Source organism: Candidatus Rickettsiella isopodorum, assembly GCF_001881495.1.
GTDB classification, from domain to species: Bacteria; Pseudomonadota; Gammaproteobacteria; order Diplorickettsiales; family Diplorickettsiaceae; genus Aquirickettsiella; species Aquirickettsiella isopodorum.
This window is the reverse complement of record NZ_LUKY01000028.1, coordinates 1-51,171: the sequence shown is the minus strand read 5'-3', so window position 1 is coordinate 51,171 and position 51,171 is coordinate 1. Positions and strand designations below refer to the sequence as shown.

The following is a 51,171-nucleotide window of genomic DNA, read 5'->3' as shown; positions in this document are numbered from 1 at the left end:
GCACCCTTAAGCCAAAAACTCAAGAGCTCGCGAATTCTACCTCATACATCTTTTCTGTCAAGCGGAATGTTAATTAAAAAAATAATCCGGCCAGGTGTTGTCCTTTTCAATTTTTACTTAGTTTATCTTACATAGACAATTACAATCTATTAAATCCAGCATTTCATTCATTTTTAATAGCAATCGAGTCGTTCATTAATTACCAATTAATCGATGTTATAATTAGTGATTACTATTAAGAACTAATGTTTTTTTAACTATTTGTACAATTTACATTAAGAGAACTTTATGGGACCTATTATACTGGATCTAACAGGTTTAGAGCTCACTTCTGAAGAGCGTGAAATAATAAAGCATCCTCAAGTGGGTGGAATTATTTTCTTTCAACGTAACTTTGAATCAATTTCTCAACTGCAGCACTTAATTTCGCAAATTCATTTACACAGTAAACAACGACTTTTATTAACGGTTGATCAAGAAGGGGGAAGAGTTCAACGTTTTCAAGAAGAATTTACGCGACTGCCCGCTTTAGGATTAATTGGCGCTCGTTACGACCAAAAACCTGAGGAAGCTATTCAGCTCGCAGAAACCCATGCCTGGTTATTAGCCAGTGAATTACTGGCAGTAGGTATTGATCTTAGTTTTGCACCCGTTTTAGATTTAAATAATAATTTAAATCAAGTCATAGGTTTACGTGCATTACATAGTGATCCTACTATTGTGACTAAATTAGGGCGTGCCGTCATCACAGGGATGCATCGTGCGGGCATGTGTTCTGTAGGCAAACACTTTCCTGGACATGGTTCTGTCAGTGCGGATACTCACACGCACTTCACCGTAGATGATAGAGACTATCAAACTATTGAAGCACAGGACTTAATTCCTTTTGCTCAATTAAGTCCCTATCTAGATGGCATAATGGCTTCACATATCGTCTACAATCAGGTTGATCCGTTACCCTGTGGTTTTTCTCCCTATTGGTTGCAATCTATTTTGCGTAAACAATTAAATTTTACGGGTGCAATCTTTACGGATGATTTATCAATGAAAGCAGTACAACATATGGGAACTATCTCAGAACGTATACGACTGGCTTTACAAGCCGGATGCGATGCATTATTAGTTTGTAATTGCCGAAAAGATGCTATTTTAGCTTTGGAAAATTTAGCGCACTCTCCTGAACTCATTAAACTTTATAATTCCCAGCACTTGCAAAAATTATTTCCTCGTCGCACACTAACCCTCCCTGCTCTACAGCAAACTGACGCCTGGCGTAGTGCGGTTAACCTATTAAAACCTCTATTCGAACATTAGGATGCATTCATGTTAATTCCAAGTCATATACAAGAAGTCGAAAGAAAAGCGACTCGTCTTTTTACTAAAGAAGAAATCGAAAAAGGTTTAGATAACATGGCTAAGGCCATTAGCGATAAATTAAGTGAAAGCAATCCCGTCGTCTTATGTGTTATGATTGGAGGTCTTATTCCAGCAGGAAACTTACTTCCACGCCTAGATTTTCCATTAGAACTCGACTATGTTCATGCTACACGCTATTCACAGGAAACCGTTGGGCAAGCTGAAATACTCTGGATAGCTAAACCGCGTGTATCTCTCAAAGGTCGTAATATATTGATTATTGAAGATATTCTAGATGGTGGCTTGACATTAGCTGCCATCGTTGATTATTGTCATGAACAGGGGGCACAGACAGTATATACTGCCGTCTTACTCGATAAACAAAAAGCGGACCGTTTACCGGGAGGAACAACCTCGGCAGATTTTACCGCTATTACTATGGATCATGGTTTTGTTTTTGGGTATGGAATGGACTATAACGGTTACTTACGGAATGCTCCTGGTATTTACGTTGTCGCCCCTGAGCATGAATAATATACGCTTCGCACTTGAATTTTTGACTACGTTGCCGATCAATTCGCAATCTTGTATATTATATACACTCCGGTTGCTTCACTATGCGGTCCCGTCCCAAAAAACTCATTTGCATGAGTATAATTTGTCAACCATTTTTTTGAGGTCAAATAGGTTACTACCATGAATAACTCATCCACTATTACTCTTAACGATGCTTCCTTTGAAAAAGAAGTATTACAAGTTGATTCCCAACCTGTACTCGTTGATTTTTGGGCAGAATGGTGTGGCCCCTGCAAAATGATTACCCCTATTTTAGAGGAGCTTGCCCAAAAGTATCATGGAAAAATAAAAATTGGGAAATTAAATGTTGACGAGAACCCTAATACCCCGGCAAAATATGGTGTGCGTGGTATTCCTACATTAATCCTCTTTAAAGATGGAAAAGCGCTAGAAACTAAAGTCGGCGCCTTATCGAAATCACAGTTAGAAGCATTTTTAGATAAACATCTTGCTTAACCAATGTACTCTTTAATGTATTTTTCTAAGTAGGATGGCCTTAAGATAAGTACTATTGGCACTAACACTGTTTTGGGGATTTCAGGTAACTTTTTTCGCATCATTTGTTTAACTATGCGTAGGGCACTATTTGTATCTCTACTCGGATATAAAATTATAAAATGAATTTTTAACACTCTCTAAATTCTTGATACTCATTCTTAATATTAATATTCCAATTAAATACTTAATACTCACTCAATTTTTTACATTTCCTTTTATGAAAGAAACAATACTATGAATTTAACTGAACTCAAGAAAAACTCCCCAGCCGAATTGGTTGCCATTGCTGAAGAATTAAAAATAGATGGTCTGGGCCGCCTGCATAAAAAAGATATGATCTTTTCTATCCTTAAAGCACTAGCAAAAAGAGGAGAAGATATCTATGGAGACGGCGTATTAGAAATATTACCGGATGGATTTGGCTTTTTACGTTCTGCAGAAGGTTCGTACCTTGCCGGACCTGATGATATTTATGTTTCTCCTAGTCAAATTCGACGCTTTAATCTTCATACTGGCGACACGGTTTCAGGAAAAATTCGTCCCCCTAAAGAATCTGAACGTTATTTTGCTTTACTTAAAGTAAGCGAAATTAATTTTGATGCGCCTGAAAATGCTAAAAATCGAGTTTTATTTGAAAACTTAACCCCTTTATTCCCTGACGAACGAGTTACGCTCGAACGCGGAAACGGTAGCACAGAAGACATTACTGCTAGAATTATTGATTTAGTCGCTCCGACTGGGAAAGGTCAACGTGGTTTAATTGTGTCCCCTCCAAAGGCCGGTAAAACGATGATGATGCAGAATATCGCACAATCGATTTCGCATAATTGTCCAGAATGCTACTTGATCGTTTTATTAATTGACGAGCGTCCTGAAGAAGTAACCGATATGCGACGTTCTGTTCGTGGTGAAGTCATTGCAAGTACCTTTGATGAACCTGCAACTCGCCATGTACAAGTCGCAGAAATTGTGATTGAAAAAGCGAAACGCTTGATCGAACACAAAAAGGATGTCGTTATTTTATTAGACTCTATCACCCGCTTAGCGCGTGCTTATAATACTGTTATTCCTTCCTCTGGAAAGGTATTAACAGGTGGTGTCGATGCGAATGCACTACAACGACCAAAACGTTTTTTTGGCGCTGCGCGTAATATTGAAGAAGGGGGTAGTTTAACCATCATCGCAACCGCGCTGGTTGATACCGGCTCAAAAATGGATGATGTTATCTATGAAGAATTTAAAGGAACCGGAAATATGGAAATTCATCTTGATAGAAGAATAGCTGAAAAACGTATTTATCCTGCTATCCACTTAAATCGATCGGGTACTCGACGTGAAGAGTTACTAGCTAAACCTGATGTATTACAAAAAATGTGGATATTACGTAAAATTTTACAATCCATGGATGAAGTAACCGCCATGGAGTTCTTAATTGAACGCTTAAAAAACACCAAAACCAATGATGAATTTTTTGACTCTATGAAAAAGTAATTTTTTCTTCAAATACAAAGGTTAAAGTTATACTCACAGTGTGAATTTTTGGCAAGTAGCCGCGAAGAGGATTCAAATTGAACGGCAACACAGACAAAAATTCAAGTGTTGTGAGTGTATTTAGCTGAATCCAGTTTTTTTTCTAAATCAGCTAAAACATCAGGAATCGTAGTTTCAATGAGTGTGGCTATCTTTTTGCAACAAGGCTCCAAAGCGCTTTCTTTACGCCATAACATTCCAATTTTTCGCTCAGGTCTAGGAGCAGAAAAAGGCTTATTAATTATCAAAGAATGCTCTTCTAAAGCTAATAAAGGAAGTAAAGTAATTCCTGCCCCACTTCCCACCATATGTCGCAAAGTTTCTAAACTGGTTGCCCGATAATTCATCTTTTCTTTAAGGTTAGTTTTTTTACGACACACCTCTAATGCTTGATCTCTGAGACAATGACCTTCTTCTAATAAAAGAAGATTTTCATCCTTTAAGTCTTTTAAATGTAATTCTTTAGAATAATGTGAAGAATACGATGCTGGCATAGTCAAAAAGAAAGGTTCTTTGAATAAAGTTTTACACTGCATGCCTTTATGTGGAACCGGTAATGCTAATATTATGGCATCTAACACCCCTTGATTTAATTGCGTCAGAAGTAAATCCGTTTTATCTTCATATAAATATAGCGAAAGTTTAGTTAATTGTTGTTTGATAATAGGTAAAATATGCGGGAGTAAATAAGGCCCTAAACTAGGAATTAGTCCCAAGCGTAATTCTGCTGAAAATGGATCCTTAGCTAATTTGGCTAATCTCTCAAGCTCGCGCATAGCACTGAGTACCTGCTTTGCTTGCTCCACAATACGCATCCCTACTGCGGTAATTAATACCCTTTTTTGTCCGCGCTCAAATAACTGTACGCCTAAAGCGTGCTCTAATTTTTTCAATTGTATACTTAGGGTTGGTTGACTAACCGAACACGCTTTAGCAGCCCTTCCAAAATGACGGTATTCTGCTAAAGCTAATAAATATTTAAGATCTTTGAGATTCATACTTCCTCGAGAATAAACAAAGCTAATTTTTATCGTTTTTTAGCCATGTTAAAACAAAAATTAAGTATGGCGAGAATGAGATGCAACTAATTGAATCTCATATTTGACAGGATTGTCTGGACAAGCTTTTAACCCACATTCAAAATAGGTAGAAATTCCATTTAAAATGGCTAAAAGAAAAACAAGCGCAAACGCCATATGGGTTAAAAACTGCATTCCCTTTGTTTTGGAGGGTTCATCATATTCATATTGAGGTGAAATACTAAAAATAATGGAGATATAAATAATCACGCCTACGCACAGCAGAAATACCCAGGTATAGAGGTGTAAACCAAATAAAGGAAGCCCATAACCCGTATCACCTGGAATTACATGAAGAAAAATTTGGCGTACACTAATAGACGCTGTCAATATGGCCGATAATAAAGAAAGCGCATAATGGGCTGGACGTATTTTAAATTGTACATTCAGCAAAAAACCAAATGCTATTGCCAACACACCAAGCCGTTGCAGGAGACATAAAGGGCAAGGTAATTCGTGAAAGCCTATTTGTAAAATAAACGCGATCAATAGCAAAAAAACTAAACCTAGAGCATCTATCGCATTGAGGATCTTAATAATTTTGGCTATTTTAGAAGAGTGCATACTAATTATCCCTAAAATTGCAGAGATAAATGATCAGTCATATGATGAATAAACATAAACGTTGTTAGTAATAAAAAGACTATAAATAAACCTATAGCGAGCCTTCGCTCCTTGCACCAGGCAAAAAGCACACAAAGACTATAGAAAAAGAATAGCGCTAACATACGTATCTACCTATAAATGTTTTTAATTTAGTCTAATTTTATAAAAAAATCCATGTTGTGACAGAACCTTGCTTTAGTTTACGATGAGCGACTCATTTCTTTTAAGAATATTTATCTAATATCAATTGGATCCCGGCCCAGGCCTTGAGCTTTGGTACAGATTCCACCAAAATTTTATCACTCTGTTGTTCCGCTTCATGCAAATATTGATATAGCCTCTGCCCATATTGACTAGCCACATTCGGCATACGAATCCAAGTTAAGTCTTTATGTTTTTTCTTTACTGGACCTAATCCAAACACGGTTAATAGCTTATGCTGATTTAAATAACTATCGATGATACGATCTAATTCTTGTTTAGAAACTTGCTCTATCAAAGGCTTTTTAGAAAAACGATGAGATAATATGGATTCCCCAATCTCGTAGGGAGTGATAGATTCTATTTGTTCTAACGGGAGAGCGCCTAATCTAAGTATTCGCGGAACGTCAAAAGTCACATCAATAATCGTTGATTCAATCCCAATAGAACAAGGTCCACCATTAATAATAAGTTCGAGTTTATGTTCAAATTCTTGCTGTACATGTGCAATTAAGGTAGGACTAAGATGAGTGGAGCGATTCGCAGAAGGCGCTGCGACTCCGCTGGCAAAAGAATTTAATATCGCTTGCGCAATAGGATGATCCGGCACGCGTAAACCTATTTTATCTTGCCCACCGGTTAATTCAGGCAAAACTGATTTTTCTTTATTTAAAATAAGTGTCAAAGGACCCGGCCAAAAATGATCAGCTAACTTTTCTGCAACCTTAGGAATGTCTCTGGCCCATCTATCCAGGGGATGTTCTTTCGCCAATAAAACGCTTAAAGGTTGATTTAAAGGACGTTGCTTTAGCGCGAAAATTTTCTGAACCGCGGTTAAATTTCTCGCATCACCTGCTAAGGCATAGACTGTTTCAGTAGGAAAAACAATTAGTTTTCCCGCCTTTAAAAGCTTAATAGCCTTAGTGAGTTCATCTATAGTCATTTAAAGACATCTTCTAACATGCGTTCAATAGGAAGAAAGTTATCCGTCACTCCACTAAATAGTTTATATTATCTATAAATAAATAGATTGCTTTAAAATTAAGATAGTGTATCTAACAAAGAATGGAATAAATACAATAATACTTAAAAATAAACGATGACTATGGCATTATAACGAATGATAAGTCATTAGATAGTTGCTGAGACCTTTGCCCTGGGTTTTTGGTCACGTAAATTGATCGAAAATAGCTCATAAAATCGAGTGCAGGGTTGTAACATATCTAAAAAAGATTGGATTCGTAAAGGACTATGAATAAAATAATCTTAAGATATCTCTATAATTTTTTAAAATATTCTTTTTTTATATCCACCTTGCTATTATCTAGTTTGGCATTTGCCAACTCGAATGCTGATCCAACAAAGAAAAATCCTGAACTCAATATCCCCTATCCTCCCATTAATTATCCTAAAGATGCTGCATTACGCAAACTGATTAAACGGGGTGAATATTTAAGTAAAGCGGGTGATTGTATCGCTTGTCATACCGATACAAAACACCAAGGCCAACCTTTTGCTGGAGGATTAGGAATTTATACGCCTTTCGGGAGCATTTATTCGCCCAATATTACACCAGATAAAACCACAGGAATAGGAACATGGAATGATAAAGATTTTATCCGTGCCATGCATGAAGGTATAGCCCCGAATGGAAGTTATTATTTTCCGGTATTTCCTTTCGCTAGCTTCACCAAAATCAATACGCATGATTTGTTAGCGATCAAAGCCTATCTATTTAGTTTAGATCCAGTTAAAAAAGCTAACCACGCCAATGAAATGATGTGGCCATTTAATTGGCGTTTTTTGCAACTAGGATGGCGGATTTTATTTTTTCGTCCTGGTGCTTATGAAATAGATAAGCAATATACGAAGTCATGGAACCGTGGGGCTTATTTAGTCCAAGGCTTAGGTCACTGCGGAATGTGCCATACTCCTTTGAATTTGTTAGGTGCTGAAAAAAAGAAATATTCCCTAACGGGAGGATTTATCCAAGGTTATTACGCACCGAATATAAGCTCAAGTGGATTAAAAGGTATTTGTATCGATGATATTCGAGCCGTCTTTAAACAAAATAAACTGTTAAGAAATGCCGGTGTCGTAGCAGGACCCATGGCAGAAGTTAATAGTAATAGTCTTAAGTATTTATCTACTCACGATTTAAATGCCATCGCAGTTTATTTAAAAACAGTAAAAAGCCAAGTGCCTTATTCTGCATTCAGTGGACCCATTACCGCTAAAACTGGCCGCAAAGTTTATGAATCTTATTGTGCGGTTTGCCATGCCAGTGGAGCAGCAGGCGCTCCAAAATTAGGCGATACCGTTGAATGGAAAAAACGTTTAAAGCAAGGAAAAAATATTGTCTATGAACGGGCTATTCATGGTTTTAATTCCATGCCACCTAAAGGAACTTGCACTGGATGCTCAGATGATGCAGTAAAAGCAGCCGTTGATTATCTCATCTTAAATGATCAAGCGGGGGCGACCAAAACCATTCCCGTACAAGAAAAACCACTGAGCCTAAAAGTAGGTAAACAAATTTACCAACAACATTGTGCTATCTGCCATGATAATGGGAAATTAGGGGCGCCCATATTAGGAGATAAAGCACGCTGGCAACCCATTATTGCCAAAAATATCGATGTTTTATTTGAACATACTATTTTGGGGTATAAAAAAATGCCTGCAAAAGGAGACTGCAAAAATTGTAGTAATTCCGAATTAGAAGCTAGCGTAAAATATATGGTTGAACAAAGCAAAACTACTGGCAATTATTTTTTATGGTAATGATCTTTTATGCTAAGCATTTAAATTAATCAATTGTGCCTATTGATTGAAATAAAAACATCCTAAACTTAAAAAGTTATTGTGATCACTATAAAAAGGACAGATAGGATATGAAGCATGTTAAAAAATTTTTTTTAATTTTTTTTATTAATTTTAATTTTCTGCTTAGTCCAGGATTGGCTTTAGCGGCATGGCAAACCAATATGCCGCGAGGCGTTACGCCTATCAGTCATGCTATTTATCATTTACATATGCTGGTATTTTGGGTTTGCGTAGGAATTGCCATCGTAGTATTTAGCATCATGATTTATTCGCTTATTCGGCATAGAAAATCACGAGGAGTCAATGCTGCTCAATTTCATGAAAATTTTTTTTTGGAAATTGCATGGGCCATTGTGCCGTTTATTATATTAATCGTTATTGCAATACCTGCCACTAAAACTTTAATCAAAATGAATGATAATAGCGATTCTGAATTAACGATTAAAGTAACTGGATATCAATGGCGTTGGCGCTACGCTTATTTAGATCAAGGAATCGATTTTTTTAGCAATCTCTCTACACCTGTAGAAGAATTACAGAATGAAGCAAAGAAAAATCAATGGTATTTATTAGAAGTGGATCATCCATTAGTTGTGCCTATTCATAAAAAAATTAGATTTTTATTTACTTCGAATGACGTCATACACTCATGGTGGGTGCCCACTTTAGGCATTAAACGCGATACTATTCCAGGATTTATTAATGAAGCCTGGGCAAAAATAGATACTGCAGGCACGTATCGTGGCCAATGCGCTGAACTGTGTGGGACAAACCATGCATTTATGCCTATCGTTGTAAAAGCGGTGAGTAAAAAAGAATTTAATTTATGGGCCAAACAACAAGTAGGAGAACTTCTTCATGGAAAAAATACTTGATTTAGAACATTCGGCCTCTCAAGGTTGTCTAGCATTTATCAAACGTTGGCTATTCACAACTAATCATAAAGAAATTGGGACATTATATCTCCTTTTTAGCCTACTGATGTTCTTTATCGGTGGAGTCTTTGCTTTATTAATTCGTGCAGAATTATTTCAACCGGGTGCGCGTTTGTTTAATCCAGAATTTTTTAATCAAATGACGACCATGCATGGCTTAGTCATGTTATTCCTCGCTATCATGCCGGCCTTTTCTGGTTTTGCCAACTGGATGATTCCTTTAATGATAGGTGCACCTGATATGGCCATGCCACGTATGAATAATTGGGCATTTTGGATCTTACCCGTTGCCGCTATTTTACTTTTTAGTACCTTATTTATGGATGGTTCTGCACCTAACTTTGGTTGGACAATGTATGCGCCCTTATCAACGACCTATGGACCAGCTAGCACAGATTATTTAATTCTTGCGATTCATTTAATGGGGCTTTCTTCATTAATGGGCGCTATTAACATTATTGTCACGCTTCTCAATCTTAGAACTCCTGGGATGACCATGATGAAAATGCCAATATTTTGTTGGAGTTGGTTTGTTACGGCCTTTTTACTCATAGGTGTCATGCCCGTTTTAGCGGCTGCAGTGACAATGATGCTTATGGACAGACATTTTGCAACAAGTTTTTTTAATGCGGCAGGCGGAGGCGATCCATTACTCTATCAACATCTCTTTTGGTTTTTTGGACATCCTGAAGTTTATATTATTATTCTTCCGGCTTTTGGAATTATCTCGCAGGTTATTCCAACGTTTAGTCGCAAAAAACTTTTTGGTTATCGGTTCATGGTGTATGCATTGTTAGCCATTGCATTTTTATCTTTTATTGTTTGGGTACATCATATGTTTGTAACCGGTGTTCCTTTGGCTGCTGAATTATTTTTTATGTATACCACGATGCTAATTGCCGTGCCTACAGGAGTTAAAGTATTTAATTGGGTAACCACCATGTTTCGCGGTGCTATCAGTTTTGAAACCCCCATGTTATTTGCTTTAGCATTTGTTATTTTATTTACCATCGGTGGTTTTTCGGGTGTCATGTTATCCATGGTACCTGCAGATTTTCAATATCAAGATACCTATTTTGTGGTAGCACACTTCCATTATGTCTTAGTACCTGGTGCTTTATTTGGGGCTATTGCCGGAGCTTATTATTGGTTGCCTAAAATGACTGGCGTTATGTACAACGAACGCTTAGGTCAATGTCATTTCTGGCTATCTGTTATTGGTGTCAATCTAACTTTTTTCCCAATGCACTTTTTAGGCCTCGCTGGCATGCCAAGACGAGTGGCCGATTATTCCTTACAATTTGCCAATTTTAATGCAATTGCGAGTTTAGGTGCTTTTTTATTCGGCTTTGCTCAAGTATTTTTTCTCTACATTATTATTCAATCGATACGTGGAAAAGGAAAAAAAGCGAGCTCTCAGGTTTGGGAAGGCGCTGAAGGATTAGAATGGACCTTAAGTTCCCCTCCTCCATTACATAGTTTTACTACACCGCCAAAATTTGAGTAATATACTCTTCGCACTTGAATTTTTGGCTGTCGCTCAACTCGCAATCCTCATGTATATTATATACACTTCGGTTGCTTCTTTTTCGCAACGCCTTGCCAAAAATCCAATTGCTGTGAGTATACAAACGCATGACAGTTAGAATAGCGAAATTATCAAATAAAAAAATTTTAATTTTGCTCTGTTTTACCACCTTAAGCATGTTTGGCTTTGGCTTTGCCATGATTCCACTTTATAACGTACTGTGTAAAAATTTAGGTATTAATGGGAAAACCGATAAAAATGCCTATGTAACTTCGAATGAAATTGATTTATCACGCAATATTCGTGTGGAATTTATGACAAATAACAACAACTATCTTCCCTGGGATTTTTACCCTAGGCTTCAGCATATACAATTACATCCAGGGGAAAATATTTTAATTTATTTTGCAGCTAAAAATAATTCGAATCGTCCAATGACTGTACAAGCCATCCCCAGCGTCTCTCCAGGCTTAGCTGCACGTTATTTAAAAAAAACCGAATGTTTTTGCTTTACTCAGCAAACGTTTAATCCCGGCCAACAACGAGACATGCCGGTTTTATTTCATATTGATCAGCATTTACCAAAAAATATTAATACGATTACTTTAGCTTATACCTTATTCGACACAAGCGGTTTAAAACATGCAAAAATAGCACCACAAACTTTAGGCCATATTCCAATTTAAAACCCTTTCATGAAATAAAAATTCAAGCCAAGATCACGTTAAAGGACAAACGCGAATGAAAAACAAAGACTCTTCATACTATGTACCCGAACAAAGCGCTTGGCCCATTTTGGGTGCACTCGCTTTACTCTTTTTAGCCTTTGGCTCACTTAATTTAGAAAAAAAATGGGGGCTAATCGCATTTATAATAGGCATAGCTGGGTTAGTGTTTATGCTGAGTGGTTGGTTTTGGAATGTGACACAAGAAAGTAATGCTGGATTATACAATCGACAAATGGATAAAACTTTTCGTTGGGGCATGTTATGGTTTTTAATCTCTGAACTATTTTTATTCGGTTTACTCATCGGCTCTATTATTCATGTAAGATTCTCAATTACCTCATGGCTAGCTGGACAAAGTGGTGATGCTTCACAGCTAACCCATTATTTACTCTGGCCAGATTTTGCTAAACATTGGCCATTATTACCCCCCTCTAGCTTTTCAGCAACTGTTGCTAGCACACCGAGTTTAGGTTCTCTGCGCCAAATTCCATTAATTAATTTAATCATTCTACTTTTTAGCGCATTACTTTTAACCGGTGCACTCTACTATTTAAAAAAAGCCCGCTATAAATTATGTCGCCTAAACTTAAATTTAGCTATTTTTTTAGCCTGTATTTTTTTTATTTCACAAACTTATTATTTTATTCATCTCATTCATACTCATATTATTACTAAAAGTGGAATCTATGGTAGCTTTTTAATCGCCTTCCTAGGATTACATTTATTAAATATTGCTGCCGCGCTATTATTTTTATGCATTTTATGTTTTCGAATCTATCACAACCAACTACTAGAAAAAAATGCTTTTTCTTTCGATGCTGCCGTATGGTGGTGGGATTTTCTTGCGGTAATTTTGGCCTTGGCATTTTTTTTGATTTTTTAAAACATGAAAAAAAATATTATATCCATTGAATTTAGTAATTATTGCTTTACACCTACTTTATTTCCCAGTCTGATGGTAATATTTTTACTTCCCTTACTTGTTTATTTAGGATTTTGGCAAATTCATCGTGGTGATAGTAAAAATCAAATCCAAAAAATATTTTATCAACGCTCGGTAGCCATACCGATTAATTTAAATCAAATTGAAAATATTAATTTAGAAAAAAATTATTTTCCTGGAATTATGCAAGGTCATTTTGATAATCAACACAGTTTTTTATTAGAAAACAAGATTTATTTACATAAAGTCGGGTATGAAATCCTCACTCCTTTTATTTTAAATAATAGACAGGAACTCATTTTAGTCAATAGAGGATGGATACCGCAAAGTATCGATAGAAAAAAAATTCCAAAAATTCCGCCTTTGAACAATAAACTAATAATACGTGGCTTAATTGTATTTCCTAACAAAACCTTTAGCTTCAAGCAGATAAATGAAAAGAAATGGCCGAAAAGAATTCAATCTATCAATCCAGATTTCTTAAAAAGAAATAATTTTCAACCTTTTATGCTCGTCATTAACACCAAACAAACTTATAGTTTTACACCACTTTGGCAACCTATTACGTTACAAGCGAACCGTCATTATGCTTATGCTTTTCAATGGTTTGTTTTAAGTTTCACCTTATTTATTGCTTTTTTTAGTATTCATATTCATCGTTTATGAAAAAAAAACATACCCCCCATTATTTGTTTATTTTTCTGTTGTTATTAATTATATTTTTAACGCCGTTAATAGTAGCTGTAGCCCTTTATAATAAAAATCCTCTCTGGTTACATCACAAAACAGTCAATAAAGGGACTCTTATTCCTTTCAACTTGAGTTTACAGCAACTAAAATTAATTCCAGATAGAACAAAACTTCGTTCGTTTAATGGTAGTTGGTTTTTATTTTATTTAAACGAATCGCCCTGTCGTGAATTATGTCAAAAAAATTTGCATACCATGCGGCAAATCACATTAGCATTAGGCAAGAATCGTTACCGTGTAAAGTATGGCTTAATACAAGCTAAAACAAATTTACTTCGTCTTTCTCCATTAATAAATAAAGATTCAAATTTACTAAACTATACGATCTCTAAACCAGAATTAAAAAAATTACATCAAAAAAATGGATATTTTTTAGCGAATCCATTTGGAAAAATTATTTTATATTATTCGAGCGATGTCTCTGGTGAGGATATATATCAAGATTTAGCGCGTTTATTGGCAATTTCAACAACAGGATAAAATATGCTTCCGGAAAACAAATCGGCTTTATATTTTTTATATATTGCTTTTTTATTGGCTTTCATTGTTGTGCAACTGGGTGCATTCACTCGCTTGAAAGATGCGGGCTTAGGGTGCCCTGATTGGCCAGGTTGCTACGGAAAGTTCACATTGCCTAAGGATGCCAAACAAATAAAGCAAGCCCCTTTTATAGGAAAAACCTTAGATCTAGGAAAAGCATGGCCAGAAATGATTCATCGTTATATGGCGGCTACCTTAGTATTATTAAGCTTTGCCGCAATAGTTTTAATTATTAATAAATATAAACTATCCCAACAACCCGTATGGGTAGCCACTAGTTTGCTTTTTTTATTGTTTTTACAAGGCTTGTTAGGAAAATGGACTGTTACTTTGCGATTGCATCCTTTGGTTGTCCTATCTCATTTATTAGGTGGATTAGCGTTATTGAGTTTGCTTTGGCTATTAATACTACGACTGAGCCAATTATCCATAAAGCAATCTTCAGTATCGGAACAAAAATTAAGATCATGGATGGCATTCGGTTTATTATTGATCATAATACAAATTTGTCTCGGCGGATGGACCAGCGCTAATTATGCCGCTTTTGTCTGTCCCGATTTCCCGCGGTGTCAAGGACAATGGTGGCCTGCCATGAATTTCTTCGAAGGTTTTCACCTTTGGTTAAATACAAATATTAATTACGAAGGGGGTATCTTATCTCATACTGCTCGCACTGCCATACAAATGACTCATCGGATAATGGCGGTAATTACTACTATTTACTTAGGTTTGGTAGTTTATAAACTATTTAATGTAACGAAAAGAATTTTTTTACGCAGTCTCGCTGTATTACTAGCATTCTTATTAGGTCTACAAATTAGTTTAGGTGCTTTAAATGTATTATGGGTGTTACCTTTGCCTATTGCCATGGCACACAATGCCGTTGCTGCGTTACTATTATTAATTATCATTACATTAAATATTGGTTTGTATGGATACCAATTAGAAAATTTGATCCTTAAGCGATCAAAAATTTTTAAGTCTTAAAAAATCAAATTCATCATTACAATTTTTCACTCCATTTATAAATATTTCTTTTTTTAAAGAAAATAGTTTAGTTATCTTGTTTAAAAAATTGCTGGATTTTGCTATTTTTAGATCTTTATCCTTTAATTTATCAGTATCCTCAGCTACATTAGAATCTTTTTTTTGAATTTGATTATGTTCTTGCAAATAAGATCGCTGATAATGATGGTTAACAGGAAATATTTGCAAAGGAAGAGTGAACGCTGTAGAAAAAGAATTATTTGTTATTTTAAAAGATTGATAATACCATTCTGTCGGATACGCTTCTCCTATTTCACTTGAAATTTTCTTGAAATTACTAAAAGCCTGCTGATCGCCTTTTTTTTTATAAGGTTCGTTGTATTCATAAAGCACATTAGCATTAATTGCTTTAAATAAATTATATTTCATAGTTTATCCTTATTATTTTTATTTTTTTTATTTAATTTAAATAGATATAGAATTTATTACTATAGTATTCTCATTTAAGCTAGAAAATATATTTTCTAGCAATAATGTGCCCTCCGTTTTGCTATGGCCTTTGAAAAATTTACCTATTTTCTGGATAATAGGTAAATCTCTGTGGGTTTCAAGAATTTTTTTAGTATTAATACTCTCTAAACAATTCGAAAAGCTTTCATAAGTATCTTGCTTTATTTTTGCTAATAAATCTTCTGTAATGAATAATTTCTCAATCTTTGCAGTATTATTACGAAAAAAAAACCTTTGAGATAAATGTTTTTGATACTTTACAAGCAAATCCGTTATCTCTTTTTTGGCTCTTGAATTCCAATCATAGGATTTACTTTTAGTAGCAATTGGGTTACTTATTGATGATATAGAAGCGGCTATTTCTTCTTGCCGACTAGTGACTAAATCTACACTTGTATCATGCCTGTCTACTCCTGAATCTAACTGAGCAGCATCAACTACCTCTTTAGCAATTCCATCTTCTGCAGTAACCGATAAGTTTTTTGATTTTTCTTCCACAGATTCAGTAAAAACCCGATCTAATGATTCAAAAATATCATTTTTTTTGTAAGTATTGCTCAAAAAAATAGATGCACTCAAGTTATTACTATCCGTTTCAGGTTTTATTAATTCCTGATCTCCTTCTAAAAAACTTTGTTCTTTCAGAAGGGGAATATTCTGCCTTGGAAACGTATCAATAGGTCGAGTATCTTCTAAAAACAACCTGTCATCTACTTTTCGTATAAAATAAGGGTCGACAAATAAACCGATAATATTTACTTCTGTATGGGATCCTTCTATTTCCTTAAAAATAATTTCAGCTGCTTTTGTAATCTTATTTTGATAGGCATAATTAATTTCAATAATATCTTCTTTGCTTATCCCTATTTTTTTTAACTCTAAATTTTTTTCTTTGTATAAGTTAATGATGTTAAAAAAGAATGGACTTAAAATATCAGTTAGCGCTTTAGTAACTTTAGCTTTTTTCTTCTTGTAAAACAAAAAAAGTGGTAATGGAGTATTTTTGTTAGGTGATAAAAACTCTCTTTTGATCTCGTATTTATCTGTTTTTTTTATCCGAAACTTTACAGCGCCTAACTCAGGTTTATCTCTGTTCTTAAATTCATCAGCCAAAACACCTAAGCATAGAACCTTCATATTCTTTAAATGATTTTTAAGTGTTTCAGTATCGGTCTCATCGATACCATTCTTACTATATTGATCAACCGTTAAACAGTAGCTTTGGCTATTACGATTACGTTTCTTATTTCCATCAGGATAGAGAGCAAAACTAAATATCGTATCAAGATTAAAAATGCGCATCTTCTTATTAATCTCTTTAAATCAAAAAAGGGACAGTTTAAAAGTCCCTTTCTAACTTAGCAAGTCTTTATACTCGGCGATAGTCTAGTCTTATTGATCGGAAAATCTGTTAACTGCTCTTCTAATGTATTAACTAATCCCTGACTTGTGACTTTCCCCCCACCCCACAGAGTAGCAACACAACGTAAAAAAGATATCCCTCGATATTCAGATAAGATTCCCTTAGCGTCCTTAATTGTTTGCTTCAATTCTGAAATTTTATCAATCACTGCTTGACTCGAAGCATTATCTTCGAAATTTATTTCAGTATTTAACAATAAATCAATTTTATCCTTAATAAGTTTAATCGCTATACTTTTATTCATAGCAATCTGGGTACTCGAATAAGATAATTTTTTATTATGAGCAGTTAAGGCTTCATTAGAGTTCTTGACAAGATTCATTAAATTATTGTGTTTAAGTTTTAATTCTTCACTGCTTAGTTTGATTAATTGCTTGGTTTCTTGATTAAGCGATTGTAAATCTGTATTTAAATCTTCAAGCAACTGCGATCTGGGATCAAACTTGGAAAAATTATTATTTAACAGTTTTATTTGAATTTCTAATCCACGTTTACAAAGAGTAATAACAGCAGAATTAAATAAAATATCGGTTAATTTTTGATAGTGTTCTTTAGATGAATTAAAAGAATGTATTAAATGTATAAATAATTTATGACTGGATTCAAATTCGTTAATCGATTCAATTACAAATTTTATCGTAGCAAAACAAGCTGGCATTTCAGTTACTTTTTCGTTAATTTCCTTTTCGGATAAGCTAATTATCTCCAATTGATTATTCAAATAGGCTTTATATCTATCATCACAAGATTTTTCTAATTCTAATAGTCTTTGCTTTATTTTTCCTATTATTTTCTTTAAATTTTTATGACAAATCGCATCAATTTTAAAAAACTGATTTTTAATTTCTTGTGAATCTATAATTTTTTTTGTTATTTCGATTTTTAATTTTTTTTCTTGAATAGCTAAAGTACTATTTAAACTTTGCACTTCAGTTTGATCACAATAAGCTTCAATTAAATTTTTTAAAAAAATTAATTGATTCATTCTTTCTTGTATAGGTTGAGTTAGTAATTTCATTATACTATCTATTTTTTTACTACTTTGTGCTATCACTTCAACATTTTTTTCACTCGCAATGATATTTTTACTTTCTTCTAAAAGATCATCAACCTCTGCAAAATTATGATACCTTTCCAATTCAGCTGTTTTAGTTTGTAATTCATCTAACTCCTGCTGCAAGTTTTCATCTTTAATTTGTTTTAAATTTGATAATGGATACATATTATCCCCTTATTATTTTTATTAAGGGCAGAAAAAGCTGCCCTTTAATTTTATAAATTTTAAACAGTAGGTCTTAATGGAGTGATCTCTTTGAGTAAGCTACCTACTTGTTCTTGTAATTGTTCAACATACTCAATACTCTTCACTCTTCCACCACCCCAAAGTGTAGCAAAACATTTAAATGCAGAAAAACCGCGATATCGAGATAAAATTTCAAGATTTTGTTTGTCATTAATTTTTTCATTTAGCATTGAAACCTTTTGCTTTAATGCTTGTATTTGTTCATTTGATGATTCATTTCCTATCTCATTACTGTTGCTCTTTATCTGATCCGCTAGTTGCGTAATATCTAATAATATTTTTGATTTTACTCCACCATTAAAATAACCTTTTTGAATATTAAGCCCATGAGATTTTATATGAGATAAGGGAGTATTTTTTGCTTTTTCAGTAAAAAAGGAATAAATTTTTGGTGCTCTCTCAATTAGCTGATCTCGTTCTGCATCCAATGAATCTTGGTTATGAATTGAATTGCGTGATGAAGATAAGTCTGAAGGGATATCTGGCTGCTGTATGTCGAGTGAATTTTCCCTTACCGGATCATGTAATGATAATGTTTTTCTTAAGTAAGAACCAGATACGTTTTCATACCTTAGAGAGTTTGGACGAGGCCTAGAAGTAGGCAGGTGTGATTGTGACGCTTCTATCAATTGTTCATCTTCAAGCGTTAACTTAGATGTTGTAACTTCAACATTATTTTCTTGATTTAGTTCTTGTTGTTCCTTTATATCAAATTCACTTCCTAATAAATCTATAAACTTACTTGGAGTTTCTACTTTATAGATACTTAATTTTTCATTTATACATTTTTTAAGCACCTCTGCATTCGAAGCTCCTATTTTGAAAGTCAAACTATAAGCATCATTCTTAGAATTATATTTTTTATTATTTAATATAACTGCTTTATCTTTTATAATTGCGACATATTTTGTTTTTTCACCAAGCATAAATGGTGAATCTTTAGGGGCTGCTAAATAAACAGGGTGCATATTAAACCTCTTTTTTTATTATTTTTATATTTATTAAAGATAAAAAATTTTTATTTCATTTAATTTTTAATCGGAAACAATTTATCACTAATAAAATAATTTTGTCTAGTTATTTTTTATTTAAAAAATAAAAAGGTATTTATTTTCAAATAAATACCTTATCTTTAAAATAGCATTATCCTTTTTCAAAAATAAAAATAATTAATAATTTAATTTTTTCTTAAAACCCTACCTTTAATAGAATTATTCTCGTATAATTTTTTCGCCTTAATGCTTAATGAAGGACAGGTTGTAACCCATAAGGAAAAACATGCTAAAGAATTTTGCTACTTGCTTGGCTAGTAAAGCTTTAATCTATTTGGAATTAGGAAAATGGCGTGTCACTAGCTTAATGTTAATTACCGTTTGGGTAGGCATGGTATTAGCTTCTTCAACACCACTTTCTTTGCAATTAAGTTTATTTACATTACTAGGTGTCGGTTTAGTCGCCATCTCTGGAGGAGCGCTGAATCACTTATTAGAACAGCGTTTGGACAAGTTAATGGCGCGTACCGATCGACGGCCTCTCCCATTAAAAAAAATTTCAACTACGCATGTTTTGCTTTTTTCATTAACCGCTAGTTTTTTAGGATTAGTCGTATTAAGTCTATCAAGTAATTTATTAACCTGCTTTTTAAGCTTTATTAGCCTAATAGCTTATGCATTCATTTATACGTTGTACTTAAAACGACACACCACACAAAATATTGTTATTGGTGGCTTAGCAGGCGCAACGCCTCCTTTGTTAGGTTGGACCGCCGTAACAGGAAATATTGATCCAGGCGGTTTAATTCTGGTTTTAATTATTTTTATTTGGACACCCCCGCATTTCTGGTCATTAGCAATTGCCAGACATGCCGACTATGTCAAAAGTAACTTGCCTATGTTACCCGTGACACATGGTATCGCTTTTACAAAGCAACAAATTTTACTTTATACGCTGCTTTTAAGCGGAATTAGTTTGTTACCTTTTTGCATCGGCATGAGTGGGATTTTTTATTTAATTGCGGCTTTACTATTAAATACTGGATTTATAGTTGCAGCGACTGATTTATTAAAGCAAACTAAAGCTGCAACAGCGATAAAAACTTTTCATTATTCGAATTTTTATTTACTCATGCTGTTTGCTTGTTTATTCATGGACCATACTTTAATGAGGACTATTTAATGACTTGCCCTATCTCTAATAAAAGATTTTTAGCCTTTATTATTTTCACTATACTCGCTTTAGGCTTAGGTTTAGGCTTTAACCTATGGCACTCTTCAAAGACTCGTATCGTTATTCCACCCATTGCAGGCACTAATATCGATCAACCTCAATTAATTCCAGAGTTTCATTTAGTTAATGGATTAGGTAAACCCTTTACTAATCATAATTTAAAAGGCCATTTCAGTTTACTATTCTTTGGTTTTACTCATTGCCAAAGTATTTGTCCATTGACGATGGTTATGTTGACACAACTTTATAAGGAATTAAAAACCGAAAAACTTCCTCTTCCGCAGGTTATCTTTATTACACTTGACCCCAGAAGAGATACACCCAAAGTAGTGGGTAATTATGTTAAAGCATTTAACCCCCATTTTATCGGCGTCTCGGGACCCCTAGCAGGAATTCAACAATTGAGCAAACAAATGGGTGTTGTTTATATACAAGCCCAACAAAGTAAAATTTCAGAAAATAATTATCAGATTGACCATAGTGGCACTTTATATTTGATTAATCCCGAAGGTAAATTGGTCGCTATTTTTTCTCCTCCTCATGATGAAGCAAGCATCAAACAAGACTATAAGAATTTAGTGAGTCAATAATCCGGCGCGGTGGGTCTGTGTACATGAGAGGGCTGGTGACTGGATACTCATCATCCGATCCTATATAGAAAATAAAGTCGCTTACAGTGGAGCTAGGCTCGGAACCCATCGAATTACTAGAAAATTAGCCTAAATGCAGGTAAATTAACCCGTAACATTCTCATATCGTATCGTACAACGTCCTTTAAAAAATCATATGAAAAAACAACGTGTTATGGTCGGCCTATCGGGAGGAGTAGATTCCTCAGTGACTGCTTTATTGTTAAAAGAGCAAGGTTATCAAGTCGAAGGGCTGTTTATGAAAAACTGGGAAGAAGACGATACGGAAGATTATTGCTCAGCCAGTGCCGACATTGCCGATGCACAAGCTATCTGTGATAGATTAGCGATCCCACTGCACACAATTAATTTTTCGGCTGAATATTGGAATCGCGTATTTACGCATTTTTTAGCGGAATATCAACTAGGCCGTACGCCAAACCCAGATATTCTCTGCAATCGGGAAATTAAATTTAAAACTTTTCTAGCGTACGCCCTACAATGTGGTGCTGATTTTATTGCTACCGGTCATTATGCGGGAAAATCCTATAAAAATAACACGTATCAATTACTTAAATGTGCTGATAAAAATAAAGACCAAACCTATTTTTTATATACTTTAGGCCAAGAGCCTTTAGCTAAAACCTTATTTCCACTCGCCGATCTTACCAAACCGAAAGTCCGCCTAATCGCCAAATCAGCAGGATTTCTTAATGCGACTAAAAAAGATAGTACTGGTATCTGCTTTATCGGAGAACGTAAGTTCAAACATTTTTTACAAACTTACTTGCCCGCCCAACCTGGGAATATAGAAACATTAGCAGGTGAAATATTGGGACAACATGATGGCCTGATGTTTTACACGATAGGCCAGCGACAGGGATTGCGAATCGGTGGTCAGAAAGAAAAATCTGGAAATCCATGGTATGTCGCCGATAAACAACTCGCTCGTAATACATTAATCGTCGTACAAGGAGAAAATCATCCTGCACTCTTCGCTCAGGCTCTGGTTTGCACTCAGCTACATTGGATCAGCGGTTGCCCACCCACAAAACCATTCCATTGCACAGCAAAAACGCGTTATCGACAACTTGAAACTCCTTGCCTAATCACACCCTGTGGCAATGATAATTATCAAATTGCATTTGAAACCCCACAGCGAGCGATTACTCCCGGTCAATCTGTTGTTTTTTATCAAGAACAAACCTGCTTGGGAGGCGGAATTATTGATGCCACACGCTAATTCTTCTTATACCCGTTTGATTCTAGGCTTAGGTGAAACAGGACTATCCTGTGCACGCTATTTTAAACGATTAAATTTACCTTTTACACTCTTGGATAGCCGTTTAAGTCCACCCAAATTATCCGTATTTAAAAAAGAATTTCCCCAAGTGGCTTACCATTTAGGGCCTTTTGACCCAATATACTTTCAAGATTGTAAGGAATTAATTGTCAGTCCTGGCATTGATCTCAACGAGAGGAATATCCACAGAGTGATCAGCCTCCATAAGCTTAAGCCCATTGGCGATATCGAATTATTTGCCCAACAAGCACGTGCACCTATCATTGCGATTACCGGCAGCAATGCTAAAGGCACGGTAACAAGTTTAGTAGGCGATATGATACATCAGTCAAAACTAAAGGTTGCCGTGGGAGGTAACATAGGCAAACCTGCATTAGATTTGCTTGATGAGCCGATACCGGATTTTTATGTATTAGAGATTTCAAGTTTTCAATTAGAAACGACTTATAGTTTGCAGCCTAAATTGGCTAGCATACTCAACATCAGTCCAGATCATTTAGATCGCCATAAAACCTTAGCCACTTATATCCAAGTTAAGCAACGCATCTACCATGGATCTGAAATAGCCGTATGGAATCGAGAAGATTTAAATACTTTTCCAGACTATACCACCAAAAAAATAACCAGTTTTGGTTTAGAGTCACTACAACCGGGTTCTCAAGAATTTGGCTTACAAGTGGTCAATCAAAAACCCTATCTTGCAAAAGGGAATCAAATTTTACTTTCTGTTGATAAAATACCTATTAAAGGTCGACACAATTGGGCAAATACATTAGCTGCTTTAACCATAGGGCATGCTATTGGATTACCTCCCGCTGCTATGTTAACCGCACTTTGTCAATTTAAGGGTTTACCTCATCGCTGCCAGTGGATTAAAGAGCATAAAGGCGTGACTTGGTATAACGATTCTAAAGCAACCAACGTCGGCGCAACACTCGCTGCGTTAAATGGATTAGGTCCAGCCATTTCAGGTAAAATCATTTTAATTGCTGGAGGCTTAGCCAAGGGCGCTGATTTTTCTTTATTAAATGATTCCGTAAAGCGCTATGTTAAAAAAATGATTTTAATGGGTCGAGATGCCGCTTTATTAAAAAATGCTTTAGAAAAAAGTACCTCTATCGAACTGTCTTCTGATTTGGCGCAGGCAGTAAAATTAGCCCATCAAACAGCAACGCAAGGTGATATTGTGCTTTTATCTCCAGCTTGTGCGAGCATGGATATGTTTAAAAATTATGAAGCACGTGGTGATACTTTTATCAGTTTAGTGCGAGGAATCCATTGATATGTCTAAAACCAGCAATCCGGATGTTGCATCCATCGTTTTGTATGATCGTTGGCTGCTAATCGTTATTGCTACTTTGCTTGCTTTCGGTCTGTTAATGGTCGCTTCAACCTCTATCGTGATTTCTGAACATCAGTATGGCCAGCCTTTCCACTTTTTTTTTCATCAGCTTTTTTACTTAACCTTAGGAATCGCTGCCGGAATCATTGTCGTACAAATAAAAACCTCTTACTGGCAACAGATCAGTCTTGCGTTATTAGTGCTCAGTATTGGTTTACTTTTTTTAGTTTTATTGCCGGGTATTGGCCGACAAGTTAATGGCAGTATGCGTTGGCTAGGTTTTGGTCCTTTTGGATTACAAGTTTCTGAATTCGTCAAATTAACCATGATCGTCTATCTTGCGGGTTATCTTGTACGCCAAGAAAAACAGGTGCAAAATCAAATCCGTGGCTTTCTTAAGCCCTTAGTAGTTCTCGGTATCATTACTTTTTTACTATTACGCGAGCCTGATTTTGGAGCTGCCACAGTGATATTAGTCACTAGTTTAGGAATGTTATTTTTAGCAGGTGTACGAATTTGGCAATTTATTATCCTTTTAACGGGTGTAGCGATTATTTTAGGAACCTTAGCAATTAGCTCACCCTATCGCTTAGCACGTTTAACGACATTTCTTAACCCTTGGGCTAACCAATTTGATTCAGGCTATCAATTAACACAATCATTAATAGCTTTTGGTCGTGGGGGTTGGACCGGTGTCGGGCTAGGTGAAAGTATACAAAAATTATTTTATCTTCCTGAAGCGCATACGGACTTTTTGTTTGCAGTGCTTACCGAAGAATTAGGTTTAATAGGCGGATTGTTTATGATCATATTATTTTCACTATTAGTCTGGCGTGCTTTATATATAGGTTATCGTTGTTTTAATATTGGTCAACGTTTCACCGCCTATCTTGCCTATGGCATTGGTTTAAACATTGCCTTACAAGTCATGATTAACATTGGTGTTAATACGGGTGTGTTACCTACCAAAGGTTTAACATTACCACTTATGAGCTATGGAGGAAGTAGTTTACTAATGACCTGCATCATGCTCGCTTTATTACTGCGTATCGATTACGAATATCGCTTAATTCAATTTGGTTTTAAAGTAGACAAATAGGAACTTTTCAACTAAGCACTTTATACAAAAAACTGCTCTATAATAGGAACATCCGCTCATCGAGAAATGCAAAATTTCGCATCTTCAAGTACCAGCGGTAGATAGCAAAAGTTGAAGGCACTGGCCAACTAATGCCACAATACGCCTCCTCAATTCACACTATAGGTTTTTAGTCATGAAAATCCCTTTTGTTGATAATCAAATGGGACGTATTCGACACATCCATTTTGTTGGTATTGGTGGTGCGGGCATGGGAGGTATTGCTGAAATTTTACTCAATGAAGGCTATATGATCTCGGGTTCTGATCTTCAAGAAAACACTATGACTCAACATCTGAAAAAATTAGGGGCAGAAATCCAATGGGGTCACCACGAAAAACATATATGCGATGCTGATGTCATTGTTTATTCCAGTGCAGTATCCCCTGACAATGTAGAAATTCAAGCTGCACGGAACGCGCTCATACCTGTCGTTCCAAGAGCCTTGATGCTCGCAGAATTAATGCGCTTTCGTTATAGTGTAGCCGTTGCAGGAACGCACGGAAAAACAACCACGACCAGCTTAGTCGCCAGTTTATTAGGAGAAGGTGGATTGGATCCCACTTTTATCATTGGCGGTAAACTGAATAGCACGAGTACGCATGCTCGTTTGGGTGCAGGGCGCTATTTAGTCGCTGAGGCTGATGAAAGTGATGCTTCTTTCCTATACTTAAAACCCATGATTGCTATTGTAACTAATATTGATATGGATCATATGGGAACTTATGAGGGTAATTTTCAGCAATTAAAAAAAAGCTTTTTAGAATTTTTATGGCATTTACCTTTTTATGGTTTAGCTATCATGTGCTGCGATGATCCGATTATTCGATCCATCTTACCTGATATTATGCGCCCTATTATTACTTACGGATTTAGTGAAGATGCTGATATTCGCATTACTTCTTTCCAACAAAAAGGTATTAAAAATTACTTTACTGTTACTAGGCCCAAGAAAAAGCCATTAGCTATTACTTTGAATCTTCCTGGTGAACATAATGCTTTAAATTCACTCGCCGCTATTGCCGTTGCGTCAGAACTTGGAATTAAAGATAATACGATACTTGGCGCCTTAGCACACTTTAGCGGTGTCGATCGGCGTTTTCAAATATTAGGAAAATTGAAATGTAAACAAGGTCATGCTTTATTAATAGATGATTATGGGCATCATCCACGTGAAATAGCCGCTACTTTAAAAGCTATACGGAGTGCATGGCCAGACCGACGTTTAGTCATGACTTACCAACCTCACCGTTACACACGAACTCGCGATCTATTTGCAGATTTTGTAGAAATTCTATCTGCAGTGGATCATTTGCTGCTTTTAAATGTTTATTCAGCGGGAGAAACACCCATTCCCGGCGCAGATAGTGCGGCTTTATTAAAATCAATACGTTTAAATAATCAATTAAGCCCTATCCATATCAAAGATAAAGAAAATCTTACCCAAACTTTAGATGAAGTGATACAAGACGGTGATGTCCTGCTATTACAAGGGGCAGGAGATATTGGCAGTATTGCACAAAAACTAGCTCTCTCAATTGAAAATGAATAATTTATGCAACATTTACGCGGCGAACTCCTAGAAAATGCTAAATTGGCTGAATATTCTTCATGGCAAGTGGGTGGCAAAGCCGATCACCTGTATAAACCTGCAGATATCAATGATTTAATTACCTTTATTAAACAACTATCTGAACAAGAACCCTTATTTTTTTTAGGTTTAGGCAGCAACACACTCATACGGGATGGTGGTATCAAAGGCACAGTGGTTGTCACACAGGGCGCGCTTAATAAATTAAAAACTATAGATGCTCTGACGCTTTATGCAGAAGCAGGTGTTGCTTCGCCGGCATTCGCTCGATTTGCTGCCAGAAAAAATTTAATGGGGGCCGAATTTTTAGCCGGTATTCCTGGCACTATTGGTGGTGCTTTAATCATGAATGCAGGATGTGATGGTTGTGAAACCTGGAATATAGTTAAGTCAGTCCTTACTGTAAATCGGCAAGGTGAGAAAAAAATCCGTTATCCTAATGAATATAAAATTGCTTACCGTAGTGTCAGTGTATTTCCAGACGAATATTATTTGGCTGCAGAATTTCAATTAAAATCAGGTAACAAAGAAACCGCTTTAACCAAAATTCGTACTCTGCTTAAATATCGTGCAGACACTCAACCAACTAATGAACCCAATTGTGGTTCGGTGTTTCGTAATCCTCCCGGGGATCATGCTGCACGCTTGATCGAAGCGTGCGGGCTTAAAGGTTTAACCATTGGTAATGCCGCGGTATCCAACAAGCATGCTAATTTTATTATTAATAATGGCAAGGCTAGCGCCGCTGACATTGAAGCTTTAATTCAAAAAATTGCTGAGTGTGTATTCCACAAATTTCATATTCGCTTAATACCCGAAGTGCGTATTATCGGCGAAGCTTAAATTTTATAAATCTTGTAATTGTTTATTCATCAATGCAAACGATTCTTCTTCGGCTTGATCTCTAACTAAGCAATATTGCGATAAATAAAGCATTAACACACTAAAAGGCAATATCACTAATATACCCAATGGGAATTTTAGCTGTGCTATACCTCCAAAGGGACCCAAATAAGAAAATAATAATAAAATGGATAGATAAGAAAAAAACCAATATAAACTAAAATTATTGATCCAAAAACGACGTTTTTGATAACAAAGATAGATAACAAAACCCACTAAAATGGCGATATAAAGCTTCCATATCACTGAAAAACCGCACCAATAAAGCATTAAATTAGCCACATAGAATGCCATATGACAGATAATTAAACTCGCTGATAATTTGAAAGGGCGCTGTTGCTCAGGCCGCATTTTTCGTAATGCTAATAAACAAATAGGTCCTATTCCATACGAAAGTATGCTCGCCGAAGATAAAAACGCCACCATCTTTTGCCAACCTGGAAACGGCAAAAAAGCACAAATTCCTACTAAAAAATTAGCATAGAGTGTGACATACGGAATTTGATAACGATTAAGTTTTAAAAAAAATGGCGGTAAATGTTTATTCAATGCCATGCCATAGAGAATTCGCGATGTGGCAGCGGTATAAACTAATGTCGTTCCCAATGGTGAAAAAGCCGCATCAAATAATAATAACATGGCTACGATGCTAAGGCCGAGTAACAAAGTTAAACCGACTAAAGGTCCACTATCACCCGGAAAACTAAGATGCGGCCAGCCTTGTTGCAAATAACTTTGAGGGACTGCCACTAGAAAACTAAGTTGCAACATAAAATATAAAATGAACCCCACTAATACGGCACCCAAAATGGCAATAGGAATATTTTTTTGCGGATTCTTAACTTCACCTCCTAACATCAAACCATTTTGAAAACCAGTAAACGCAAACGCGATACCCCCTGCAGATAAAGCCGAAAATATTTCTATCCAGCTAGTTTTGTTAGTCAAATCAAGCGTGATATTTTGTAAAGTCGGCGAAGTATGGATTAAAGCAACAATAGCAATCGACGGTAAAAGGAATTTCACAATGCTGGCGTACTTATTACATTCCGCTAAGAATTTAATTCCATAACTATTCAGCAGCACAATAAAAAACATGATGATAACTGCTACCAAATAACCTGTGTGTGATAACTTAAAATAAGTAGCTTCTTTAATTAACAAAAAAGGAAAAAAATGACTGCTATATTGCAAAATGGCCTGGATTTCTATTGGTGTCATCACCACATAGGCAAGCCATGTGATCCAAGAAAATAAAAATCCTACTTCTCTACCATGCGTATAGGTCGGATAATTCGATAAACCACCAGAAATCGGTAGCATAGTCCCCAATTCGCATAATGGGAGGGCTATGAATAACATAAAAAGTGCCGCAATCATCCAGCTAATGAGTGCATTCGGCCCAGCCATCTGCGCGCCTATAAAAGGGGTAAATAGCCAAGCGGAACCTATCATTCCACCTGCTGCGGCAATTAAGATATTAGTCGTGGAAATATCACGCTTTAGCAATTTTTAAATCCATTGAGTATCTTTAGACTTGATGAATTTCTACATGCAAGTAGACATTAGTTTAACAATTTTTTAACTAATAGTATCGATTATGATATTACCAAAACTATAGATCGCAAAAAATGAACATTATTTATACATTTAATCAACTTTTTATTTATTTTTACAGTTCTGAGATTCATGGTCTTGTTCTTTTTTTTCTTCTACTATTACTATACGAACTTGATTTAGGTTATAGCCTCTCGTTTTAAAAAAAACAAAAGCATTAGGATCTAAGTTTAGTGAACCTTGGTTTTGTGCGCCTGCTTTAAAAAGCTTTTTTTCATCATAGACACTTAATTTAGCAATATTTTTATCATCAGAATTTATCACTTTTCCATACAGAGGAAAATTTGCTTTTAATTTTTCAATTTCTATTTCCCTTTGCTTTTGTTCTTCTACTTCTTTCCTTTTTTTTGCATCTGATAGCGGTTTTATAAATTTATGCATAAATTACACTCTATTTACTACAAAGATAAGAAGTATAAGTGTAATAACAAATTATTAAGATTAACTTAAAGGTTAATTTAATCGTTAAAAAAATTATTTTCAGAGATTTAAGTGAATTTTAACTTTTATTTAAAGCTAAACTTTCTTGTTGTTTTTTTAATAATTGCTTTATTCCTGTCTCTGCTACGGCTAACAGTTGTTCGAATTGCTGTTTGGAAAAAGCATTTTTTTCTGCAGTGGCTTGCACCTCCAAGGTACCACCCTGCTCTGTCATTACCACATTCATATCCGTTTCAGCGTGAGAATCCTCTGCATAATCCAAATCCAAGATCACTTGTCCTTTATAGATTCCGACAGACACTGCAGCAACAAGAAAACGCCATGGATCTTGTGTTAATTCGCCTTTTTTCTTCATTACGCTTAAGGCATCCTTCAATGCAACACTTGCGCCCGTAATAGCGGCAGTTCGGGTTCCACCATCGGCTTGAATCACATCGCAATCTAAAAAGATGGTATTTTCACCTAACTGTTTCAAATCAACACTCACGCGTAAAACACGGCCAATTAAGCGTTGTATTTCTAAACTTCGACCGGTTTGCTTACCTCTACTCGCCTCTCGTTCAGATCGCGTATGTGTTGCACGAGGTAACATACCATATTCTGCAGTAATCCATCCTTGGCCTGATCCTTTCAAAAATTTTGGCACGCCCGGTACCACGCTGGCTGTACAAAGTACTTTGGTATTGCCAAATGCTACTAATACTGACCCTTCGGCATAATTCGTATAAGAACGTGTCAAGTTGATTACACGAAGCTCATCAATAGCACGTTGTGTTGCACGCATGGATACTTTCCTTTTATAAAACTAGATTTTACTGGCAGAGTAATTAAAATAGAGACTCTGAAAATAGGCATTATACTTTTTAACCTGAAAATTACCATGACCAATAGCATGACGGCTTTTGCCAGAAAAGAAAAACAAGCCGAATGGGGCCAAGCCACTTGGGAAGTTCGTAGTGTCAACCATCGTTATTTAGAAATCGTTCTTTCTCTACCTGATACCTTTGGCTATTTAGAACCTTTGATCCGCAAACAAATGCAAGCCTGCTTGCAACGTGGCAGAATAGAAGTCAAACTGCGTTATAAATCATTTTCTAATAAAGCGATGCCGATTGAGATCGATGAAGAATTAACCCAGTCGCTTATCGGCGCTTACAAAAAAATTGCTCAGCTAGCCCATACTGAAACACACTTAAATCCCGGAGAATTATTACGATGGCCGCAACTACTTAAGTTTCCCGAATTAAACGTTGAAGTCATACAACCTGAATTAATGACGTTATTTTCTGAAACCTTAAATGAGTTTTGTACAGTTCGCAGTATTGAAGGTAATGCTATTTTTGAGCTATTAAATCAACGTTTAAGAAAACTTACGGATCTCCGTCAGCATATTCAGACTCAATTACCTTATATTTTAAATCTGCAACGAGAAAAAGTTCTAACTCGATTAAATGAAATTAAAATCAGCTTAGACCCTAACCGTTTAGAGCAGGAAATGTTATTATTTGCTCAGAAGACGGATGTAGCAGAAGAATTGGATCGTTTACAGATTCACCTTCGTGAATTTAAGAATTTATTGGCAAAAAATCAAGCCCAAGGCAAACAGCTCGATTTTTTATTACAAGAATTAAATCGTGAAGCCAACACCTTAGCTTCTAAATCACTGAATGCAGAATTGACCTTATCGGCCGTTAACATCAAAGTTTTGATAGAGGAAATGCGCGAACAAGTGCAGAATATTGAGTAAATTATGAATATACCTGGAACACTTTATATTATATCCGCACCTTCAGGCGGTGGAAAAACCAGTCTTGTCAATGCATTATTAGAGTCCGTATCTAACTTAGAGGTTTCTATTTCCTATACGACCCGACCACCACGACCGGGTGAAAAAGAAGGCGTAGATTATCACTTTATTGATCAAATAGAATTTAAACAGCTCATCCAAAAAAAGTCATTGTTGGAACATGCTATCGTTTTTGGTCATTTTTACGGCACTTCAATGGATTGGGTGACCCAAAAAATTGAAGTCGGTATCGATATCATCCTTGAAATTGATTGGCAAGGTGCACAGCAAATAAGAGAAAAAATGCCCGAATCAATAGGCATATTTATCATTCCTCCTTCTTGGGAAGTATTAGAAAAAAGACTACATCTTAGAGGACAAGATAAAAAAGATGTTATAAAAAAACGTATGGCAGATGCAAAAACTGAATTAGCTCATTACGATGAATATGATTATTTAATTTTGAACGAAAATTTTTCTAATGCACTTGCCGATTTAAACGCTATCTTAAGAGTAAGACGTTTACGTTGCAGTATCCAAAAAAAAGAACTCGCACCTCTTTTAAAAATTTTGTTAAATTAAGCTAATTAATTTACTGACCTAGAAAAATAGACTACAAACAACAATATTAAACTTATTAAAGAGTATTTATGTTAAAAAAACTATTATGTGGTTTTTTCTTGTTCAGTGTTTGTCCTATCACCACCTGCTTAGCCATTAGCAAATCCAATAATTACGCCACTATACAAGTTTGTTTTACACCCGGTCAAAATTGCACTGAAGAAATTACCGATGTCATCGATGCCGCTAAAAAATCTATTTTTGTGCAAGCTTATAGCTTTACGTCTGCACCCATCGCTGCTCATTTAGTTGCCGCAAAAAAACGCGGCGTAATAGTCAATGTCATACTGGATAAAAGTCAAACAACGCAAAAATATAGCGCTTCACGTTTTTTAGTCAATCAACATATTCCCTGTTGGATAGATTACAAACCGGCTATTGCCCACAATAAAATTATGATTGTTGATGAAAAAGAAGTGCTTACTGGTTCATTTAATTTTACTAAGGCCGCTCAAAATAAAAATGCAGAAAATTTATTAATCATTAACGATCCCACATTAGCCCATCTCTATTTGAAAAATTGGGAACGGCGCCGATCGGTCTCGAGATATCTAAATCCACAAAACTCATGGATTTCTGAGTATAGTTAACTGACAAAATATTACGCGAATTTTATACTTGCGCGTATTTGACCTACGGTGGATTTATTACCTGAGCCTCCAGGAAAAAGTACACGACGAGTATTACTAACACCAGTCATAGTAACCACTTGGTCTTCTCCCAAGCTATAATCTTTATTTTGGAATATGGCCAAACCTATGTCAAACCATTGACTTATGTTCATAAGATAATCAACGTAAATTCGTCTATTAGGTAAAATTCCTGCTAAATGTTTGGTGGTTTGATAGCCTACTGAAAGTCGGGTTTGTTTAGTGATGGCTGGAAAAGTCAAACCCAACTCGAAACCCCAAAGTTTGGGTTTATTAAAAGTAAGTGCAGACATCAAAGCTGGCGTAATGGGAACAGGAAAAGCTAAAAAAAATGGTTTGTTAAAATTTCGTATCATAGCAATATAATGGCCATTAATATCTAAAGGGCCCCATTGAAATTCAGCATTCACGTTATAAGCAGGCGCTTTCTGATTGGGTAAGCCAGGAATGTTTGTTTGATTTGGATTAGATAAACCAGGAAGAATACCTGCAACTTCTATATCGCTATTTGTATAATAAGAAGATAAAAAATTAGTGTCGGTAATACTAGCGACATATCCTGCATCGATATTAAATTTACTGATGCAATCAGTGTAAGTATATCCTAAATTAACTCCGCCATTTTGGATACGACGTGTTGAACCTCCATCCGCCAATCGAGGTTGGCCTGCAAACGTATAAACAGAACCATAGAGCCCACTCGGCATGGCAAAACCAAACTGAGCGGTTGTAGCATTTATTTCACTTAGCAATTGTGTAGGATTTTCACTACTTACAAAACTATAAGGATCATAATTTCCAAAGGGCACATATTCTTTACCGATACGTAAATAGACTGGCGAAACATTAAAGTGTTGCAATGTAGCGTAAGCCGTATCCAGTTTAGTTCTACTGATCGGTTGATAGATTAAGAATGAGTTCGGTATTTGATAGACTCCTTGCGCACCCGAAACGCCGGTTAAAGAGGTATACACCAATGACATATTGGCTTTCATCCAATTATTAACCCGCGTATCGATAAACAAATTGGCATTATTTAATATGAGATCACTGGCCCTATTGGCTGTAAGACTAAAAGGTGTTCCTTGAGCAAAAAAGAAATCTGTAAATGGCGCCACTACTGAAAAAACAGGCGGCGTATTCGTTATATAGGCATCGGTGTTCATCCAACCGCTAAAATTTATGCGGCAAACCCAACCACACGGCTGATCAAAACCACCGGGTTGATTTCTACCCAACAACCAATCCATTTCATTCATTTGAGCACGGATAATTTCTTGCTCATAGGCACTATCCCTTTCATAGATTCCAGCTGCTAAAGCAGAACAGCTCATCCCTAAAGCTAACCAGGAAAAAATAACTACCTTGCACCTCATACCCATATCCCTATAAAAATTCATCCGTTTCTAAGCTTAACAACTCTTGGCCTATATATATATATATAAAATAAATAAATTTACCTCTCTAGAATCGAATCTTGCGGCATATCACTGACAGTCTGAGCGTGATGATCCTGAGCCAGTAATAAATACATGGCCGGCACAACAAATAAAGTAAATAAAGTCCCAATAGAAATTCCAGATGCAATCACTAAACCAATATTAAAACGACTAATAGCTCCTGCTCCTGTCGCCAAAATTAATGGAATTACACCTAAGACCATCGAAGCGGTCGTCATTAAGATGGGTCGCAGCCGAATACCGGCAGCCATTTGTATGGCTTCGCGTTTTTTATGGCCTTCTTGCTGTAAATCGTTAGCAAATTGCACAATCAAAATCCCATGTTTGCTAATTAAACCTATTAAAGTTACTAAACCCACTTCCGTATAAATATTTAAACTCGCTCCGCCTATACCTAAACTTATAAAAATAAGTGCACCACAAATTGACATAGGAACACTGACTAAAATAATCAATGGATCACGAAAACTTTCGAATTGTGCTGCCAAACAAAGAAAAATAATAATTAAAGCTAAGAAAAAAGTTAAAATTAATGCACTACTTTCTTGCTGATATTGCCGAGATTGAGCCGCATAATCCATAGTATAGTTTTCTGGAAATATTTTTTTCGCTATAGTTTGCAAGCCTTGCAATGCACCTCCCATAGTCACACCAGGAAAAGGAACAGCTGAAATAGTGGCTGAATTTAATTGCTGAAAATGATTAATCGATTCTGGTACTACAATAGTTTTTAATCGGGCTATCGTGGATAAAGGAATCACCGAACCATTGGGAATCTTTAAATAATAACTTAGCAATTGATCGGCATTCAAACGATAACCTCGCATCACCTGAGGGATAACTTGGTAAGATCGACCGTCAAAATTAAAATAATTAATATAATTCTCACTCATCGCAGAAGCTAATAAATCACCCACATCAGCCATCGTTAACCCAAGTTGAGATGCTTTATCACGATCGAGTTGTATCGTTGTTTGAGGTTTATCTAATTTAAGATCACTATCCAAATAAACAAACAAGCCCGTTTTACGCGCTTCGTCTAATAACGTTTGAGAAACATCATTTAATTTAATATAATCATCGGTAGTGGTTATAACAAACTGCACCGGTAATCCACTCCCTCCACCCGGTAAAGAAGGTTTTTGAAATGCAGCCACTCGTGCTCCCGCGATACCATCAAATAAATGTTGTATCTGGGGTTGTAATTGATTGGTGGTGCGCTTACGTTCATTCCATGGTTTAAAGACCATTCCACCAATACTGGTATTCAGTCCATTAACGCCATCTAATTGAAAAACATGATCTGTTTCAGGATAAGTTTCAAAAATTTTAAACACCTGATTGGAATATAATTGCGTTTGCTGCAAAGTCGCATTAGGTGCTGCAGTTAATAAGCTGATAATAATTCCTTGGTCTTCTTGAGGTGCTAATTCATTCTTAGAAGTAGCATATAAAAAATAAATACTACTTAAAATAATAAATGCAAATACGATGGTTACCGATACATTATTCAATGACCCATGTAAAAGGCGCTCATAAAATTCACGTAATTTAGCAAATTTAGCATCAATAAAACCAACAAAACCTTTATGCTGATCTTTAACACTGGGCTTTAAAGAGAGCGCGCACATCATGGGAGAAAGCGTTAAGGCAATAATGGCAGAAATCGCAACTGCCCCCGCTAAAGTAAAGGCAAATTCAGTAAACAGTGCGCCCGTTAATCCACCCATGAAACCTATCGGCACATAAACCGCAATTAAAACGACCGATATCGAAATGATGGGAACAGCCAACTCTCGCGCCCCTTTGATAGCCGCTTCAAAGGGTGATTGACCTAATTCGATGTGTCGATAAATATTTTCTACAATAATAATTGCATCATCGACGACCAAACCTATGGCTAATACTAAAGCTAACAACGTCAGTAAATTTATCGTATAACCCAACAATAACATAATAAAAAATGCCCCTATTAAGGATAGGGGCATAGCAATAACCGGAATAATGACTGAGCGGATGGAGCCTAAAAATAAAAAGATAACCAACGTAACGATCACTAAAGCTTCTATCAAACTGGTCATCACTTCATGGATAGAACTATTGATATAGCGACTTTCATCATAAACAATTTTTCCGTTTAATCCCTGCGGCAATTGTGCAGTAATATCGGGCATAGCTTTTCTTATATTTTTAATAACAGAAAGCACATTAGCAGTCGGCGCTACTTTAATGCCGATATAAACAGCCGGTTTGTTGTCAAATTTAACCGCTGTGTTATAACTTTGTGAACCTAACGTCACTTTAGCGACATCTTTTAAACGTATAATGGCGCCATTTTGTGCTTTGACAATTAAGTTCTGAAATTGTTCTACGTTGTTTAAACCAGTGTTTACGGTTAAATCAACGGTGACCATATCCCCTTTGGTACGTCCGACCGCCGCAATAAAATCATTGTTAGCTAGTGCATTCGCCACATCATCAGCACCTAAACCATAAGAAGCTAATTTAGCGGGATCCAACCAAGCACGGAGTGAAAATAAATGTTGACCAACAATTTCAGCCTGTTGTACACCATGAACACTTTGTAATTTCGGTTGTACCACTCGAGTCAGATAATCCGTAATTTGATTGCTCGCTAACTTCGGACTATAAAAACCGATATACATCGAATCGATGGTTTCACCAATAGCAATACTCAACGTAGGTTGTTGAGATTGTTTAGGTAGCTGATTAATAACGGCATTGACCTTGGTATTAATTTCAGTTAATGCTTTATTCGGATCGTAATTCAATAGCAAATTAGCTTGTATCGAACTACTACCTTGTGTACTACTTGAAGTTAAATAATCAATTCCTTGCGCCTGCGCAATTGAATTTTCTAGTGGTGTCGTGATAAATCCTGCAATTAAAGCAGGATCAGCACCCGTATATACTGTAGAAACCGTTATTACGGCATTCTCAGTATAAGGATATTGCCGAACTTGCAACAAAGTTAACGAACGTATTCCTAACACCAAGATTAATAAACTAATCACGGTTGCTAACACAGGTCGCTGAATAAAAATATCCGTAAAGCGCATAAAAACCGCTATCCTTAAACTAAAACGAGCTCATCCTTTAAAAATAGCTCACTTTGTCTTCCATTCCATTGGTTTATTCATCAATAGCTACTGGTGCTGGATTATTATTCGGCACCACTGAATTATTAATCACGACTAAACTGCCATTCTTTAGTTTGAGCTGTCCACTCGTAACGACCATTTCACCTTCTTTCAGACCGTCTAAAATTGCAATTTGATCGCCGCGTTTTTCACCCGTCGTCACAAAAGTTTGTAGGACACTAAGTTGTGATTTTCCATTTTTATCCTTTCCTTTTTGTTGCACGATATAAGCGATCTCTCCATAAGGGTTAAAGCTAATTGCCGTCTGTGGCAAAGTTAAATAGTGTTTAAGTGGACTCGTTTGCACTTCCGCTGAAACAAACATACCAGGATATAATTCAGATTGTGGATTAGCGATGGTCGCTTCAATTTGCACGTTTCGCGTATTAACATCCACAATCGGATTGATGGTAGTCACTTTTCCAGTAAAAATTTTATCTGGATAGGTATCTGTTCTAATGTTAACTATGGATCCTATATGTAACTGCACTAACTTCTGCTGTGGAATAAAAAAATCGGCATAGAGTGGATCTAAGGCTTGTAAAGTAACGACTTGATCACCCGGATTAAGATATTGGCCTACGTTTACAGTCGAAACACCTAAACGACCACTAAACGGTGCTTTTAAAGTTTTTTTAGCGACTATCGCTTCTTGTTGAGCGACTTGTGCAGTTAAATTTTTTAAATTTTGCTCATCCGTATCAAGCACCGCTTTACTAATCGCTTTGACAGCAAATTGTGCCCTATCACGATGATAGATAATTTCAGCTAATTTCTCTTGTGCTTCTAATGAATGCAATAATGCCACATCTGAATCGGCGTTAAGTTGTACTAAAACATCTCCTTCCTTAACTTCCGCGCCTGGCTTCAAATAAACCATACGCACTAATCCAGCTAATTCAGTGGTAACATAGACTCCGTTTACCGCACGCATACTACCGTAGGTCAAAATCTTAGGTTGCCACCATGAATATGAAACGCGCATAGCTGAAACAGTGACAACCGGTGAAATATTTTTTTGCATCGCATGTCGAATAAAGAAATGATTAATCGTTTGATAAGCAAAAATTAGAATAAAAAGCGTACCGACGCTGATCAACATGATGATCATGGGTCGATTAAAATGCTTTTTTAACCTATGCACGTTTGTGATCCTCTACTAACAATCCGAGTTCCACCATCCACCCCCTAAAGCTTGAAATAAAGCGGCTGTATCCGCATATCGACTCGCTTCAGCTTGAACCAAGCTAATCCGTGTTTGCTGATATTGTCGTTGTGCATCCAATAAAGAAAGGTAACTAACACCACCTAGAAAAAATTGTTGTCTCACCAAATATAAATTAGCATAAGCCGCTGATTCGGCCTGTTTTTGTGCGCGCATTTCTCGAGCATCCGCTTCTATAGCCCGTAACGTATCCGCTACATTTTGAAAAGCTTGCAACACCACTTCTCGATACTGTGCCGCCGCTACATCATAAGCGGCAATAGCCGCACGACGTTCAGCCAGTAAAGCACCTCCTCGAAAAAGTGGTTGAAATAATGCTCCTCCAATATTCCATAAATTACTCTGCGAGCCAAAAACTTTACTACCCACTGAATTAGATTTTCCCCAAGAACCATTCAACGTAAACTGTGGATATAAGTTAGCCGTAGCAACCCCTATTTGAGCATTAGCCGCTTCCCATAATGCTTCAGCAGCACGCACATCGGGTCTTTGCCGAACTAAAGCCGATGGCACACTCAATGGAAGTTCAGTCGGTAAGTGCAACTCATTCAAATCCAAAGACGGAATAACATAACATTCACTAGGAAAAGCACCGACTAAAATAGCCAGTAAGTGACGTGCTTGTGCCCAACTCTTTTCTAAAGGCGGTAAAGCAGCTCGAGTTTGTGCTAATTGGGTTTGTTGTGCAACGACCTCAATTTGTGAAACACCACCGAGATCAAATTGTTTTTTTATGATTGCCAATTGCTCAGCTTGCTCTCGTATCAATTGTTTAGTTACACAAATCTGTCTATGCAATGAGGCTATGGTAATAGCCGTCGTTACAATATTGGACGTTAGACTCAGATAGGCCGCGCGAAGTTCAAAATATTGATATTCTACTTGCGATTGTAACCCTTGTATTTGTCGTCGCACCCCTCCAAAAAAATCCAGTAGATATGAAGCATTTACTGAGGCATTAAATAGATTAAATACGGACGTAGGAATCCCACTGGTGGTTAACGTATCACTTGCCGCATTGGATGAATTAAAAAACCCCGTATTGGAACCACGTTGTGCGGTCACTGCAGCTGCGATATTGGGAAACAAACCATTACCTATCCCCGCGCTTAGATTTTCCTGTGCTTCAAGTAAGGTAGCTTTAGCCGCTTTTAAATTAGGGCTGTTGGTTAACCCTTGGCAAATGAGTTTATTTATTTTAGGTGAATGAAATAAACGCCACCATTCTGCAGAAATAGTTTTAGCTTGAATAAATTGCTGCGAAGCGCCTCCATGCCCTGGTGCGCTGGCAGTTCTACAAGGCCAAGGGGGTTTGGTGTAATGATTTATCTTCGGAGGTTCAGGCGGTTCAAAATCAGGCCCCACCAGGCAAGCACTTAGGCTACCCAACATCATGGCAATCATGGCAAATTGATAATAGCTCCTATAAAAAACCCACATTACATCTGTCCATTTTTACCTGTTATATACACATTTTTTAAGTGTACTTTCCTATCATAGACGATATTTTTAGAACTTTGTGAAAAATTAAAGCGAATCATACCTCATTCACGCCTAATCAAGATAAGAAAAAACTTATCCCTACGCCCACAACAAACTATGCTTTAATTAAACTATTGGGAGATAAATCTACCCATCGATAATTTTAAAAAATAAAAAAGATTTCTCTAATTGGAGCTTAATTTATGGTCAAGTATTTAAAAAGAATTGGTTCAGAAAAAAAACGTAAACTTGCCTTATTATATTTAGTGATAGGTGCTATAGCGATAGGTTTTGCTCCTATTTTTGTCCGATTAAGCGAAGTGGGTCCCATTGCGACTGGATTTTGGCGCGTAGCTATCGCCTTTCCCATTTTAACTTTACTTTCGTTAGGACAAGGCTATACACGCCCCGATGATAAGCAAGCGCCGACCTTAAAAGATTATCTTTGGCTATTATTTTCTGGCGTTTTATTTGGCGGTGATCTCGCCACATGGCATCTTTCTATTCAATATACGACCATCGCCAATTCGACTTTAATTGCTAACTTTTCACCCATCATTATCGCTTTATGGGGATGGATTGTTTTACGCAGACCACCACAAAAAAAGTTAGTGATTGGTTTATTATTAGCCATATTAGGTATCGCTGTCTTAATTCATCCCAGCTTCCATATGGACAAAAATATCCGCATTGGTGATGGATTAGCCTTTATCACTGCCTTTTTCTATGCCGGTTATTTATTAGTTTTAAATCGAGCGCGTAAAAAATTTACAGCTTTTTCCAGTATGGCGATATCCACTTTTGCCAGTATGCTCACTTTACTTACCATCACGTGCCTATCGGGTGAGCTTGCTATACCGCAAACAGAAATGGCATGGATTATTTTATTTGCTTTAGCTTTGTTTGCACATATTTTAGGACAAGGATTAATCGCTTACGCCTTACCGTATTTACCGGTTACCTTTTCATCAACCGCCCTGCTTATCCAACCGATGGTCGCTTCAATGGCAGGTTGGTACTTCTTTTCAGAATATCTAAGTTTCAGTCAAATGATCGGGATGCTGATCGCCTTAGTGGGTATCTTTTTAGCTAAACAAACTATTTAATCTTCAAAAATTCTCAAATGCGGTCGTATAAAATACTTTATACTCACAGCAATGGGATTTTTGGCAAGGCGCCGCGAAAACGAAGCAACCGCAGTGTATTCAAGATACATGAGGATTGCGAGTTGAGCGGCAACACAGTCAAAAATTCAAGTGCGAAGAGTTTATAACAAACTTTTACTCACCATTTCATACACGTCTGAAGAAAGTCCCTGTATTTTAATAAGCTTCTCTAGTTGTTCGTGCATTAAGGCTTGACGATCAACATCAAAACGCTTCCATTGTGTAAAAGGTTTTACTAAACGCGCCGCTATCTGAGGATTGATAAGATCAAGGTGCTGTATTTGCTCACTTAAAAATACATAGCCGGCACCTGAACGATCATGAAATTGACTACGATTTTCTGAACAAAAAACACCAATCAAGGATCGAATTTTATTCGGATTCTTCCAATCAAAAGCAGGATGCTTCAGTAATTTTTTAACCTGATGTAAGGTATCAGGCAATGGAGCACGCGCTTGTATGGCTAACCATTTACAAACCACTAAAGAATTCGCTGAATTTTTTTCATAAAACTCTTTTAAAAAACGATCTCTTTGCGATAAATTATGATTGACTATTTCGCTTAATGCCACAATCCTGTCGGTTAAGTTATCGGCTTTTTTGTAATGATTCACACAGAGATGATGCACGTTAGGGTCTTGCAATAACATGAGATAGGTTAAACTTATGTTAGCTAAACGTCGATTCGTTACCGACTGCTTATCAAAAACATAAGGTTTTAAATCATGGCAGGCTTGATAACAGTGTAAAAAATTATTTTCTAGTTTTTTAGCGCACTGAAAACGCAACCATTCCCTTTCTTCATGAATACCATCGATATCAATAATAAGCATTTGTTCTGCAAAAGCAGCTTCACTCGGTAAACTGAGTAATTCTGCCAATAAATCCTTACTGTCCTGCTTATCCTCAGCAAATAGAATTTTATATCCTTTAAATAGCTCACTAACGGCTGAATCTTCTAGCGTTGATGAGGATTGAATTCGGCGCAACACAATTCGACTAGCTAATTCCTGCGCAGCATCCCATCGATTAAAGCCATCGGTATCCGATTGCATTAAAAAGGCGAGATCCTTGTCAGAATACTTAACCTTCAATTTTACTGGAGCAGAAAAATTTCTCAATAAAGAAGGAATTGGTTTAACATCGACGTTAACAAACTGGAAAACATGCTCAGATTCTCTGAGTTTTAATGTGCATTGCGTCCCCAGAGGTGTATCATCACCGACTAACTGTAAGTCAATCGCTTGGCCCGCTGGATTAAATAAAGCCATCACTAAAGGAATATAAAAAGGTTTTTTAGTCGGTTGACCAGGTGTAGCAGGGCAATGTTGTTTAAGAATCAAATCAAAGGTTTTTTCTTCCGGTGAATAATGGTAATCCACCTGTAATTCGGGTGTCCCGGATTGCTTATACCAACGACGAAATTGTTGTAGATCATAACCACTCCCTTTCTCGATTGATTTAACAAAATCTTCTATAGTAACTGCTTGTCCATCATGAACAGTAAAATAATCATCCATACCTTTGCGAAATAATTCTGGATCCACTAAGACCTTCATCATGCGAATGATTTCAGCGCCTTTTTCATACACGGTCATGGTATAGAAATTATTAATCTCAATATAAGAATCAGGTTGCACGGGATGAGCTAAAGGACCTGCATCTTCTGCAAACTGCATCGCTCTTAATTGTCTTACCGTGTTAATCCGTTCAGTCGCAGGATTGCCAATAGATTCACTAAATTCCTGTTCACGAAAGACCGTCAAGCCTTCTTTAAGACTTAATTGAAACCAATCGCGACACGTAATGCGATTACCGGTCCAATTATGAAAATACTCATGTCCTACAACTTTAGTAATATAACTATAATCTACGTCAGTTGCTGAACTCGGATCCGCCAAAATGGTCTGCGCATTAAAAATATTAAGTCCTTTATTTTCCATGGCGCCCATATTGAAATCATCGATGACCGCAATCATGAATATGTCTAAATCATATTCGCGACCATAGGCTTGTTCATCCCAACGCATGGCTTTTTTTAAAGATTCCATCGCATGATGGCATTTATTTTTCTCACCTTTTTCTGAAAAAATCTGTAAATTTATTTTTCGCTGTGATTGAGTCACAAATTCATTTTGACTATATTCTAAATCGCCTGCAACCAAAGCAAATAAATAACTGGGTTTTTTAAACGGATCTTCCCAAGTAACAGAATGTTGATTATTTTCTAAATCCTGCTGTGTGATTTTATTTCCGTTGGATAACAAAATGGGATATTTCTTTTTGTCAGCAATAATAGTAGTCGTATAACGGGCCAATACATCCGGTCGATCTAAAAAATAAGTGATGCGACGAAAACCTTCGGCTTCACATTGAGTACAAAAAATTCCTCGAGAAACATAAAGTCCACTTAATGCTGTATTTTCTTTAGGTTTAATTCTATTTTCAATCTCAAGATTAAATTGATCGGGTACGTGAAAAATAATAAGTTCATTATCTTTAAGTTGATAGTCGCTATTTGATAAAAGTCGAGCATCGAGCTTAATAAAAATCAATTCGCAATTCTCACCCTGCAAAACCAGTGGTTTATTTTTATTTTCTGATATCGAGTTTCGAGTAAGCGCCAAACGAGAATTAACTTGAGTCAAATTTTCATTTAATTTAAAAGTTAATTCAACCCTATTGATCAAAAAACTAGGTGGAGTGTAATCTTTAAGAAAAGTAGTTTTTAATTCAGTCATTTTTCACCTATTATTTTATGAGAGGATCAGGTTCTTTGTTCATATTCGCTAAAGCAGGTAGAATTAAACTTAACAAAAGGAATGAACCACCCACAATCGTGGTTCTAGCTAGCACTTCTTGATTAATCAGCACAACAAATAGACTAGCAAATACTGGCTCTAAAGCAAATATCAACGCGGCTTTGGGAGCACTGGTAAATTTTTGATATTTATTCTGTAAATAATACGCCAAACTGGTCGCAAATACAGCACAAAATAGAATGCCAATTAAGGCTTGTGGCTGTAAAGCCGCACTAAAAGAATGCCCTTTAGTAAATAAAAATACAAACGGAACGGTAAACAAGAGTTGATAAAAAGCCAATAATTGATAATCACCAATCAATTGATTAGTACGCTGTAGATAAGTAATTTGTAAGGAAAAAAAGATAGCACCCAGAAAAACCCATAAATCGCCATGCCCAATATAAAGATGTTTTATATCCATTAAAACATAAAGTCCTATAAATCCTATGGCCGAACACAATAAATCCAAGCGACCCGGCTTTTCTAGCTTAAACAAAGGCGCTAAAAAAGGGACTACAATAACACTCGCACCGGTAATAAACGCTGCACGTGCAGAATGCACCGTTTCTAAACCGATAGTTTGACAAAGATAAGCCCCTGCATTGAGAACACCAATGATTAAACTGGCACACAAAATAGATCGAGTGGTCTTATGGAACAAAATCCAGACACTCGGTAACAAAACCAAGGCTGCTAACGCAAAGCGTAAGCTCACAAATACAAACGGATCAACTTCAGTCAAAGCATTTCGAGTCAGTGGAAAAGTAACCCCCCACATCAAGGTGGCTAAAATAAGATAAAGATTAGCTTTACTAGATAATTTCATAAAATATAGAGTATAGTCACTCCAATCCCTTGCAACAACAGGAGAATTTCCGGTGTCAATTCGTGTTCTTGTTAACGGCGCGGCTGGGCGCATGGGGCGAATCACAACTAAAACGATTAAGCAGGATGCAGCATTCGATTTAGTCGCAGAAACTCACAGTAGCGATGAGCTTAAAAAATATCTATTGTCCAGCAAAGCAACAATTGCTATTGATTTTACCAATGCCGCTGTCGTCTTTGAAAATGCCAAAAGCATTATACTGGCAGGGACTCATCCAGTTATTGGAACTAGTGGTTTGCGCCCAGAACAAATAAATGAATTACAAAAGCTTTGCTCTGAGAAAAACTTAGGTGGGATCATTGCACCCAATTTTTGTATAGGTGCTTTATTGATGATGCGCTTTGCTGAACAAGCCGCACACTATTTTCCTGAATGTGAAATTATAGAAACCCATCATGAAAAAAAGTTAGACGCTCCATCTGCAACTGCTATAAAAACCGCTGAATTAATTAGTGCCGCTAGAAAAACATCGCCTAACACCAAAAAAACTCACGAAACACTAGAGGGCGCACGTGGCGCGGTTAAGAATCAAGTTCCAATACATGCACTACGTCTACCTGGGTTTCTCGCCAAACAAGATATAATATTCGGCCATCTCGGTGGAAATCTCGTTATCGCCCATGAAACAATAGATCGTAATGCCTATATGCCTGGCGTATTACTGGCTTGTAAAAAAGTGAGATCGTTAAAAAAATTAGTTTATGGTTTAGAAAATTTTTTATAAAAAATTATCATTAAAGCTTCGCGCGGAAAACTCAAATGATCGATTTCAAACAGTTACATGTTGAGCTTTTAAAACAATTAAGCAAAAATCATTTTGACATTAATGAAAAAATCAATAAGAAATTAATTGAATATGTCTTGTTATTACATAAGTGGAATCAAATACATAACTTAACCAGCATACGTGATCCTTTGCAGATGCTCTCCAAGCATATTATTGATAGTCTTGTTATTAGCCCTTACTTGCAAGGTCCAGACATTCTAGATGTCGGCACAGGTGCCGGTTTGCCGGGCATACCTTTAGCATTGACGCACCCACACTATCGTTTCGCATTACTAGATAGTAACGGAAAAAAAACGCGCTTCTTAACCCATGTCATACAAACTTTAACGATAACTAACGTCGAGATCATTTCTTTGCGCGTTGAAAAATATCATCCCGAATATTGTTTTAATAGTATAGTCAGTCGAGCCTTTAGCCAGCTCAATGAATTTTTACATAAAACTAAACATTTATGCTGCGAAAATGGAAGTTTTTTAGCCATGAAAGGGCAATATCCCGCAGAAGAGATCCATGTACTTGATACTGATTTCAAGCTCATTGACACAAAACCTTTACAAATTGCTGATCTTGATGAAAAAAGACATCTACTGATTATTGGTTTAAATCACTAATAAATAAAATCCCTTTATGTATTTTATTAATTCCTTGTGAGTTAAGAAAAGATTAATTATTCTATCTTACAATTAATAACTCAATAAAAACTTAATAACACTTTTGCCAAGGAGAATAAAATGCTAAACGTTGTTGCTGAAACGATATCTTTACTTCCTGCACAGCATTCTCCTAATTTTTTTCAAAAATCTATTACGGCCACTAAAAATATATCCTGTAAAACATTTAGTATAGCTTTGGCATCGGCAGTCAGTGTGATTACTTATTTTGAACCCTCTTATCAAGCAGGTGCTTCCATTGCAGACGGGCTAAAAGAGATTACCGCAGCAAGTGGAATTGGAACTAACTTTCTTTTTAATATACAAGCCTATCGGGAACTTTCGCAGCAGTTTTCTAAATTTTTTAAGTTGCCTTTGCAACTTTCAGCAGCAATATTTTTTTCTATCATGTGTGTAGCACCTAATTTATTTATGAATATAGTCGATGAAGAAGGAAACTATATTGATGAGCCCTTAATGATATTACAGATAGTTTCTGCCTTACTTAATATCGGTGTCAATATTGTAGGCTCCATGGAATTAATTAATAGCATTTCTTCTCTATTCAAAAATAAAACCGACTTACAAAAAGAAAAACTTATAGAAAAAATTAACCTTGCATTTGAAAAGTTTCAGAAACACCATCAATCAGAACCAAATGAAACATTAAATTCAGAATTACAGGAGCAGTTAATCTTTCTCCTTACAGCCAATAAGGAATCCACTTCACGGCAAAAAATAAGCTATTACTCTTTAAATGCCGGACTTGGCTTGTTCAGTATTCCCCAATTTAGTGCGTATTTATTAATAAGTTATTTTGGTATGCGTGACTTATCCGAAAAAAAATTAGGGACTCATCACTCAATCAGTCTATTACTAGGTTCACTCGCTGCCATTGGCAATGGGATACCGGGTGCAGGATTCTCGATTAAAGGTGTCAATTCGATGAGTAAAAAACTAATGTCTTTGCAAACACCTTCTTTGTTGGCTACACTTTTTGCACTCCCTGCATTATTCTCAGGGTTTACCACACACAAAGCCATGGCAGATAGTTTAAAAGAAGTAGGCTATTCAGGGAACCTAGCTGAAGCATTAAAATGGATAGCCAATCTTGGTGCAGCACTCATTTATAATTTACCGCAAATGCTCACTTTAGCGAACAGCTTGAATGCGCCTGCTGTTAATAATCAACTCCATGCTTTAAAGCAAAAGCTTAAAGATCAAATTAAAAATTTAAACGCCTCTAATGTGAAAAATTTTAAAACTGAATTACCTAATAGATTAAGTAGTTTTTTTAAAGATTATATTGCTGAAGATGTTGATTTGCCTAATTACCCTCATTCATACGCTGCCATCAATAGTATATAAAAACTTAGGCCCTATGAAAGAAAAGATAGGTTAACTAACAAAACTAGCTAAATTGTTCTTTTTCAAGGCTAGAACTTTTTGACATTCTGGTACTAAAAAACCACCTTAACAAGATATGTCTTGACTAATCCCATTTAATTCGCACACCTAACCTCCCTAGAATGATATAATTATTGTTATTAACATGGCTTAAACTGGTATTTACGGAAGCTTCTCCAAATACTGAAAAACAATCATTATTCCAATTCTTTGAGCCACCAATACCAAGTCCACCCCAAAGAGGATAATTTTGACTACTAAAAGGCGTTTCTGATACAGTAATAGCATATTGATTTAAAAAATCGTAATAAAGATTGGCAATTCCATATAAATGACTCCTATCTACTATACCCAGTGAATTTAACTCTCTATTTTGATAATCTACAGATAATCCTAAACGCCCAATAAGACTTTTGGCATTGTTTAAAGAAACATCCGCACCAAAAACATCTTTAAAATGATTAAAGTCCACCTGGTAATAACCAAATTGAGTTTGCGGAGTAAAAGACCAATTTGTATTGAAAAGAATTCGTTTTCCTATTTCAAGACTAGTAGCATAACTTTGCGCATCATTATTATTTTTAAGCGTCTGATTACTTGTATTTGAAAACAAATCACTATCGTACCAAATGGCATGAGCTTGTCCATCAACGTAAAAACCATTGTTACTATACCAAGTTAGTGTTGCGGTTGGCCCATAACCGTTGGCATTAATTTTACCTTTACCGAAATATGAATTAATGTCAGAAAAAACTTTACCGTAATGACCAGCTAATCCACCTACTAGCGATCCCGTAGAATCTGCAAATAAACGTTTATCTATACCTAAAGTGTATTTCAATAAATTAGCCCGATAATCAAATGGAGCTATTGAGGATTTAGGCTCAAAGGAACCTTGCATTCCATCAATTTTACTCCAAAAACCATCACCTTCAATTAAATTGGAAGCCTTTAGTGATGAAAATTTATTTGAGCCCCACCAACTTCTATTACCAACCCTCTGTTGAAGGGTATCCATCAAGTTGAACAATTGTAAAACGCCGGCATAAGCTTCATAAATAGGGACACCCGGTTGATAAAGTGGCGTAAGGCTATCGTTTAAGGATGAACGAAGATACCAATCCCCATCTGTAGGCGTACTAATACCATTTTTATAAAGTCTATACGCATAAGCCCCCGAAACTACTGCGGGATCCCCTTCAAATACATAGTCGCCAATTAACTGAAACGTCGCATTGGAAGCACCGTTTACATCAATGATTTTAATACCCTCATTAGTTGGTGCACCAATACCATCAGTATTAGTTACTTTTACGAAACCAGTTCCCGTCGTATTACCTTGAACAACTACAATATCGGTTGATGAATTGTCAGCACCCAGTGATGTATTTAAATTAATTATCCCGTTGTTAGTAGTATAATTGCTATTGATCTGCAATTGTTTGTAAGTACCGCTATAGTTCCCAAAATCAATAATCCCATTATTTTCCATATTTAAAATGGTAGAATCAGCCGTCATTAACCATCGACTTGTCGGATCAATTAAAGCACTACCACCATCCATGCTACCAGTCAATAAAGTGTTAGAAAGTAATGATAGGGTGGAAGTTGAACCGCCCTCTACAAAAACATCACCGTTTAAAACACTTTGCGAAAAAATACCGGTAAAATCACTGGTGTTATTAACATTTAAAAGCTGCTGACCTGTTACAGCGCTAGCCATACCATTGGTTATTTGTAAATTGGCACTGGTGGAGCCGTCAATCAAAATAACATCATCTTCAGCAATTAAATTAATATTCGATAGATTTATTTGTTGATTATTACCATCAAACATTTGGATAGCATGTAATTTTGCATTAATTTGACCAGAAGCAATGTTAATGATGCCGTCATTATCACGAGTCCCTATTCCAACACCATTGGTACCCGATGAAATGATATTGGCATTGTTAATAGTAACAATGCCACTTTCATTTGCGCCCACACCGAGAGAATCATCACCTAAAATTTGAATATTAGCTGTGCCATTGATGGTTATGCTTGGCGAACCATTGCCCGTTGAACCATTTGCAACGACACCAGGAATGTCGTCATTAACCGTAACCACATCTAAATCATTTAAAACAATACTTCCTGCTCCAGTACCTGAAGAAGTAGCATAAACACCAATAGAGGGAGTTCCTAGAAAAAGGGTACTACCTTCATGACGAATGCTTATTTTTCCTTCGGAAATAATAGTACCGCCATCATTAACATGCATTCCTCGAGAATTTAAGCCCCGCATGATTATGTTTGCATCGTTATGGATAATAATTCGGTTAGTGTTTGCACCTGTTGCCGTTATTCCCTCACTATCATAGCCATTAATATCCAGTTGAAGTGCTCCTCTTGTCTCAAGAAGTCCATTACCCACACCTCCATCAGCTGATAAGCCATTATTTTGTTGTGTACCAGTAAAAATAGAATTACTTCCATGCGTGGTAATATTGGCACCTGCATTGATATTTATAACGCCATTACTTGAAACACGTGCTGCTGTTGAACCTTCGGTATTGCCGGTATTTTGACCTGTTTCAATCGTAACAAAACCATTAAAATTGATTATGCCACCATTTTGTGCGCGTGCACCAATCCCGTTAGTCCCTGCTAAAGTATTAATTAGAGTTACTGAAGAATTGGCGTTAATAACACTGTTTGTAGTGGAATTGAAAACAGGTTGTCCTACGGTATTTTGAGTATAGATTGCGTTATTAGCGGTACAAACACTTCCGGTAGTCGCATTGAGTCGATTTGCCGTTTGGGTACAAGCAGAATAACAAGGTTGTGAAATCGTGATAAATAACGAAAGCGCACTAATATAAAGTAATTGAATCCTTTTCATATAGGAAAAATTCCTTTTACCCCTATAAAAAACTTACACGGATACTAATTTAAAAGCAGCTTACTTACAAGTATTAATACGCATTAGCAGACTTACCCAAAAGAAAAACTCTTCACTCTAAAGGCCACTATAAAAATTTACTATTCTTTCTATAGCTGGACTCAAGAGTTGACGGCTGGAGCTTTTAGGCAAGAAATCCTAATGATCGAAGATAAACAATTACTGGCTTTAGCTTTGTTTATCTTGTTTTTTTCAGAAGCCACTAACGCAACAAATTCCTTGTCATCACAGGTATCAGCCAGTGCTTACACCCGTCACAGTAGTCAAGCTGATCTAATGTTCCCGCTAAACAGTAATAATACACATAATTTTTATGCCAATCCAAGTTGGCTTATGGTACTGATAATCAAGGTTACACTGGACCTAGGTTATCGCTGGATAAAAAATAACGCCGCTATTTTAGGATTATTTATTTGGTGGTTATACGCGCATTGATAATAATGCACGTTTATGGGGATTTCAGGTTCTTAAATGACGACTTATCAACCTCTTAGCTATGATCATCCATAAAAACGTTGTAAGATCACAACTTAAAATTAGATCTACTCCGAGTAGATACTCTTAACTCCAAGAATAACTACTTTTATTTTGTAATTTTTCAAATTTATCGATAGCCCTATATATCTGATTTTCG

The 51,171-nt window shown here is 36.3% G+C and carries 45 protein-coding genes; 27 read left to right on the top strand and 18 right to left on the bottom strand.

From position 1 onward, the window contains the following. Positions 1-288: 288 nt before the first annotated feature. The 4 genes from nagZ (at position 289) to rho (ending at position 3,921) form a co-directional block, all read left to right on the top strand. Positions 289-1,314, top strand: a complete 1,026-nt coding sequence (gene nagZ, locus A1D18_RS01025) for a beta-N-acetylhexosaminidase (RefSeq protein WP_071661965.1) — start codon at positions 289-291, stop codon at positions 1,312-1,314. Between the two features lie 9 nt (positions 1,315-1,323). Then, entirely contained in the window at positions 1,324-1,890 is a 567-nt protein-coding gene (locus A1D18_RS01020) for a hypoxanthine-guanine phosphoribosyltransferase (RefSeq protein WP_071661964.1), read from the top strand. A gap of 162 nt (positions 1,891-2,052) precedes the next feature. Beyond that, on the top strand, positions 2,053-2,388 hold the full coding sequence (gene trxA, locus A1D18_RS01015) for a thioredoxin TrxA (protein WP_071661963.1): 336 nt from the start codon (positions 2,053-2,055) through the stop codon (positions 2,386-2,388). Positions 2,389-2,664: 276 nt separating this feature from the next. After that, positions 2,665-3,921, top strand: a complete 1,257-nt coding sequence (gene rho, locus A1D18_RS01010; protein WP_071661962.1) for a transcription termination factor Rho — start codon at positions 2,665-2,667, stop codon at positions 3,919-3,921. A gap of 101 nt (positions 3,922-4,022) precedes the next feature. On the opposite strand, the gene A1D18_RS01005 is transcribed toward rho, so the two are convergent. The 4 genes from A1D18_RS01005 to A1D18_RS00995 all read right to left on the bottom strand — a co-directional run bounded on the left by A1D18_RS01005 (position 4,023) and on the right by A1D18_RS00995 (position 6,789). Further along, positions 4,023-4,958, bottom strand: a complete 936-nt coding sequence (locus A1D18_RS01005; RefSeq protein WP_071661961.1) for a LysR substrate-binding domain-containing protein — start codon at positions 4,956-4,958, stop codon at positions 4,023-4,025. Between the two features lie 60 nt (positions 4,959-5,018). Further along, entirely contained in the window at positions 5,019-5,603 is a 585-nt protein-coding gene (locus A1D18_RS01000) for a disulfide bond formation protein B (protein ID WP_071661960.1), read from the bottom strand. 11 nt (positions 5,604-5,614) lie between these two features. Then, positions 5,615-5,767 (bottom strand): DUF5993 family protein, encoded by a 153-nt coding sequence (locus A1D18_RS06960; RefSeq protein ID WP_395498167.1) that lies wholly within the window; start codon positions 5,765-5,767, stop codon positions 5,615-5,617. 101 nt (positions 5,768-5,868) lie between these two features. After that, a complete protein-coding gene (locus A1D18_RS00995) occupies positions 5,869-6,789 on the bottom strand; it encodes an L-threonylcarbamoyladenylate synthase (protein WP_071661959.1) in 921 nt (306 codons plus the stop codon). A 308-nt stretch (positions 6,790-7,097) separates the two neighbouring features. Here A1D18_RS00995 and A1D18_RS00990 point away from each other — a divergent pair, with 308 nt between their 5' ends. The 8 genes from A1D18_RS00990 to A1D18_RS00955 all read left to right on the top strand — a co-directional run bounded on the left by A1D18_RS00990 (position 7,098) and on the right by A1D18_RS00955 (position 15,082). Then, entirely contained in the window at positions 7,098-8,630 is a 1,533-nt protein-coding gene (locus A1D18_RS00990) for a c-type cytochrome (protein ID WP_084028683.1), read from the top strand. Positions 8,631-8,740: 110 nt separating this feature from the next. Then, complete coding sequence (gene coxB, locus A1D18_RS00985) at positions 8,741-9,547, top strand: cytochrome c oxidase subunit II (RefSeq protein ID WP_071661958.1); 807 nt, start codon at positions 8,741-8,743, stop codon at positions 9,545-9,547. Next, positions 9,531-11,114 carry a cytochrome c oxidase subunit I gene (gene ctaD / locus A1D18_RS00980; protein WP_071661957.1) on the top strand — a complete coding sequence of 528 codons (1,584 nt, stop codon included), beginning with the start codon at positions 9,531-9,533 and terminating at the stop codon, positions 11,112-11,114. Before coxB ends, ctaD begins: the two co-directional genes overlap by 17 nt. A gap of 128 nt (positions 11,115-11,242) precedes the next feature. Next, on the top strand, positions 11,243-11,821 hold the full coding sequence (locus tag A1D18_RS00975) for a cytochrome c oxidase assembly protein (protein WP_071661956.1): 579 nt from the start codon (positions 11,243-11,245) through the stop codon (positions 11,819-11,821). Positions 11,822-11,876: 55 nt separating this feature from the next. Then, entirely contained in the window at positions 11,877-12,746 is an 870-nt protein-coding gene (locus A1D18_RS00970) for a cytochrome c oxidase subunit 3 (RefSeq protein ID WP_071661955.1), read from the top strand. 3 nt (positions 12,747-12,749) lie between these two features. Further along, the gene (locus tag A1D18_RS00965) at positions 12,750-13,472 is read left to right on the top strand and encodes an SURF1 family protein (RefSeq protein WP_071661954.1); all 723 of its coding nucleotides are present in this window, start codon (positions 12,750-12,752) and stop codon (positions 13,470-13,472) included. Continuing rightward, a complete protein-coding gene (locus A1D18_RS00960) occupies positions 13,469-14,035 on the top strand; it encodes a hypothetical protein (RefSeq protein WP_071661953.1) in 567 nt (188 codons plus the stop codon). The genes A1D18_RS00965 and A1D18_RS00960 overlap by 4 nt, the downstream gene beginning before the upstream one ends. Positions 14,036-14,038: 3 nt before the next feature. Further along, positions 14,039-15,082: a COX15/CtaA family protein gene (locus tag A1D18_RS00955; RefSeq protein WP_071661952.1), complete on the top strand. Its 1,044-nt coding sequence runs from the start codon at positions 14,039-14,041 to the stop codon at positions 15,080-15,082. On the opposite strand, the gene A1D18_RS00950 is transcribed toward A1D18_RS00955, so the two are convergent. The 4 genes from A1D18_RS00950 to A1D18_RS00935 are packed head-to-tail and all read right to left on the bottom strand — an operon-like array spanning position 15,062 to position 19,286. Then, positions 15,062-15,511 carry a hypothetical protein gene (locus tag A1D18_RS00950; protein WP_071661951.1) on the bottom strand — a complete coding sequence of 150 codons (450 nt, stop codon included), beginning with the start codon at positions 15,509-15,511 and terminating at the stop codon, positions 15,062-15,064. The two genes, A1D18_RS00955 and A1D18_RS00950, sit on opposite strands and share 21 nt — an antisense overlap. A 36-nt stretch (positions 15,512-15,547) precedes the next feature. Continuing rightward, entirely contained in the window at positions 15,548-16,894 is a 1,347-nt protein-coding gene (locus A1D18_RS00945) for a hypothetical protein (protein WP_071661950.1), read from the bottom strand. Between the two features lie 56 nt (positions 16,895-16,950). Then, positions 16,951-18,237 carry a hypothetical protein gene (locus A1D18_RS00940; protein ID WP_071661949.1) on the bottom strand — a complete coding sequence of 429 codons (1,287 nt, stop codon included), beginning with the start codon at positions 18,235-18,237 and terminating at the stop codon, positions 16,951-16,953. Between the two features lie 59 nt (positions 18,238-18,296). Continuing rightward, a complete protein-coding gene (locus tag A1D18_RS00935) occupies positions 18,297-19,286 on the bottom strand; it encodes a hypothetical protein (RefSeq protein WP_071661948.1) in 990 nt (329 codons plus the stop codon). A 310-nt stretch (positions 19,287-19,596) separates the two neighbouring features. On the opposite strand from A1D18_RS00935, the gene cyoE reads away from it, so the two are divergent. The 7 genes from cyoE to murB all read left to right on the top strand — a co-directional run bounded on the left by cyoE (position 19,597) and on the right by murB (position 27,390). Then, complete coding sequence (gene cyoE, locus A1D18_RS00930; protein ID WP_071661947.1) at positions 19,597-20,493, top strand: heme o synthase; 897 nt, start codon at positions 19,597-19,599, stop codon at positions 20,491-20,493. Beyond that, complete coding sequence (locus A1D18_RS00925; RefSeq protein WP_071661946.1) at positions 20,493-21,134, top strand: SCO family protein; 642 nt, start codon at positions 20,493-20,495, stop codon at positions 21,132-21,134. Before cyoE ends, A1D18_RS00925 begins: the two co-directional genes overlap by 1 nt. Before the next feature lie 196 nt (positions 21,135-21,330). Then, positions 21,331-22,416: a tRNA 2-thiouridine(34) synthase MnmA gene (gene mnmA / locus A1D18_RS00920; RefSeq protein ID WP_071661945.1), complete on the top strand. Its 1,086-nt coding sequence runs from the start codon at positions 21,331-21,333 to the stop codon at positions 22,414-22,416. Beyond that, positions 22,403-23,758, top strand: a complete 1,356-nt coding sequence (gene murD / locus A1D18_RS00915; protein ID WP_071661944.1) for a UDP-N-acetylmuramoyl-L-alanine--D-glutamate ligase — start codon at positions 22,403-22,405, stop codon at positions 23,756-23,758. The genes mnmA and murD overlap by 14 nt, the downstream gene beginning before the upstream one ends. 1 nt (position 23,759) lies before the next feature. Next, the gene (gene ftsW, locus A1D18_RS00910; RefSeq protein ID WP_071661943.1) at positions 23,760-24,917 is read left to right on the top strand and encodes a putative lipid II flippase FtsW; all 1,158 of its coding nucleotides are present in this window, start codon (positions 23,760-23,762) and stop codon (positions 24,915-24,917) included. A 175-nt stretch (positions 24,918-25,092) separates the two neighbouring features. Beyond that, positions 25,093-26,508: a UDP-N-acetylmuramate--L-alanine ligase gene (gene murC, locus A1D18_RS06735; RefSeq protein WP_143750407.1), complete on the top strand. Its 1,416-nt coding sequence runs from the start codon at positions 25,093-25,095 to the stop codon at positions 26,506-26,508. Positions 26,509-26,511: 3 nt separating this feature from the next. After that, positions 26,512-27,390, top strand: coding sequence for a UDP-N-acetylmuramate dehydrogenase (murB, locus tag A1D18_RS06730; protein WP_143750406.1), 879 nt, complete (start codon positions 26,512-26,514; stop codon positions 27,388-27,390). 3 nt (positions 27,391-27,393) lie between these two features. On the opposite strand, the gene A1D18_RS00900 is transcribed toward murB, so the two are convergent. From A1D18_RS00900 to rph, 3 genes are all read right to left on the bottom strand, one after another. Then, positions 27,394-28,959 (bottom strand): APC family permease, encoded by a 1,566-nt coding sequence (locus tag A1D18_RS00900; protein WP_071661942.1) that lies wholly within the window; start codon positions 28,957-28,959, stop codon positions 27,394-27,396. A gap of 153 nt (positions 28,960-29,112) precedes the next feature. Then, entirely contained in the window at positions 29,113-29,448 is a 336-nt protein-coding gene (locus A1D18_RS00895; protein WP_071661941.1) for a hypothetical protein, read from the bottom strand. A gap of 118 nt (positions 29,449-29,566) precedes the next feature. After that, positions 29,567-30,292, bottom strand: coding sequence for a ribonuclease PH (rph, locus tag A1D18_RS00890; protein ID WP_071661940.1), 726 nt, complete (start codon positions 30,290-30,292; stop codon positions 29,567-29,569). Between the two features lie 96 nt (positions 30,293-30,388). Here rph and A1D18_RS00885 point away from each other — a divergent pair, with 96 nt between their 5' ends. The 3 genes from A1D18_RS00885 to A1D18_RS00875 all read left to right on the top strand — a co-directional run bounded on the left by A1D18_RS00885 (position 30,389) and on the right by A1D18_RS00875 (position 32,505). Further along, positions 30,389-31,255: a YicC/YloC family endoribonuclease gene (locus A1D18_RS00885; RefSeq protein ID WP_071661939.1), complete on the top strand. Its 867-nt coding sequence runs from the start codon at positions 30,389-30,391 to the stop codon at positions 31,253-31,255. Between the two features lie 3 nt (positions 31,256-31,258). Further along, the gene (gmk, locus tag A1D18_RS00880; protein WP_071661938.1) at positions 31,259-31,876 is read left to right on the top strand and encodes a guanylate kinase; all 618 of its coding nucleotides are present in this window, start codon (positions 31,259-31,261) and stop codon (positions 31,874-31,876) included. 68 nt (positions 31,877-31,944) lie between these two features. Next, on the top strand, positions 31,945-32,505 hold the full coding sequence (locus tag A1D18_RS00875; RefSeq protein ID WP_084028682.1) for a phospholipase D family nuclease: 561 nt from the start codon (positions 31,945-31,947) through the stop codon (positions 32,503-32,505). A gap of 11 nt (positions 32,506-32,516) precedes the next feature. Here A1D18_RS00875 and A1D18_RS00870 read toward each other — a convergent pair whose 3' ends face one another. The 4 genes from A1D18_RS00870 to A1D18_RS00855 form a co-directional block, all read right to left on the bottom strand. Then, entirely contained in the window at positions 32,517-33,941 is a 1,425-nt protein-coding gene (locus A1D18_RS00870; protein WP_071661937.1) for an LbtU family siderophore porin, read from the bottom strand. 80 nt (positions 33,942-34,021) lie between these two features. After that, the gene (locus A1D18_RS00865) at positions 34,022-37,105 is read right to left on the bottom strand and encodes an efflux RND transporter permease subunit (RefSeq protein WP_071661936.1); all 3,084 of its coding nucleotides are present in this window, start codon (positions 37,103-37,105) and stop codon (positions 34,022-34,024) included. A 73-nt stretch (positions 37,106-37,178) separates the two neighbouring features. Beyond that, a complete protein-coding gene (locus tag A1D18_RS00860) occupies positions 37,179-38,330 on the bottom strand; it encodes an efflux RND transporter periplasmic adaptor subunit (protein WP_245756764.1) in 1,152 nt (383 codons plus the stop codon). Between the two features lie 15 nt (positions 38,331-38,345). Further along, positions 38,346-39,851, bottom strand: a complete 1,506-nt coding sequence (locus A1D18_RS00855; RefSeq protein ID WP_071661935.1) for an efflux transporter outer membrane subunit — start codon at positions 39,849-39,851, stop codon at positions 38,346-38,348. Positions 39,852-40,096: 245 nt separating this feature from the next. On the opposite strand from A1D18_RS00855, the gene A1D18_RS00850 reads away from it, so the two are divergent. After that, entirely contained in the window at positions 40,097-40,999 is a 903-nt protein-coding gene (locus A1D18_RS00850; protein WP_071661934.1) for a DMT family transporter, read from the top strand. 161 nt (positions 41,000-41,160) lie between these two features. Here A1D18_RS00850 and pepN read toward each other — a convergent pair whose 3' ends face one another. Then, on the bottom strand, positions 41,161-43,800 hold the full coding sequence (gene pepN, locus A1D18_RS00845) for an aminopeptidase N (RefSeq protein ID WP_071661933.1): 2,640 nt from the start codon (positions 43,798-43,800) through the stop codon (positions 41,161-41,163). A 10-nt stretch (positions 43,801-43,810) separates the two neighbouring features. Beyond that, entirely contained in the window at positions 43,811-44,689 is an 879-nt protein-coding gene (locus A1D18_RS00840) for a DMT family transporter (protein ID WP_071661932.1), read from the bottom strand. 52 nt (positions 44,690-44,741) lie between these two features. Between A1D18_RS00840 and dapB the strand changes: the two genes are divergently transcribed. From dapB to A1D18_RS00825, 3 genes are all read left to right on the top strand, one after another. Next, positions 44,742-45,473, top strand: coding sequence for a 4-hydroxy-tetrahydrodipicolinate reductase (dapB, locus tag A1D18_RS00835; protein ID WP_071661931.1), 732 nt, complete (start codon positions 44,742-44,744; stop codon positions 45,471-45,473). A 35-nt stretch (positions 45,474-45,508) separates the two neighbouring features. Further along, on the top strand, positions 45,509-46,147 hold the full coding sequence (gene rsmG / locus A1D18_RS00830) for a 16S rRNA (guanine(527)-N(7))-methyltransferase RsmG (protein WP_071661930.1): 639 nt from the start codon (positions 45,509-45,511) through the stop codon (positions 46,145-46,147). Between the two features lie 120 nt (positions 46,148-46,267). Further along, positions 46,268-47,554, top strand: coding sequence for a hypothetical protein (locus A1D18_RS00825; protein WP_071661929.1), 1,287 nt, complete (start codon positions 46,268-46,270; stop codon positions 47,552-47,554). 124 nt (positions 47,555-47,678) lie between these two features. On the opposite strand, the gene A1D18_RS00820 is transcribed toward A1D18_RS00825, so the two are convergent. Further along, positions 47,679-50,477 (bottom strand): autotransporter family protein, encoded by a 2,799-nt coding sequence (locus tag A1D18_RS00820; protein WP_071661928.1) that lies wholly within the window; start codon positions 50,475-50,477, stop codon positions 47,679-47,681. 201 nt (positions 50,478-50,678) lie between these two features. Between A1D18_RS00820 and A1D18_RS00815 the strand changes: the two genes are divergently transcribed. Further along, entirely contained in the window at positions 50,679-50,972 is a 294-nt protein-coding gene (locus A1D18_RS00815) for a hypothetical protein (protein WP_071661927.1), read from the top strand. The last annotated feature ends 199 nt before the right edge of the window (positions 50,973-51,171 follow it).

Bases quoted from the DNA above. Each gene is read 5' to 3' on its own strand.
- coxB (WP_071661958.1), top strand. From the start codon at position 8,741: ATGAAGCATGTTAAAAAATTTTTTTTAATTTTTTTTATTAATTTTAAT.
- A1D18_RS00840 (WP_071661932.1), bottom strand. From the start codon at position 44,689: ATGAAATTATCTAGTAAAGCTAATCTTTATCTTATTTTAGCCACCTTG.
- trxA (WP_071661963.1), top strand. From the start codon at position 2,053: ATGAATAACTCATCCACTATTACTCTTAACGATGCTTCCTTTGAAAAA.
- cyoE (WP_071661947.1), top strand. From the start codon at position 19,597: ATGCTAAAGAATTTTGCTACTTGCTTGGCTAGTAAAGCTTTAATCTAT.
- A1D18_RS00950 (WP_071661951.1), bottom strand. From the start codon at position 15,511: ATGAAATATAATTTATTTAAAGCAATTAATGCTAATGTGCTTTATGAA.
- ftsW (WP_071661943.1), top strand. From the start codon at position 23,760: ATGTCTAAAACCAGCAATCCGGATGTTGCATCCATCGTTTTGTATGAT.
- A1D18_RS00850 (WP_071661934.1), top strand. From the start codon at position 40,097: ATGGTCAAGTATTTAAAAAGAATTGGTTCAGAAAAAAAACGTAAACTT.
- rsmG (WP_071661930.1), top strand. From the start codon at position 45,509: ATGATCGATTTCAAACAGTTACATGTTGAGCTTTTAAAACAATTAAGC.
- A1D18_RS01005 (WP_071661961.1), bottom strand. From the start codon at position 4,958: ATGAATCTCAAAGATCTTAAATATTTATTAGCTTTAGCAGAATACCGT.
- A1D18_RS00895 (WP_071661941.1), bottom strand. From the start codon at position 29,448: ATGCATAAATTTATAAAACCGCTATCAGATGCAAAAAAAAGGAAAGAA.
- rho (WP_071661962.1), top strand. From the start codon at position 2,665: ATGAATTTAACTGAACTCAAGAAAAACTCCCCAGCCGAATTGGTTGCC.
- A1D18_RS00885 (WP_071661939.1), top strand. From the start codon at position 30,389: ATGACCAATAGCATGACGGCTTTTGCCAGAAAAGAAAAACAAGCCGAA.
- A1D18_RS00815 (WP_071661927.1), top strand. From the start codon at position 50,679: ATGATCGAAGATAAACAATTACTGGCTTTAGCTTTGTTTATCTTGTTT.
- A1D18_RS00935 (WP_071661948.1), bottom strand. From the start codon at position 19,286: ATGCACCCTGTTTATTTAGCAGCCCCTAAAGATTCACCATTTATGCTT.
- A1D18_RS00990 (WP_084028683.1), top strand. From the start codon at position 7,098: ATGAATAAAATAATCTTAAGATATCTCTATAATTTTTTAAAATATTCT.
- A1D18_RS00940 (WP_071661949.1), bottom strand. From the start codon at position 18,237: ATGTATCCATTATCAAATTTAAAACAAATTAAAGATGAAAACTTGCAG.
- A1D18_RS00875 (WP_084028682.1), top strand. From the start codon at position 31,945: ATGTTAAAAAAACTATTATGTGGTTTTTTCTTGTTCAGTGTTTGTCCT.
- murD (WP_071661944.1), top strand. From the start codon at position 22,403: ATGCCACACGCTAATTCTTCTTATACCCGTTTGATTCTAGGCTTAGGT.
- pepN (WP_071661933.1), bottom strand. From the start codon at position 43,800: ATGACTGAATTAAAAACTACTTTTCTTAAAGATTACACTCCACCTAGT.
- A1D18_RS00970 (WP_071661955.1), top strand. From the start codon at position 11,877: ATGAAAAACAAAGACTCTTCATACTATGTACCCGAACAAAGCGCTTGG.
- A1D18_RS00925 (WP_071661946.1), top strand. From the start codon at position 20,493: ATGACTTGCCCTATCTCTAATAAAAGATTTTTAGCCTTTATTATTTTC.
- A1D18_RS00825 (WP_071661929.1), top strand. From the start codon at position 46,268: ATGCTAAACGTTGTTGCTGAAACGATATCTTTACTTCCTGCACAGCAT.
- murB (WP_143750406.1), top strand. From the start codon at position 26,512: ATGCAACATTTACGCGGCGAACTCCTAGAAAATGCTAAATTGGCTGAA.
- A1D18_RS00945 (WP_071661950.1), bottom strand. From the start codon at position 16,894: ATGCGCATTTTTAATCTTGATACGATATTTAGTTTTGCTCTCTATCCT.
- nagZ (WP_071661965.1), top strand. From the start codon at position 289: ATGGGACCTATTATACTGGATCTAACAGGTTTAGAGCTCACTTCTGAA.
- A1D18_RS01020 (WP_071661964.1), top strand. From the start codon at position 1,324: ATGTTAATTCCAAGTCATATACAAGAAGTCGAAAGAAAAGCGACTCGT.
- A1D18_RS00865 (WP_071661936.1), bottom strand. From the start codon at position 37,105: ATGCGCTTTACGGATATTTTTATTCAGCGACCTGTGTTAGCAACCGTG.
- A1D18_RS00820 (WP_071661928.1), bottom strand. From the start codon at position 50,477: ATGAAAAGGATTCAATTACTTTATATTAGTGCGCTTTCGTTATTTATC.
- rph (WP_071661940.1), bottom strand. From the start codon at position 30,292: ATGCGTGCAACACAACGTGCTATTGATGAGCTTCGTGTAATCAACTTG.
- A1D18_RS01000 (WP_071661960.1), bottom strand. From the start codon at position 5,603: ATGCACTCTTCTAAAATAGCCAAAATTATTAAGATCCTCAATGCGATA.
- A1D18_RS00995 (WP_071661959.1), bottom strand. From the start codon at position 6,789: ATGACTATAGATGAACTCACTAAGGCTATTAAGCTTTTAAAGGCGGGA.
- A1D18_RS00960 (WP_071661953.1), top strand. From the start codon at position 13,469: ATGAAAAAAAAACATACCCCCCATTATTTGTTTATTTTTCTGTTGTTA.
- ctaD (WP_071661957.1), top strand. From the start codon at position 9,531: ATGGAAAAAATACTTGATTTAGAACATTCGGCCTCTCAAGGTTGTCTA.
- A1D18_RS00965 (WP_071661954.1), top strand. From the start codon at position 12,750: ATGAAAAAAAATATTATATCCATTGAATTTAGTAATTATTGCTTTACA.
- mnmA (WP_071661945.1), top strand. From the start codon at position 21,331: ATGAAAAAACAACGTGTTATGGTCGGCCTATCGGGAGGAGTAGATTCC.
- A1D18_RS00870 (WP_071661937.1), bottom strand. From the start codon at position 33,941: ATGAGGTGCAAGGTAGTTATTTTTTCCTGGTTAGCTTTAGGGATGAGC.
- murC (WP_143750407.1), top strand. From the start codon at position 25,093: ATGAAAATCCCTTTTGTTGATAATCAAATGGGACGTATTCGACACATC.
- A1D18_RS00975 (WP_071661956.1), top strand. From the start codon at position 11,243: ATGACAGTTAGAATAGCGAAATTATCAAATAAAAAAATTTTAATTTTG.
- A1D18_RS00955 (WP_071661952.1), top strand. From the start codon at position 14,039: ATGCTTCCGGAAAACAAATCGGCTTTATATTTTTTATATATTGCTTTT.
- A1D18_RS00855 (WP_071661935.1), bottom strand. From the start codon at position 39,851: ATGTGGGTTTTTTATAGGAGCTATTATCAATTTGCCATGATTGCCATG.
- A1D18_RS06960 (WP_395498167.1), bottom strand. From the start codon at position 5,767: ATGTTAGCGCTATTCTTTTTCTATAGTCTTTGTGTGCTTTTTGCCTGG.
- gmk (WP_071661938.1), top strand. From the start codon at position 31,259: ATGAATATACCTGGAACACTTTATATTATATCCGCACCTTCAGGCGGT.